51 protein-coding genes, 2 tRNA genes and 1 riboswitch (2 of these 54 only partly in view) are annotated in these 57,215 nt (G+C 61.3%); of the genes, 37 read left to right on the forward strand and 16 right to left on the reverse strand.

Annotated features, from left to right (window positions below; translation table 11 throughout):
- On the forward strand, positions 1-290 hold the final stretch of the coding sequence (locus FIV39_RS05770) for an NAD-dependent epimerase/dehydratase family protein (RefSeq protein WP_090400891.1). It extends 646 nt beyond the left edge of the window; only the last 290 of its 936 coding nucleotides appear in the window; its start codon lies beyond the left edge, outside the window; its stop codon occupies positions 288-290.
- 126 nt (positions 291-416) lie between these two features.
- Here FIV39_RS05770 and FIV39_RS05775 read toward each other — a convergent pair whose 3' ends face one another.
- From FIV39_RS05775 to FIV39_RS05790, 4 genes are all read right to left on the reverse strand, one after another.
- Positions 417-1,385, reverse strand: a complete 969-nt coding sequence (locus FIV39_RS05775; RefSeq protein WP_090400890.1) for a metal ABC transporter ATPase — start codon at positions 1,383-1,385, stop codon at positions 417-419.
- Positions 1,386-1,426: 41 nt separating this feature from the next.
- Complete coding sequence (locus FIV39_RS05780) at positions 1,427-2,239, reverse strand: aldo/keto reductase (protein ID WP_090400889.1); 813 nt, start codon at positions 2,237-2,239, stop codon at positions 1,427-1,429.
- The gene (locus FIV39_RS05785; RefSeq protein WP_090400888.1) at positions 2,236-3,405 is read right to left on the reverse strand and encodes an NAD(P)/FAD-dependent oxidoreductase; all 1,170 of its coding nucleotides are present in this window, start codon (positions 3,403-3,405) and stop codon (positions 2,236-2,238) included. Before FIV39_RS05785 ends, FIV39_RS05780 begins: the two co-directional genes overlap by 4 nt.
- Positions 3,406-3,540: 135 nt before the next feature.
- Positions 3,541-3,876: a DMT family transporter gene (locus tag FIV39_RS05790; protein ID WP_027604927.1), complete on the reverse strand. Its 336-nt coding sequence runs from the start codon at positions 3,874-3,876 to the stop codon at positions 3,541-3,543.
- 102 nt (positions 3,877-3,978) lie between these two features.
- On the opposite strand from FIV39_RS05790, the gene FIV39_RS05795 reads away from it, so the two are divergent.
- Both FIV39_RS05795 and waaA read left to right on the forward strand, forming a co-directional pair.
- On the forward strand, positions 3,979-4,869 hold the full coding sequence (locus FIV39_RS05795) for a LysR family transcriptional regulator (protein WP_090400887.1): 891 nt from the start codon (positions 3,979-3,981) through the stop codon (positions 4,867-4,869).
- Between the two features lie 23 nt (positions 4,870-4,892).
- Positions 4,893-6,170, forward strand: coding sequence for a lipid IV(A) 3-deoxy-D-manno-octulosonic acid transferase (gene waaA, locus FIV39_RS05800; protein ID WP_090400886.1), 1,278 nt, complete (start codon positions 4,893-4,895; stop codon positions 6,168-6,170).
- A gap of 62 nt (positions 6,171-6,232) precedes the next feature.
- On the opposite strand, the gene FIV39_RS05805 is transcribed toward waaA, so the two are convergent.
- A complete protein-coding gene (locus tag FIV39_RS05805; protein ID WP_090400885.1) occupies positions 6,233-7,672 on the reverse strand; it encodes a TolC family outer membrane protein in 1,440 nt (479 codons plus the stop codon).
- A 196-nt stretch (positions 7,673-7,868) separates the two neighbouring features.
- Positions 7,869-7,974: riboswitch (TPP riboswitch) on the forward strand.
- 147 nt (positions 7,975-8,121) lie between these two features.
- On the opposite strand from FIV39_RS05805, the gene thiC reads away from it, so the two are divergent.
- The gene (gene thiC / locus FIV39_RS05810; protein WP_090400884.1) at positions 8,122-10,011 is read left to right on the forward strand and encodes a phosphomethylpyrimidine synthase ThiC; all 1,890 of its coding nucleotides are present in this window, start codon (positions 8,122-8,124) and stop codon (positions 10,009-10,011) included.
- A gap of 89 nt (positions 10,012-10,100) precedes the next feature.
- On the forward strand, positions 10,101-11,378 hold the full coding sequence (gene cytX, locus FIV39_RS05815; protein WP_090400883.1) for a putative hydroxymethylpyrimidine transporter CytX: 1,278 nt from the start codon (positions 10,101-10,103) through the stop codon (positions 11,376-11,378).
- Here the strand turns inward: cytX and FIV39_RS05820 are convergent.
- Positions 11,347-12,093 carry an RsiV family protein gene (locus FIV39_RS05820; RefSeq protein ID WP_090400882.1) on the reverse strand — a complete coding sequence of 249 codons (747 nt, stop codon included), beginning with the start codon at positions 12,091-12,093 and terminating at the stop codon, positions 11,347-11,349. The genes cytX and FIV39_RS05820 overlap by 32 nt on opposite strands.
- Positions 12,094-12,287: 194 nt before the next feature.
- On the opposite strand from FIV39_RS05820, the gene FIV39_RS05825 reads away from it, so the two are divergent.
- The 8 genes from FIV39_RS05825 (at position 12,288) to FIV39_RS05860 (ending at position 21,146) form a co-directional block, all read left to right on the forward strand.
- Positions 12,288-12,905, forward strand: a complete 618-nt coding sequence (locus tag FIV39_RS05825; protein ID WP_090400881.1) for an NUDIX domain-containing protein — start codon at positions 12,288-12,290, stop codon at positions 12,903-12,905.
- Positions 12,896-13,345, forward strand: a complete 450-nt coding sequence (locus tag FIV39_RS05830) for a DUF1249 domain-containing protein (RefSeq protein ID WP_090400880.1) — start codon at positions 12,896-12,898, stop codon at positions 13,343-13,345. Before FIV39_RS05825 ends, FIV39_RS05830 begins: the two co-directional genes overlap by 10 nt.
- A 97-nt stretch (positions 13,346-13,442) precedes the next feature.
- Entirely contained in the window at positions 13,443-14,255 is an 813-nt protein-coding gene (cpdA, locus tag FIV39_RS05835; RefSeq protein WP_090400879.1) for a 3',5'-cyclic-AMP phosphodiesterase, read from the forward strand.
- Between the two features lie 106 nt (positions 14,256-14,361).
- A complete protein-coding gene (locus FIV39_RS05840) occupies positions 14,362-14,970 on the forward strand; it encodes a YqiA/YcfP family alpha/beta fold hydrolase (protein ID WP_090400878.1) in 609 nt (202 codons plus the stop codon).
- A 54-nt stretch (positions 14,971-15,024) separates the two neighbouring features.
- Complete coding sequence (parE, locus tag FIV39_RS05845) at positions 15,025-16,929, forward strand: DNA topoisomerase IV subunit B (RefSeq protein WP_027604917.1); 1,905 nt, start codon at positions 15,025-15,027, stop codon at positions 16,927-16,929.
- Positions 16,929-17,924 (forward strand): esterase-like activity of phytase family protein, encoded by a 996-nt coding sequence (locus tag FIV39_RS05850; protein WP_090400877.1) that lies wholly within the window; start codon positions 16,929-16,931, stop codon positions 17,922-17,924. The genes parE and FIV39_RS05850 overlap by 1 nt, the downstream gene beginning before the upstream one ends.
- Positions 17,925-17,997: 73 nt before the next feature.
- Positions 17,998-20,262, forward strand: coding sequence for a DNA topoisomerase IV subunit A (gene parC / locus FIV39_RS05855; protein WP_090400876.1), 2,265 nt, complete (start codon positions 17,998-18,000; stop codon positions 20,260-20,262).
- Positions 20,263-20,435: 173 nt separating this feature from the next.
- A complete protein-coding gene (locus tag FIV39_RS05860; RefSeq protein WP_090400875.1) occupies positions 20,436-21,146 on the forward strand; it encodes a PqiC family protein in 711 nt (236 codons plus the stop codon).
- A 182-nt stretch (positions 21,147-21,328) separates the two neighbouring features.
- On the opposite strand, the gene FIV39_RS05865 is transcribed toward FIV39_RS05860, so the two are convergent.
- On the reverse strand, positions 21,329-22,861 hold the full coding sequence (locus tag FIV39_RS05865; RefSeq protein WP_090400874.1) for an AhpA/YtjB family protein: 1,533 nt from the start codon (positions 22,859-22,861) through the stop codon (positions 21,329-21,331).
- A gap of 133 nt (positions 22,862-22,994) precedes the next feature.
- Between FIV39_RS05865 and serB the strand changes: the two genes are divergently transcribed.
- Positions 22,995-24,209 carry a phosphoserine phosphatase SerB gene (serB, locus tag FIV39_RS05870; protein ID WP_028615502.1) on the forward strand — a complete coding sequence of 405 codons (1,215 nt, stop codon included), beginning with the start codon at positions 22,995-22,997 and terminating at the stop codon, positions 24,207-24,209.
- A 110-nt stretch (positions 24,210-24,319) separates the two neighbouring features.
- Here serB and asd read toward each other — a convergent pair whose 3' ends face one another.
- Genes asd through FIV39_RS05885 form a run of 3 tightly spaced genes read right to left on the reverse strand, consistent with a single transcriptional unit; the run spans position 24,320 to position 27,606 of the window.
- Positions 24,320-25,180, reverse strand: coding sequence for an archaetidylserine decarboxylase (asd, locus tag FIV39_RS05875; protein WP_003171334.1), 861 nt, complete (start codon positions 25,178-25,180; stop codon positions 24,320-24,322).
- A gap of 16 nt (positions 25,181-25,196) precedes the next feature.
- Entirely contained in the window at positions 25,197-26,012 is an 816-nt protein-coding gene (locus FIV39_RS05880) for a rhodanese-like domain-containing protein (protein WP_090400873.1), read from the reverse strand.
- Between the two features lie 58 nt (positions 26,013-26,070).
- Positions 26,071-27,606 (reverse strand): HDOD domain-containing protein, encoded by a 1,536-nt coding sequence (locus FIV39_RS05885; RefSeq protein WP_090400872.1) that lies wholly within the window; start codon positions 27,604-27,606, stop codon positions 26,071-26,073.
- Between the two features lie 167 nt (positions 27,607-27,773).
- On the opposite strand from FIV39_RS05885, the gene motA reads away from it, so the two are divergent.
- A complete protein-coding gene (gene motA / locus FIV39_RS05890; RefSeq protein ID WP_053139364.1) occupies positions 27,774-28,625 on the forward strand; it encodes a flagellar motor stator protein MotA in 852 nt (283 codons plus the stop codon).
- Between the two features lie 3 nt (positions 28,626-28,628).
- Positions 28,629-29,651, forward strand: coding sequence for a flagellar motor protein MotB (gene motB / locus FIV39_RS05895; RefSeq protein WP_090400871.1), 1,023 nt, complete (start codon positions 28,629-28,631; stop codon positions 29,649-29,651).
- Positions 29,652-29,700: 49 nt separating this feature from the next.
- Here the strand turns inward: motB and rsgA are convergent, their stop codons facing one another.
- Positions 29,701-30,732, reverse strand: coding sequence for a small ribosomal subunit biogenesis GTPase RsgA (gene rsgA / locus FIV39_RS05900; protein WP_053139368.1), 1,032 nt, complete (start codon positions 30,730-30,732; stop codon positions 29,701-29,703).
- Positions 30,733-30,840: 108 nt separating this feature from the next.
- On the opposite strand from rsgA, the gene orn reads away from it, so the two are divergent.
- Together orn and FIV39_RS05910 are read left to right on the forward strand one after the other, a co-directional pair.
- Complete coding sequence (gene orn / locus FIV39_RS05905; protein WP_010213620.1) at positions 30,841-31,383, forward strand: oligoribonuclease; 543 nt, start codon at positions 30,841-30,843, stop codon at positions 31,381-31,383.
- Between the two features lie 180 nt (positions 31,384-31,563).
- Positions 31,564-32,181, forward strand: coding sequence for a trimeric intracellular cation channel family protein (locus FIV39_RS05910; RefSeq protein ID WP_172681530.1), 618 nt, complete (start codon positions 31,564-31,566; stop codon positions 32,179-32,181).
- Here the strand turns inward: FIV39_RS05910 and queG are convergent.
- The gene (gene queG / locus FIV39_RS05915) at positions 32,178-33,242 is read right to left on the reverse strand and encodes a tRNA epoxyqueuosine(34) reductase QueG (RefSeq protein ID WP_090400870.1); all 1,065 of its coding nucleotides are present in this window, start codon (positions 33,240-33,242) and stop codon (positions 32,178-32,180) included. The genes FIV39_RS05910 and queG overlap by 4 nt on opposite strands.
- A 63-nt stretch (positions 33,243-33,305) precedes the next feature.
- Between queG and FIV39_RS05920 the strand changes: the two genes are divergently transcribed.
- The 12 genes from FIV39_RS05920 (at position 33,306) to FIV39_RS05975 (ending at position 47,651) form a co-directional block, all read left to right on the forward strand.
- Entirely contained in the window at positions 33,306-34,166 is an 861-nt protein-coding gene (locus FIV39_RS05920) for an NAD(P)H-hydrate dehydratase (protein WP_090400869.1), read from the forward strand.
- Entirely contained in the window at positions 34,154-34,624 is a 471-nt protein-coding gene (gene tsaE, locus FIV39_RS05925; RefSeq protein WP_090400868.1) for a tRNA (adenosine(37)-N6)-threonylcarbamoyltransferase complex ATPase subunit type 1 TsaE, read from the forward strand. Before FIV39_RS05920 ends, tsaE begins: the two co-directional genes overlap by 13 nt.
- A 15-nt stretch (positions 34,625-34,639) precedes the next feature.
- Complete coding sequence (locus tag FIV39_RS05930; RefSeq protein WP_090400867.1) at positions 34,640-36,061, forward strand: N-acetylmuramoyl-L-alanine amidase; 1,422 nt, start codon at positions 34,640-34,642, stop codon at positions 36,059-36,061.
- Complete coding sequence (gene mutL, locus FIV39_RS05935; RefSeq protein ID WP_090400866.1) at positions 36,061-37,974, forward strand: DNA mismatch repair endonuclease MutL; 1,914 nt, start codon at positions 36,061-36,063, stop codon at positions 37,972-37,974. The genes FIV39_RS05930 and mutL overlap by 1 nt, the downstream gene beginning before the upstream one ends.
- Positions 37,974-38,945, forward strand: a complete 972-nt coding sequence (miaA, locus tag FIV39_RS05940; RefSeq protein WP_090400865.1) for a tRNA (adenosine(37)-N6)-dimethylallyltransferase MiaA — start codon at positions 37,974-37,976, stop codon at positions 38,943-38,945. The genes mutL and miaA overlap by 1 nt, the downstream gene beginning before the upstream one ends.
- Before the next feature lie 94 nt (positions 38,946-39,039).
- Complete coding sequence (hfq, locus tag FIV39_RS05945) at positions 39,040-39,300, forward strand: RNA chaperone Hfq (protein ID WP_003171355.1); 261 nt, start codon at positions 39,040-39,042, stop codon at positions 39,298-39,300.
- Between the two features lie 12 nt (positions 39,301-39,312).
- Positions 39,313-40,614: a ribosome rescue GTPase HflX gene (gene hflX / locus FIV39_RS05950; RefSeq protein ID WP_027604899.1), complete on the forward strand. Its 1,302-nt coding sequence runs from the start codon at positions 39,313-39,315 to the stop codon at positions 40,612-40,614.
- A 96-nt stretch (positions 40,615-40,710) separates the two neighbouring features.
- Positions 40,711-41,886 carry an FtsH protease activity modulator HflK gene (gene hflK, locus FIV39_RS05955; RefSeq protein ID WP_090400864.1) on the forward strand — a complete coding sequence of 392 codons (1,176 nt, stop codon included), beginning with the start codon at positions 40,711-40,713 and terminating at the stop codon, positions 41,884-41,886.
- Positions 41,886-42,752: a protease modulator HflC gene (gene hflC, locus FIV39_RS05960; protein ID WP_010213607.1), complete on the forward strand. Its 867-nt coding sequence runs from the start codon at positions 41,886-41,888 to the stop codon at positions 42,750-42,752. The genes hflK and hflC overlap by 1 nt, the downstream gene beginning before the upstream one ends.
- A 293-nt stretch (positions 42,753-43,045) precedes the next feature.
- On the forward strand, positions 43,046-44,233 hold the full coding sequence (locus FIV39_RS05965; protein WP_090400863.1) for an ATP phosphoribosyltransferase regulatory subunit: 1,188 nt from the start codon (positions 43,046-43,048) through the stop codon (positions 44,231-44,233).
- A 54-nt stretch (positions 44,234-44,287) separates the two neighbouring features.
- The gene (locus tag FIV39_RS05970) at positions 44,288-45,577 is read left to right on the forward strand and encodes an adenylosuccinate synthase (RefSeq protein ID WP_027604896.1); all 1,290 of its coding nucleotides are present in this window, start codon (positions 44,288-44,290) and stop codon (positions 45,575-45,577) included.
- 139 nt (positions 45,578-45,716) lie between these two features.
- Positions 45,717-47,651 carry a methyl-accepting chemotaxis protein gene (locus FIV39_RS05975; protein ID WP_090400862.1) on the forward strand — a complete coding sequence of 645 codons (1,935 nt, stop codon included), beginning with the start codon at positions 45,717-45,719 and terminating at the stop codon, positions 47,649-47,651.
- A 93-nt stretch (positions 47,652-47,744) separates the two neighbouring features.
- On the opposite strand, the gene FIV39_RS05980 is transcribed toward FIV39_RS05975, so the two are convergent.
- The 4 genes from FIV39_RS05980 to FIV39_RS05995 form a co-directional block, all read right to left on the reverse strand.
- Positions 47,745-49,310, reverse strand: a complete 1,566-nt coding sequence (locus FIV39_RS05980; RefSeq protein ID WP_090400861.1) for an ABC transporter permease — start codon at positions 49,308-49,310, stop codon at positions 47,745-47,747.
- On the reverse strand, positions 49,310-50,335 hold the full coding sequence (locus tag FIV39_RS05985) for an iron ABC transporter substrate-binding protein (protein WP_090400860.1): 1,026 nt from the start codon (positions 50,333-50,335) through the stop codon (positions 49,310-49,312). Before FIV39_RS05985 ends, FIV39_RS05980 begins: the two co-directional genes overlap by 1 nt.
- A 145-nt stretch (positions 50,336-50,480) precedes the next feature.
- Positions 50,481-50,567: transfer RNA gene (locus FIV39_RS05990), tRNA-Leu, on the reverse strand.
- Positions 50,568-50,721: 154 nt separating this feature from the next.
- Positions 50,722-50,808 (reverse strand) — tRNA-Leu (locus FIV39_RS05995).
- A gap of 224 nt (positions 50,809-51,032) precedes the next feature.
- Here FIV39_RS05995 and rnr point away from each other — a divergent pair.
- The 7 genes from rnr to dnaB form a co-directional block, all read left to right on the forward strand.
- On the forward strand, positions 51,033-53,666 hold the full coding sequence (rnr, locus tag FIV39_RS06000) for a ribonuclease R (RefSeq protein WP_090400859.1): 2,634 nt from the start codon (positions 51,033-51,035) through the stop codon (positions 53,664-53,666).
- On the forward strand, positions 53,663-54,427 hold the full coding sequence (rlmB, locus tag FIV39_RS06005; protein ID WP_090400858.1) for a 23S rRNA (guanosine(2251)-2'-O)-methyltransferase RlmB: 765 nt from the start codon (positions 53,663-53,665) through the stop codon (positions 54,425-54,427). Before rnr ends, rlmB begins: the two co-directional genes overlap by 4 nt.
- 200 nt (positions 54,428-54,627) lie before the next feature.
- Positions 54,628-55,050 (forward strand): 30S ribosomal protein S6, encoded by a 423-nt coding sequence (gene rpsF / locus FIV39_RS06010; protein ID WP_003171371.1) that lies wholly within the window; start codon positions 54,628-54,630, stop codon positions 55,048-55,050.
- A gap of 29 nt (positions 55,051-55,079) precedes the next feature.
- The gene (rpsR, locus tag FIV39_RS06015) at positions 55,080-55,310 is read left to right on the forward strand and encodes a 30S ribosomal protein S18 (protein WP_003171373.1); all 231 of its coding nucleotides are present in this window, start codon (positions 55,080-55,082) and stop codon (positions 55,308-55,310) included.
- Between the two features lie 36 nt (positions 55,311-55,346).
- Positions 55,347-56,237 carry a YybS family protein gene (locus FIV39_RS06020; RefSeq protein ID WP_090400857.1) on the forward strand — a complete coding sequence of 297 codons (891 nt, stop codon included), beginning with the start codon at positions 55,347-55,349 and terminating at the stop codon, positions 56,235-56,237.
- Between the two features lie 18 nt (positions 56,238-56,255).
- Positions 56,256-56,702, forward strand: coding sequence for a 50S ribosomal protein L9 (gene rplI, locus FIV39_RS06025; RefSeq protein ID WP_003171376.1), 447 nt, complete (start codon positions 56,256-56,258; stop codon positions 56,700-56,702).
- A gap of 110 nt (positions 56,703-56,812) precedes the next feature.
- Positions 56,813-57,215, forward strand: partial view of a replicative DNA helicase gene (dnaB, locus tag FIV39_RS06030; protein WP_017526410.1) — the 5' end (the start) only. Its footprint extends 995 nt past the window's final position; 403 of the gene's 1,398 nt are visible here — the first part of the coding sequence; it begins with the start codon at positions 56,813-56,815; its stop codon lies beyond the right edge, outside the window.

The raw sequence follows: 57,215 nt of genomic DNA on the forward strand, positions 1-57,215 counted from the left end.
GCGACTTCATGTATGTGGAAGACCTGGTGGACGTGCTGGTGCAGGCCATCGAAGCCCCGGAGCCGCCTTTGGGTGCGATCAACGTCGGCTGGAACCGCACTACTACCCTCAAGCAGGTGCTGCAGGCACTGGAAGAGGCAATTGGTACGTTGCCCGCCGTGACTTACGGGCCGGCACGCTCGGGAGACATTCGGCATTCGCGGGCGAATAACCAGCGTTTGCTGGCCAGCTTCAAGTTGCCTGAGCCGACCCCATTGGCGGTTGGCCTGGCGCGGTTGCTCAAAGGCTGACTGTTCACCTGTAGGAGCGAGCTTGCTCGCGAAGCTCGTCAACGATAACGCGGGTATCCTGATTTAAAGCGGTGCCCTTGCGTTTTTCGCGAGCAAGCTCGCTCCTACAGTCATCGAAGCCAGCCCTTAGCGGCTGGCTTTTTTCTTGGGCACGATCTTGCGTAGCATTTGTTTGGCCTTGCCGGTCAGGCGCTTGAGTTTCGACTCTTTCTCAGGCTCTGCCAGGCCTTGCTGCCTCAGCCAATCCTTCCAGCGAATGCGCTCATCCCGCACCAGCCAGCCCTCCTGCCGGGCGAAGCTTTCCGCCAGGTACAGGCCCCGTGTACTGGCCGGATACAGTTGGTCTTTTTTTACGGTGTACAGCTCGGGAAGGGGCTGGCCGTCCTTGAGCGGCATCAGGTACAGGTCTGGACGCTTGCGGTCCAGGCGCGCGACCAACTGATCGCCTTCCAGTCGCTCATCCACGTGAAACAGGCTCAGGGATTTAGCCTCCTTCGGCACTTCCAGACGCAGGTCATAAATCAGTTGCAGCGACGCGGTCGGCAGATGCACGTAGGCCCGCGGGCGCTCGATCAGTTGGGTAGTCGAGCAACGTACCGGGCGCGCGGCGCCAGACAAAGGGCTCAAGCGAAACGGCAAGGCTTCGCGGTAATGCAGCGCGGCGGAGTAGGGGGCCGGCAGCCACGTGTCGTTGAAGCGCCCGCTGAGCCAGCCTTCAGGGGTTTCCAGCAGGCATTCTTCGGCAATTTCCTGGATGGCGGTGTGCAGCGGCAGGTTCAATTCGTTTGCCGGGACGTAGCCGGAGATCAGCTTGAGCACCACATCGCCACGGTCTTGGCGACGCTGGCGCACCAACACCCAGTAATCCTTGTTTTGCCAGTGCAGGGTCAGGCGCACCGAGACGCCGAGGTTGGCCAGTTCCAGGGCGAAGCGTTCGGCGTCCGGCACGTCTACCGGCTTGCGCCGTTGCAGGGTCTGGGCGAAATTGAGCGGCATGCCCACGCTCTGGTAACTCAGGCCTTCTGGCGTGGCTTCGACGTGCAGCGGCAGTGTTTTGAAGTTGCTGGGGTTTTTTCTTATGAGCGTTCGCGGCATGTCGGCTCCTTCTTGCGACGGGGTCGGCCGCGTCGGCGGCATCAGAGTTGACGAATGACCTTGGCAGCGGTCGCCACGTTGTGGGCCAGGTGCAGCGGATTAATGGTCCCGACAATAGCACTGGCGACGCCCGTTTGCGCAAACAACAGCATGAAACTGGCGTGTATTGGATCCATTCCCGGTTCCAGGCACACATGGCCGCTGGCCAGCGCCTTTTTGACCAGGATGCCCTTGCCATGGGCCGCCGCATAATCAATGACGGCTTTTTCCGCCTGTTCGTTCAGATTGTAGGTGACCATCGCGCAATCACCTTGTTCCAGAGCCTTCACGCCACCTTCGATGGTTTTGCCGGAGAAGCCGAAACCGCGAATTTTGCCCTCTTGCTTCAACTGCGCCAGGGTCTGGTAAACCTCACAGTCGTTGAGGATGTGCAGGTCGTTGCCATCGGAGTGCACCAGCACCAGATCGATAAAATCCGTTTCAAGTCGTTTCAAGCTGCGCTCAATGGACATGCGCGTGTGGGCGGCACTGAAATCGTGCCGGGACACACCATTTTCGAACTCCTCGCCGACTTTGCTGACGATCACCCAATCTTTGCGCTGCCCGCGCAACAGCGGCCCCAGGCGTTCTTCGCTACGGCCATAGGCCGGTGCGGTATCGATCAGGTTGATGCCCAACTGGCGGGCCTGGCGCAGCAACATCCGGGCTTCATCGTCATCCGGAATCTGGAAGCCGTTGGGGTATTTCACGCCCTGGTCGCGGCCCAGCTTGACGGTGCCCAGGCCGAGTGGCGAGACCAGCAGGCCGGTGCTGCCCAAGGGGCGGTGCAGGTCGTGCAAGGTCGGCAGGCTCATGGCAACAGTTGCTCCCAGGCCGGTACGCCGATGGCGGGTTTTGGCAGGTCGGGCAGAGGCTCCGATACGCTGGGGCGGATGCCGTCGCGTTCGAGGCTGTTGATCACTCGGTCGGCGAAGTCTGGCGCTAAAGCCAGCTTGGTCGGCCAACCCACCAGCAGGCGGCCGTCTTCGGCGACGAAGGCGTTGTCAGGCCGGCTCAGGCCCGATTGCAATGGCTCGGCACGCTCGACGCGCAGTGTCGCCCACTGGGTCTGGCTCATATCGATCCAGGGCAGCAATTGGGCCAGCTCTTTCTGGGCGGTGGCGATCTGTTCTTCCGGCGTACGTGCCACGCCGTCGGCCTCGGCAATGTCACCGCCCATGTACCAAACCCAATTGCCGTCGGCGGCGGGATGGGTGGTGACGGTGAGGCGTGGCTTGGTACCGCCGCCCAGGCAGTGCGCGTACAGCGGCTTCAGGCCCGGGCCTTTGGCGATGATCATGTGCAGGGGGCGTTTTTGCATGGCCGGCTGGCTCAGGCCGAGGGCGGCCAGCAGCTCAGCGGTACCGCCGCCGGCGCTCAAGACGATGCGCTGGGCGCGGATTTCGCGGCCATCGACCTTCAAGCCCACCAGGCTGTCACCTTCGCGCAGCGGTTCGATATGTTGCCCGGCGAGCAACCCATCACCGGCCAACCGTGCCAGGCGTTCGATCACGCTAGGGACGTCCACCACCAGTTCTGCCAGGCGATAGACCTTGCCCTTGAAGCGACGGTCTTGCAGGGCAGGCGGGAGATCGTCGCCCTTGACCTGGTCGACACGGCCGCGCACGGCCTTGCTGGCGAAAAAGCTGGTGAGGTTGCCGGCGATCGTGCCAGGGGACCACAGGTAATGGGCCTGTGAGAGCACGCGTACGCCGGACAAGTCCAGTTCGCCGTCGCCGGCCAGGGCTTCACGCCAGCGGCGCGGCATGTCTGCAATGGCTTCGGAGGCGCCGGTAAGGGCGCCGTGCAGCGCATATTTCGCACCGCCGTGAATGATCCCCTGGGATTTCACGCTTTGCCCGCCACCCAGCGTGGCACTTTCCACCACAACCGTGGAAAAACCCTGGCGGCGCAGGCGCGCATTCAGCCAGAGGCCGGCAACCCCGGCGCCGACAATCAACACGTCGGTGGAAATAGGCATGCGCGCGAGACCTCGTGGATAGAAAAGGGAGCCCAGTATAGCGCGCAGCGACAAGTTATCGGCTGCAAGCGGCAAGTTAGAAGCGATTCGCGGCGCTCTTTCTTGCCGCTTGTAGCTCGCAACTTACTGCTGCTTTTAATGCCCTGCGGTTTTCGAGAACAGCTGGATGACCACCACGCCCAGCACAATCAGGCCCATCCCCAGCATGGCCGGGACGTCCAGTTTCTGCCCATAGATGAACAGCGCGGCAATGCTCACCATTACGATGCCCATCCCGGCCCATACTGCGTAGGCCACGCCGACCGGCACGGTACGCACCACCAGTGTCAGCATCCAGAACGCCACGCCGTAGCCGACGATCACCAGCAACAGCGGGATTGGGGTGCTCCAGCCCTTGATGGCCTTCATGGAAACGGTGGCGATCACTTCCGAGCAGATGGCAATGGCCAGGTAGCAGTAAGCGGCGTTCATGGGTGAGTCCTCGGTGTAAAGCAATCTGATAAGGCCGGCATTCTAGAGTTTTATCAGATGGGGTAAAGTCATTACCTATCCGAAATAAAGATGGGTTAAGCCATGAGCGTGCAGTGGAATCTGGAGCAGATGCGCCTGTTTGTCAGCGTCGCCGAGCAGCGTTCGTTTTCGGCGGTGGCGCGGGGGCAGCGCAAGGCGCAGTCGGCGGTCAGCAACGGCATTGCCATGCTGGAAGCAGACCTCGGCGTGAGCCTGTTTGAGCGCAGCAGTGGCCGCCAGCCGCGTCTGACCGAGGCCGGCGCGGTGTTGCTCGAAGAGGCCAGGGAAGTGTTGCGTCAATGCGAGCGCCTCAATGGGCGTGCACTGTCGTTGATGCGCGGTGAAGAAGCCCGCCTGCGCCTGGCCCAGGACGAGGCAATGCTGTACCAGCCGGTACTCGACAGCCTCGATGCCCTGGCTGGGAAGTTTCCGAACCTGGAAGTGCAGCTTTCGAGCGCTGCCCAAGGCGATGTTGCCCGCAAGCTGGTAGAGCGCAAGGCTGACCTGGGCATGCTGTTTTATCACGACCAGATCCCCGAGGCGCTGGAGCGGCGGGTGGTCGGCAGTGTCGAGATGGTCACCGTCTGCGGGCGCAATCACCCTTTGGCCACGCAGAATTTCGTGGATTGCCAGCGCCTGGCGCAATTTCGCCAGTTGCTGATGTCGACCCAAACCAGTGTTTACCCCGGCAGCGAGGCCGCCAGCCCGCAGGTGTGGCGAGCCGACAGCTTCTATGTGCTGGCCGAATGGCTGATCCGTGGCCTGGGCTGGGCTTGGTTGCCCCGGCACGTGGTGCAGTACCCCGCCTATCAAAACCACATGGTCGAACTCGACAGCGAATGGACCCCGCCGGCCCTGGTGGTTGAGTTGGTGTGGCGCCGTGACGAACCGCTGGGCCCGGCTGCGCGCTTTCTTGCCGAACGTTTTACCGAGTGCCTGCGGGCGATCGACTGAAAAAGCCGATAAACTCCGCCGCCATGAATAGAACTCTCTACAGCTGTCTGTTTTACCTGGCGCTGCCGTTGGTGGCCTTACGTCTATGGTTGCGCGCACGCAAGGCACCGGCCTATGCCCAGCGCGTCGGCGAGCGGTTTTCCTATGGCTTGCCGGTGATGCGACCGGGCGGGATCTGGGTGCACGCCGTGTCGGTGGGCGAAAGCATTGCCGCTGCGCCGATGATTCGCGGCTTGCTGGAGCGTTATCAACAACTGCCGATCACCGTCACCTGCATGACGCCCACCGGTTCCGAGCGCATCCAGGCGTTGTTCGCCAACGAGCCGCGCATCCAGCACTGTTACCTGCCTTACGATTTGCCCTGTGCGGCCAAGCGTTTTCTTGATCGTGTACAGCCCAGGCTGGCGGTGATCATGGAGACCGAGTTGTGGCCCAACCATATTCACGCCTGTGCCCAGCGCGGTATTCCGGTGGCCTTGGCCAATGCGCGGCTGTCGGCGCGTTCGGCCAAGGGCTATGCGCGTTTCGCCAAACTGACGGGGCCGATGCTGGCGCAAATGAGCCTGTTCGCGGTACAGACCGAAACCGAGGCCCAGCGTTTCCTGAGCCTGGGCGCGCGCCCGGAAACCGTCGAGGTCACCGGCTCGATCAAGTTCGACCTGACCATCGACCCCGAGGTGCCGCTGCGCGCCGCCGCCCTGCGCGAGCAATGGGGCGCTTCTGAACGTCCGGTATGGATCGCCGCCAGTACCCACGAAGGCGAAGATGAAGTAGTGCTTGCGGCCCACCGGCAACTGCTCGAAAGCTACCCCAATGCGCTGCTGATTCTGGTGCCGCGTCATCAAGAGCGCTTCGGCCCGATGTTCGAGTTGTGCGCGCAACAAGGGTTTACCACGGTGCGTCGCTCAAGCGGTGAGCCCGTTACCACGCAAACTTCGGTACTGCTCGGCGATACCATGGGCGAGCTGCTGTTTCTCTATGCCCTGGCCGACAGCGCTTTTGTCGGCGGCAGCCTGGTGGCGACCGGTGGGCATAACCCGCTGGAACCGGCCGCGCTGGCCAAGCCTGTGATGATGGGCCCTCACGTGTTCAACTTCCTCGAAATCACCGCGATGATGCGCGAAGCGGGTGCGTTGCGAGAGGTGGAGGACGCAGAAGGGTTGGCCGAGGCGGTCCGGCAGCTATTCGAGCTGCCGCAGGATGCACGCAGGATGGCGCAGGCGGGGCTCAAGGTGATGCAGGCCAATCAGGGGGCGCTGAAGCGTCTGCTGGATGGGTTGGGCCGATTGATTTCTCACTGACCCGACACCGATCCAAATGTGGGAGGGGGCTTGCCCCTTCCCACATTGGTTTTAGGGTGTGTTCAGTAGCCTGGGCGGGCTTTGAGTTGCTCGGCGGCGGCCTTGGCCAGGTCCGGCGGCAGGAAGTCGCGATCCGGGTTGTAGTCGGCCTTGAGGTAGCGCGTCAGGTCTTGCAGATCCCCTGGGTTCAAGGTGCCCGCCGCCTGCTTCAAGCGCAGGTTATCGAGGATGTAGTCGTAGCGACTGTTGTTGTAGTTGCGCACCGACGAGTACAGCTGGCGCTGTGAATCCAGCACGTCGACGATGTTGCGGGTACCCACCTGGTAGCCGATTTCGGTGGCTTCCACCGCGCTCTGGTTGGAGATGATCGACTGGCGGCGCGCCTGTACCTGTTCCACATCGGTGTTCACCGCACGGTGCAGGTTGCGCGTGTTCTCCACCACCTGGCGACGCAGGCCTTCGCGTTGCTGCTCGGTCTGGCCCAGGCGCGAGTACGACTCACGCACTTGCGAACTGGTCAGCCCGCCGCTGTAGAGGGGGATATTCAGGCGCAAACCGACGGTGCGCTGCTCCACGTCGCCCCGGTAGGGCGTGCCAAAGGCATTCGGGTTGCTGAAGCCAAGGGCGTCGTTGTCACCTTTTTCGTACTGCGCCACGGCGTCCAGGGTGGGGGCGTGGCCGGCCTTGCGCTGCTTGAGGGTTTCCTCGGCGGCAGTCACGGCGTAGTTGCTGGCCAGCAGGTTCAGGTTCTGGCGGCCGGCCGTCTCGACCCAGGCCTTGGCGTCGTTGGGCAGCGGCGGCAACACCGGCAGCGTGTGGACAATGCCCTGGATCGAGTTGTACTGGCGGTTGGTCAGGGTAATCAGCGCTTCGAACGCATCATCCACCTGGCGTTGCGCGACGATCCGGTTAGCCCGTGCAGTGTCATAGCTGGCCTGGGATTGCAGCACATCGGTCTTGTCCGACAGGCCCACGTCGAAGCGCTCGTTGGATTGATCCAGCTGGCGCTTGAACGCATTTTCCTCGGCCTTGGTCGAGGCCAGGTTGTCCTGGGCGCGCAGCACGGCGAAGTAGCTTTCGGCGCTTTGCAGGATCAGGTTCTGTTCAGTGGCCGAAAGTTGCAGCGCCGCCTGTTCGTTGGTGGCCTCGGCGGCTTGCAGTTGGAACCAGCGATCGGCGCGGAACAGCGGCTGGCTCAGGGTCGCGCGCCAGGAGTGGGCGTCGCGGTTGGCAGTGGCCGCCGGCGTGTCGATCTGGGTGCGCACGTTATTGATGTCGGCACCGCCCGACAGGTTCGGCAGCAAGCCGGCGCGAGCCTGGGGCACGACTTCTTTCTGCGCGCCGTATTGGGCGCGGGCGGCCGCCAGGTCGGCGTTGTTATCCACTGCTTCCTGATAGACGCTGACCAGGTCAGTTTTTGCGGACAAGGGCGCTTCAGCTGCCCAGACCATTCCGTTGGTCGCACAAGACACGGCGAGAGCCAGTGAAAGTTTGCGCAGCATGAGGCGATCCCTAGTGTGAATATTATGGTGATAATTTAGCGCTCAAGGCTACGGTTGGCCAATCCTGGCGTCAAGCAGTGAGGCGGCTCCCGAGTGTAGTAGCGCGGCAACGGCGCAACAATCCCGCAATCACGCCATTCATCACGCTGAATGCACCGCTATTGGCAATTTGCCCACGGCATGGTCTAGACTGGCCTCGTTCTTGTCGGGGTGCCTTGTTGGAAGGCTGAGATCGGTAAATACCGGATCCCGTTGAACCTGATCAGGTTAACGCCTGCGTAGGGAACAAGATTTCTCGTCACCCGGCGAGTCCTCTTGTGCTTCGTCCGGGATGTTGTTCGACAATCGAACAGCTCTTGTGCGCCAAGCACAGCACTGGTTTCAGTGCGTCCATCCGTCACAGGTTCGCTCCGACAAAAATCCACCGCCTGGATAAGTTGGAGCCCGTGATGACTACAAAACTAAAAAACACTGTGCACTTGAGTGAATCGGCCAAGGTCGACTCCGGCTCAGTGCAACCGTTTACCCGCTCGCAAAAAATCTATGTGCAAGGCACTCGCCCGGACATTCGTGTGCCGATGCGTGAGATTAGCCTGGACGTGACCCCCACCGATTTCGGCGGTGAAATCAACGCGCCGGTGGTGGTTTATGACACCTCCGGCCCCTACACCGACCCCAACGTCATCATCGACGTGCGCAAAGGCTTGGGCGATGTGCGCTCGCCGTGGATCGAATCCCGCGGCGACACCGAGCGCCTGTCGGGCTTGAGCTCGCACTTCGGCCAACAGCGCCTCAGCGATGCCGAGCTGACCGCGCTGCGTTTCGCCCACGTGAAAAACCCGCGCCGCGCCAAGGCCGGGGCCAACGTCACCCAAATGCACTACGCCCGCAAAGGCATCATCACCGCCGAGATGGAATACGTCGCCATCCGCGAAAACATGAAGCTGGAAGAAGCCCGCGCCAGCGGCCTGCTGGACCAGCAACACGCCGGCCACAGCTTCGGCGCCAGCGTGCCGAAAATCATCACCCCTGAATTCGTGCGCGAAGAAATCGCCCGTGGCCGCGCGATCATCCCGGCCAACATCAACCACACCGAACTGGAACCGATGATCATCGGCCGTAACTTCCTGGTGAAGATCAACGGCAACATCGGTAACAGCGCCCTGGGTTCTTCCATCGAAGAAGAAGTGGCGAAACTCACCTGGGGCATTCGCTGGGGTTCGGACACGGTGATGGACCTGTCGACCGGCAAGCACATCCACGAAACCCGCGAGTGGATCATCCGCAACTCGCCGGTGCCGATCGGTACCGTACCGATCTACCAGGCCCTGGAAAAAGTCGGCGGCGCTGCCGAAGACCTGACCTGGGAGCTGTTCCGCGACACCCTGATCGAACAGGCGGAGCAGGGCGTCGACTATTTCACCATCCACGCCGGCGTGTTGCTGCGCTACGTGCCGCTGACCGCCAAGCGCGTCACCGGTATCGTCTCCCGTGGCGGTTCGATCATGGCCAAGTGGTGCCTGGCGCACCACAAAGAGAACTTCACCTACACGCATTTCGACGAAATCTGCGAAATCATGAAGGCCTATGACGTCAGCTTCTCCCTCGGCGACGGCCTGCGCCCCGGCTCGATTGCCGACGCCAACGACGCCGCGCAATTCGGCGAATTGGAAACCCTCGGCGAACTGACCAAGATCGCCTGGAAGCACGACGTGCAAACCATGATCGAAGGGCCGGGTCACGTGCCGATGCAGTTGATCAAGGAGAACATGGACAAGCAGCTCGAGTGCTGCGACGAGGCGCCGTTCTACACCCTCGGCCCGCTGACCACCGACATCGCGCCGGGCTACGACCACATCACCTCCGGCATCGGCGCGGCGATGATCGGCTGGTTCGGTTGCGCCATGCTCTGTTACGTCACGCCGAAGGAGCACCTGGGCCTGCCGAACAAGGATGACGTGAAGACCGGGATCATCACCTACAAGATCGCCGCCCATGCGGCGGACTTGGCCAAGGGGCATCCGGGCGCGCAGATCCGCGATAACGCATTGAGCAAGGCGCGCTTCGAGTTCCGTTGGGAAGACCAGTTCAACCTCGGCCTGGACCCGGATACCGCGCGCTCCTACCACGACGAAACCCTGCCGAAGGACTCGGCCAAGGTCGCGCACTTCTGCTCGATGTGCGGGCCGAAGTTCTGCTCGATGAAAATCACCCAGGAAGTGCGTGAGTACGCGGCCAACCAGCGCATTGAAGCGGTGGATGTGGACGTCGCCAAGGGCTTGGCGGAGCAGGCGGAGCGGTTCAAGCAGGAAGGTAGTCAGCTGTACAAGAAAGTTTAAGCGGCAAGCGGCAAGCCACAAGTTAAAAGCTGAATCTGCTTTTTCTTGCGGCTTGCGGCTCGTAACCATGTTCTCTTGAGACTTCTGATTTGAACACTTATTCCCCTGACATCGCGGTCACCTCCGACAAACGCGTCTTCGGCGCGCGCGACCTGTTCTCCCTGTGGTTCTCCCTTGGCATCGGCCTGATGGTCCTGCAGACCGGCGCATTGCTCGCGCCGGGCCTGGGCCTGTCTGGTTCATTGCTGGCCATTTTCCTCGGCACCCTGGTGGGCGTGCTGTTGCTGGCGGCCGTCGGCGTGATCGGCAGCGACACCGGCCTGTCCGCCATGGCCGCCCTCAAGCTCAGCCTCGGCGCCAAGGGTGCCAGCCTGCCGGCGTTGCTGAACCTGCTGCAACTGGTCGGCTGGGGCTCGTTCGAAATTATCGTGATGCGCGATGCCGCCAGCCTGTTGGGTGCGCGGGCGTTCAGCGATGGCAGCCTATTGGCCAGCCCGTTGTTGTGGACACTGTTCTTCGGTGGCCTGGCGACCCTGCTGGCGGTCAGCGGTCCGCTGACGTTTGTGCGGCAGATTTTGCGCAAATGGGGTATCTGGCTGCTGCTGGCGGCCTGCCTGTGGCTGACCTGGAACCTCTTCGCCAAGGCCGACCTCGGCACACTCTGGGCCCAGGCCGGTGACGGTTCGATGCCGTTTGCGGTCGGCTTTGATATCGCCATCGCCATGCCGCTTTCGTGGCTGCCGCTGATTGCCGATTACTCACGCTTCGGCAAGCGTGCCCAAAGCGTGTTTGGCGGTACGGCGCTGGGTTTCTTTATTGGTAATTTCTGGCTGATGAGCCTGGGCGTGGCCTACACCCTGGCGTTTGCGCCCAGCGGTGAAGTGAATGCGCTGCTGCTGGCGCTGGCTGGGGCCGGCCTGGGGATTCCGCTGCTGCTGATCCTGTTGGACGAGTCGGAAAACGCCTTTGCCGATATTCACTCGGCGGCGGTGTCCAGTGGGATGCTGTTGCGCTTGAAGGTCGAGCACCTGGCACTGGCCATTGGTGTGATCTGCACCCTGATCGCCTGTTTTGCACCGTTGGCGCAATACCAGAACTTCCTGTTGCTGATCGGTTCTGTGTTTGCGCCGTTGTTCGGCGTGGTGCTGGTGGATCATTTCATCCTGCGCCGTCGTGGTCATGGCGCGGTCGCCAGCCTGCGTTGGCCGGCACTGTTGGCCTGGCTGGGTGGCATTGCTACGTATCACCTGTTGGCCAACCTGTACCCGGACATCGGCGCAACCCTGCCGGCATTGGTGCTGGCAGGGCTGTTGCAGTTCATCCTGGGGCGGGCCTTCAGCGGCGCGCGGGCACCCACTCAGGCTTGAGGATGCCTTCCAGGCGCGAGTAGGGAATCTGCAACTCGACATGGCCCAGGGCGTAAGGCGCGATGGTGCTGGTGGGGTACTTGAGGATCACGCCGCCATAGGTCAGCGCCACGTTCGGGGTTTTCTGGAACGGGTAGGTTTTCACGAACTCCGGTTCCAGGCTCAGGCGGGTGCTGATCAGCCAGCTGTTGTGCGCCACCTGGGCGGCTTTCCAGAACGCATCTTCCTTGCCTTGCAGCAGCATATCGGTCAGCCAAAGGGCCTTTTGCTGCTGGCGTGAATAGTTGATGAAGGCGCGGCCTGGCTCGCCGTGGGTGGCGCCTTGATCCAGGTAGCTGGATAACTCGATGATTACCAAACCGTCATGCTGCTCACGTACCTTGGCCTGCAAGTACATGCTGTTGCGTGGGGCTGCGGTGCTGAGGAATTGCTCGCGATAAGACTCAAGGCTCGACGGCAGCGGGTCGGCCGCGTTGGTGCGGGTCATTTCCAGCAGGCGTTGCTCGATCAAGGCATCCAGCTTGGGTTCCTTGGCAAAGTGCACAGTGTCGATATTCACCAAAGGGCAATCGCTGGCGGCGCAGCCCGGCTTGCTCTGCTCGCTGGCGTCGCGGGTGGCTTCCAGCGGAGTGCGATAGCTGGGTTGGAACAGGCTTTGGCAGGCGCCGAGGGTCAAGGCGATGCAGGCCACGGATGCGATTTTTAAAAGCGACATGGATGTCCTTCGTCTATCGATAAGAGCGAAATTTGTGGAGCTTCGACTACCGGCAGGGCAGTCAGTTCGCCACTAAGCTGATTGAGCGTGAGTTTGACCTTCTCCGTCTGGCCCGGCAACCGCAAAGGGGCTGCACCAATGGGCAGGAGCGCGTTAGGATGGCGCGAATTGCACGGGACATGATGAGGAAGGGTATGACGGACATTGCGAAATCGACGCCGAGTACGATCGAGATTGTTCAGCGCGACAATGCCTACAAGGGCTTCTACCAGCTCGATCGCGTGCAACTGCGCCATGAAAAGTTCGACGGCGGCATGAGCCGCGTGATCAATCGCGAAGTGTTCGTGCGCCATGACGCGGTGTGCGTGTTGCCCTACGACCCGCAGCGCGATGAAGTGGTGCTGATCGAGCAGTTTCGCGTGGGCGCCATGGGCCGCAGCAATAACCCTTGGCTGGTGGAAATGGTTGCGGGGCTGATCGACAAGGACGAAGAGCCGGAGGAGGTTGCACACCGCGAGGCCGAGGAGGAAGCTGGGCTGACGTTCTCCGCACTGTGGCCGATCACCAAGTATTTCCCGTCGCCCGGTGGCAGTACCGAATTTGTCCACTTGTACCTGGGCCGCTGCGACAGCTCGGGGGCGGGTGGCGTCCATGGACTGGAAGAAGAAGCAGAAGACATCCGCGTCACGGTCTGGGCATTTGAAGACGCCCTGCAAGCCGTTCGCGACGGTAAAATTTCCAACGCAGCCAGCATTATCGCCCTGCAATGGCTTGCGCTTAATCGCGCGGAAGTGAGGGGGTTATGGCAGTAAAGGCACGGGAACGTTATCGAGTCGACCTGATCGGGCTGCAAGCCGCCTGCGAAGCCAACTATGCGCGGCTGATGCGTCTGCTGCCCGACATGCGCCACACCCCGCAAGCGCGCCGCATCGGCGTGACCCATGGCGACCAGATGCTGGGCGTGCTGGCCCTGGACGTGATCGTCAACTGCCCGTACACCACCACCCTGCGGGTGCGCCAGGAACACAGCCTGCCGTGGTTGCCGGTGCCGCAACTGGAAGTGCAGGTGTACCACGATGCGCGGATGGCCGAAGTCATCAGCGCCGAACATGCGCGGCGCTTTCGCAGCATCTATCCTTACCCGAATGTGTTCATGCACCAGCCCGATGAGAAAGCACAGCTCAATGTGTTCCTCGGTGAATGGTTGAGTCATTGCCTGGCCCTGGGCCATGAGTTCGAAGTCGTGCGGTAGATGTGAACTGCGTCTGCTTCCTGGGTTTCCTCTTTGCGTCCTGCCCCAGCATAATCGCCCCAACTGTCCATTTCTGTGATTGCTTTGGGAGAGCGCCTTGCCGAGCGTATCCACCTTGAACCCCGACGCTGCGCTGCTGGTGCAGCTGTCCGACAGCCACCTGTTTGCCGAGGCCGACGGTACGCTGTTGGGCATGAACACCCGTGAGAGTCTGCAGCGGGTGATCGAACTGGTGCGCCAGCAACAGCCGCACATCGACCTGGTAATGGCCACGGGGGACTTATCCCAGGACGGTACGCTGGAGTCTTACCAGGCATTTCGTGACCTGACTCAGCAGATCAAGGCCCCGGCGCGCTGGATTCCCGGTAATCACGACGAACCCCGGATTATGCTGCACGCCGCCGCGCACAGTGACCTGCTGGAGCCCGTGGTGGACCTCGGCAACTGGCGCATCACCCTGCTCGACTCCGCCGTGCCAGGCTCCGTGCCGGGCTACCTGCAGGATTCGCAGTTGCAATTGCTGGCTCAAGCCTTGAGCGAAGCCCCGAACCGCCATCACCTGGTGTGTTTCCACCATCACCCGGTGCCCATCGGCTGTGCGTGGATGGAACCCATCGGCTTGCGCAACCCCGATGCGCTGTTTGCTGTGCTGGACCGTTTTCCGCAGGTGAAAGCAGTGCTCTGGGGCCACGTGCACCAGGAGATCGACCGCGAGCGCAACGGCGTGCGCCTGCTGGCTTCGCCGTCCACCTGCATCCAGTTCACGCCGGGCAGCGAGGATTTCCAGGTCAGCGAGCACGCGCCGGGCTATCGTTGGTTGCGTTTGCATGCCGACGGACGGCTGGAGACAGGGGTGGAGCGGGTCAAAGGCTTCGCTTTTACCGTGGACTACGGCAGCAACGGCTATTAAAAGCTGCAAACACTGATCAGAGATGTGGTGGCTGGATGATCGGGTGCTCACACCACCCCGATCCCTGTAAACTGCGCCCTTTTGGCGCAAGCACGGAGACCCCGGCATGTCCGCTTCGATCCTGTATATCCACGGCTTCAACAGCGCGCCTGCGTCCAACAAGGCCTGCCAGCTGGTGACCGTGATGGACACACTCGGCCTGGCCGACCAACTGCGCGTGCCGGCGCTGCATCACCATCCCCGTCAGGCAATTCCCCAGTTGGAGCAAGCCATTGCCGAACTGGGGCGGCCGCTGCTGGTCGGCAGCTCACTCGGCGGCTACTATGCAACCCATCTTGCCGAGCGCCATGGCCTCAAGGCGCTGCTGGTCAACCCGGCCGTCAGCCCCCATCGGATGTTCGACGGTTACCTGGGTACCCAGAAGAACCTGTACACCGATGAAACCTGGGAATTGACCCACGACCACGTCACGGCGCTGGCCGAGCTGGAAGTGCCGGCTCCCCAGGACGCCGCGCGTTATCAGGTGTGGTTGCAGACCGGTGATGAAACACTGGATTATCGCCTCGCCCAGCAGTATTACCGGGCCTGTGCCTTGCGCATCCAGGCCGGTGGCGACCATGGTTACCAGGGGTTCGCCCAGCAATTGCCGGCGCTGTTGAGTTTTGCCGGCATTGGCGCAGATCAGTATCAATCCTTCGATTTCTCGGCACTGTAATTGCCTTGGAAATCGCAGGTTACTTTTTAATCGAACGACTCACGACGAGACCCCATGGCCACTCCCAGCGCTAGCTCTTATAACGCCGATGCCATCGAAGTCCTATCGGGCCTCGACCCGGTGCGCAAACGTCCCGGCATGTACACCGACACCAGTCGGCCGAACCACCTTGCCCAGGAAGTCATCGACAACAGCGTCGACGAAGCCTTGGCCGGGCACGCCAAGTCGGTGCACGTCATTCTTCATGCTGACCACTCCCTGGAAGTGTCCGACGATGGTCGCGGCATGCCCGTGGACATTCACCCGGAAGAGGGCGTGTCGGGCGTCGAGCTGATCCTTACCAAGCTGCACGCCGGCGGCAAGTTCTCGAACAAGAACTATCAGTTCTCCGGTGGCTTGCACGGTGTGGGTATTTCCGTGGTCAACGCCCTGTCTACGTTGGTGCGGGTCAAGGTCAAGCGCGACGGCAACGAGTACGAGATGACCTTCGCCGATGGCTACAAAGCCACCGACCTGCAGGTGATCGGCACCGTTGGCAAGCGCAACACCGGTACCAGCGTGTACTTTGCACCGGACCCTAAATACTTCGACTCGCCGAAATTCTCCATCAGCCGCCTCAAGCACGTACTCAAGGCCAAGGCCGTGTTGTGCCCCGGCCTGTTGGTGACCTTTGAAGACAAAGGCACAGGCGAGAAAGTCGAGTGGCATTACGAAGACGGCCTGCGTTCCTACCTGGAAGACTCCGTCAGCGATTTCGAGCGCCTGCCCAACGAGCCGTTCTGCGGCAGCCTGGCCGGAAACAAGGAAGCGGTCGACTGGGCGCTGCTGTGGTTGCCCGAAGGCGGCGACAGCGTTCAGGAAAGCTACGTCAACCTGATCCCCACCGCCCAGGGCGGCACCCACGTCAACGGTTTGCGCCAGGGCTTGCTGGATGCCATGCGCGAATTCTGCGAATACCGCAGCCTGCTGCCGCGCGGCGTGAAGCTGGCGCCGGAAGACGTGTGGGAGCGCATCGCGTTCGTGCTGTCGATGAAAATGCAGGAGCCGCAGTTCTCCGGCCAGACCAAGGAGCGCCTGTCGTCGCGCGAAGCGGCAGCGTTTGTCTCCGGTGTGGTCAAGGATGCTTTCAGCCTGTGGCTCAACGAGCACCCGGAACTGGGCCTGGCCCTGGCGGAACTGGCGATCAACAACGCCGGCCGTCGCCTCAAGGCCAGCAAGAAAGTCGAGCGCAAGCGCATCACCCAGGGCCCGGCATTGCCCGGCAAGCTGGCCGATTGCGCCGGGCAGGACCCGATGCGCTCCGAGCTGTTCCTGGTCGAAGGTGACTCCGCCGGTGGGTCCGCCAAGCAAGCGCGGGACAAGGAATTCCAGGCGATCCTGCCGTTGCGCGGCAAGATCCTCAATACCTGGGAAGTCGATGGCAGCGAAGTCCTCGCCAGCCAGGAAGTGCACAACATCGCCGTGGCCATCGGCGTCGACCCAGGCGCAGCGGACATGAGCCAGTTGCGCTACGGCAAGATCTGCATCCTCGCCGACGCCGACTCCGACGGCCTGCACATCGCGACCCTGCTGTGCGCGTTGTTCGTGCAGCACTTCCGCCCGTTGGTGGATGCCGGTCACGTCTACGTCGCCATGCCGCCGCTGTACCGTATCGACCTGGGCAAGGAGATTTTCTACGCCCTGGACGAAGCGGAACGCGATGGCATTCTCGACCGCCTGGTAGCCGAGAAGAAACGCGGCAAGCCGCAGGTCACGCGATTCAAGGGCCTGGGCGAAATGAACCCGCCGCAACTGCGTGAAACCACCATGGACCCGAACACCCGGCGCCTGGTGCAGTTGACCCTGGAAGACTTCGCCGCCACCTCGGAAATGATGGACATGCTGCTGGCGAAGAAACGCGCGCCGGATCGCAAGTCCTGGTTGGAATCCAAAGGCAACCTGGCCGAGGTTCTGGGCTGATGCGCACAGGTTTCGCCCTGGCGATCCTGATGTTGAGCGGGCTGGTAGCGACTCAGGTCGCCGCCGCGCCCGTGGCTGAGCTCAAGTTGGTGTCCGAACACCCGGTGGATGGCATGCGGGGTGGCAACCTGTCGGGCCTGGTGCAGTGTGGCAAGGATCTGTGGACAGTTTCCGACCGCGATGATGACCAGATCTATCGTCTCGATATCAGTGCGCCGACCTGGCAAGCCGAGGCGGTAAGGATCGATGTCCCGCCGGTGCCGGAATCCGGGTTGCCCTGGGGGCTGCGTTCTCGCACCAAGGCCGCGTCGTTCATTCGCGGCGGCGACCTGGACTTTGAAGGCATCACCTGCGATGCCGCCGGCAACCGCTACATTGTCAGCGAAGCCCATGCGGCGGTGCTGCAAGTGCCGGTGAACGGTGCGCCTGAATGGTTGAAGATCGCTCCGAGCATGGTGCGCGAAGCCCGGGCTAGTGGCATGTTGCTGCACTTCAATGCCTTGTTCGAAGGCCTGGCGATCAACCCCGAGGGTAATCAGATCTGGCTGGCTGCGGAGCGTGAGCGGCGCGGCCTCATCTCCATCAAGCGCCCGCAAAGCCTTTGGGATTGCGATGGCCCCTGCGTGTTGTTGAGTGAGGCCGGCCAGGAGATGCAGCCGGCCAAGTTCACCGGTGCCAAGGCGGTGTCCAAGGATTTCGCCGATCTGTCACTGTTCAACGGCAAGCTGTTTACCCTGGAGCGCAACGCGTTCCGGATTTGCCGGCGCGATGCGGTCACGGCCAAGGTCGAGTTGTGCTGGTCGTTCGCCGACGAAACCCTGACGCCCGAGCGGCGTTACGCCCAGCCCTATGGCTTGGCCGAAGCCCTGGTGGTGGACGCAGACGGTGCCTGGCTGGGCATCGACAATAATTTCGGCCCCCGCGCCGATGGTGAAAAACGCCCCATGGTCTATCGTTTCGCCGCCCCCGCCGGTGGCTGGAGCGCGCAGCCATGAGTCGCTACTTTTCTGAATCGATCCGGCGCGGCGGCATTTCCGCTGCGCTTTACCAAACAATGATGAGGCCCGCATGAGTGACATCCTCGCAGACAGCTTAGACGGCGTAGAACGCCGGTCGCTGGCTGACTTCACCGAAAATGCCTACCTCAACTACTCCATGTACGTGATCATGGACCGTGCCTTGCCGCATATCGGCGACGGCCTGAAGCCCGTACAGCGGCGCATCATCTACGCCATGAGTGAGTTGGGCCTGGACGCCGACTCCAAGCACAAGAAATCGGCGCGCACCGTCGGTGACGTGCTCGGTAAATTCCACCCCCACGGCGATTCGGCGTGCTACGAAGCCATGGTGCTGATGGCACAGCCGTTCAGCTACCGCTACACCCTCGTCGACGGCCAGGGTAACTGGGGGGCGCCGGATGATCCCAAGTCCTTCGCGGCCATGCGTTACACCGAAGCACGCTTGTCGCGGTATTCGGAAGTGCTGCTCAGCGAGTTGGGCCAGGGCACCGCGAACTGGGGGCCGAACTTTGACGGTACTCTCGACGAGCCGCTGGTGTTGCCCGCACGTTTGCCGAATATCCTGCTCAATGGCACCACCGGTATCGCGGTCGGCATGGCCACCGACGTACCGCCGCACAACCTGCGCGAAGTCGCCGCCGCCTGCGTGCGCTTGCTGGATGAGCCAAAGGCCACGGTCGAGCAGCTTTGCGAGCACATCCAGGGCCCGGATTACCCGACCGAAGCGGAAATCATCACGCCACGCGCCGACCTGCTGAAGATGTACGAAACCGGCAAGGGCTCGGTGCGCATGCGCGCCGTGTATCACATCGAAGACGGCGACATTATCGTCACCGCCCTGCCGCACCAGGTGTCCGGTGCCAAGGTGCTGGAGCAGATTGCCGCGCTGATGCAGGCCAAACCGTCGAAATTGCCGCAGGTCGCCGACCTGCGTGACGAGTCCGACCACGAAAACCCCTGCCGCATCGTGATCATCCCGACCAACAGCCGGGTCGACCACGAAGTGCTGATGCAGCATCTGTTTGCCAGCACGGAGCTGGAGTCCAGCTACCGGGTCAACGTCAACATCATCGGCCTGGACGGCAAGCCGCAGCTGAAAAACCTGCGCAACCTGCTGGTCGAGTGGCTGGAGTTCCGGATACAAACCGTACGTCGCCGCCTGCAGTTCCGCCTCGACAAGGTCGAGCGCCGCCTGCACCTGTTGGACGGTTTGCTGATTGCCTACCTCAACCTGGATGAAGTGATCCACATCATCCGTACCGCCGAGCATCCGAAAGCCGAGCTGATCGCACGTTTCGAGCTGAGCGAGATCCAGGCCGACTACATCCTCGACACCCGTTTGCGCCAGTTGGCACGCCTGGAAGAAATGAAGCTGCGCGACGAACAAGACGCGCTGCTCAAGGAGCAGGCCAAGCTGCAAGCCCTGCTGGGCAGCGAAGCCAAGCTGAAGAAGCTGGTGCGCACCGAGCTGATCAAAGACGCCGAAACCTATGGCGACGACCGCCGTTCGCCAATCGTGCAGCGTGCCGAAGCCAAGGCGCTCACAGAGACCGAACTGCTGCCGAACGAGAAAATTACCGTCGTTCTGTCGGAAAAGGGTTGGGTTCGCTCAGCCAAAGGGCATGATATTGACGCCACTGGCTTGTCGTACAAGGCGGGTGATGGCTTCAAGACTGCCGCAGCCGGTCGCTCCAATCAGTTTGCGGTGTTTATTGACTCCACCGGGCGTAGTTATTCGGTGCCGGCGCACACCTTGCCATCGGCGCGGGGGCAGGGCGAGCCGTTGACCGGTCGCCTGACACCGCCGCCGGGGGCGAATTTTGAATGTGTGCTGCTGCCGGATGACGATTCGCTGTATGTGATCGCCTCCGACGCGGGTTATGGGTTCGTGGTCAAGGGTGAAGACCTGCAGGCCAAGAACAAAGCGGGCAAGGCGTTGTTGAGCCTGCCGAACAACGCCAAGGTCATCCTGCCGCGTCCGGTGGAAGACCGCGAGGGCAACTGGCTGGCGTCGGTGACCACCGAAGGGCGCCTGCTGGTGTTCAAGATCAGCGACCTGCCGCAGTTGGGCAAAGGCAAGGGCAACAAGATTATTGGGATTCCCGGCGAGCGGGTGGCCAGTCGCGAAGAGTACGTGACCGACATCGCGGTGATCCCGGAAGGTTCTACCCTGGTGCTCCAGGCCGGCAAGCGCACGTTGTCATTGCGCCCTGACGACCTGGAACACTACAAGGGCGAGCGTGGTCGTCGCGGTAATAAACTGCCTCGCGGCTTCCAGCGTGTGGATGCTTTGCTGGTGGAAACGCCGGTTTAAGGCGTATTAGAGCCCTCGATCTACGATTTAAAGCGTAGATCGACGCTTTGGCGCTGGAGTCATGGCGCATATTCACGGATGATATGGCCTTTCCAGCGCCGGCGTGGCCGAGCGTGTTTAGGTTATTTTTAGTATTACATTGTGGTTCGCCTTGTGGCAGCCACCTGGATGGGATGATGACTGCTCCACGCGTTCCTCTATTTTTCATGCTCGCTGGCCTTCTGGGGCTGGCGGGTTGCAGCACACACCAGCCTGTGTCGCTGTACCAGCTGGACAGCGGAAGTCCGGCTCAGCCAGCCCAAACCGCTGGCATGTCCGTTTTGCTGGGACCGGTAGTCGTGGCCGATTACCTGCAACGCGAAACCTTGCTGCAACGTCAGAACGATGGAAGCCTGCAAGGTTCCACTGATGGTCGTTGGGCGGGCAGTTTGTCTTCTGATATCAACCAGTTGATGTTGCGTCAGGTGGCCGGACAGTTGGACAGCCAGCGTGTGGTCCTGGCGCCTGCGCCAACCGGCTTCAGCCCCGATGTGCAGGTCTTGCTGACCATTACACGGCTCGATTCCGGTAAGTCGCAACCGGCGATCCTCGATGCGCAATGGCGCTTGATCGATCGTCGCGGCCAGGTGCGTGATAACCGCATCGTGCACCTGCAGGAAGAGCACGCCGGCACCACCGCGTCCCAGGTTCAGGCCCAGGGCGTGCTGCTGCAGCAATTGGCGCAGCAGTTGTCGGTGGCCCTCAAGCCATTGGCCAACCAGCCACCCATCGCCGAGGCGCCCCGCAAGTCTGCCCCGGTACAGGCTAAGCCGGCAGAGCCGCAAAAGCCGAAGATGCCGATGGCAACGCCGATCCGTACGGATATGGAAGTATTCAGGTTCTGATCTGATCTGAATGCCAAACAAAAGGCCCGCTGATTCAGCGGGCCTTTTGTTTGTGTGCAATTTACTTGAGGTTTGTGGCGATCCAAATGTGGGAGGGGGCTTGCCCCCGATAACGGTGGTTCAGTTAATAATGTGCTAACTGGTACTCCGCAATCGGGGGCAAGCCCCCTCTCACATGTTCTTCAGGGCTTGGAGCGAGTCTCATGCATCCGCGCCAGCTGCCGCTCCAGCATCGATGGGTACGGCTCCATCAACCGTTCCACGCAGCTTGCCCCCTCAGGGCTGGCAATCGGGCGGATACGCGCGCGTTGGCGGATCAGCGTGTCTTCACTGATCTTGCGCTCCACCAGCAGCAGGTTGCGGCTGTGTTGGGACAAGGCCAGTGCATCCTGGGCGTTTTCAGTGAGCAGCAAGTCGATCTGGCTCATGCCAAACAGGTCGTCGCCCACGGTGAGGCCCAGTTGCAGTTGCAGGGTGATGCCACTGTCGGCGACTTCGATCTGCAATTCATGGCCCAGGGCGCGCAGCAACTCACCGCAGCAAATCGCGTTGGTCAGGTAGTCTTCGCCGCTGTCTTCGCTGTGGAACAGCATAAGCGTGCTGCCATCGTTCAGGGTGTGCAGTTCGCTCTGGTACAACGAGGCTGCCTGGTCGAGGCAGTCGCGGTAGCGTTCCAGCAGTTCGGTCAGGCGCGCACGGGGCAGGCGACGCAATTGGTCCTGGGCACCCAGTTGCACGGCGAGCACAGCGCTGTACTGCGGCTCGCTGCTGCGTGCCGGCGCGGCCTTGGGGGCGATTGCGGTGCTGTCAGATGACGTATCGCGCAGGTCGGCGAAGGGGTCTTCATCGTCCAGCTCGTCTTCCTCGGCCTTGAATGCATGGCGCGGTGCAGGCTTGAGGCCCGCCACCGGAGGGCGCTCGTCGAAGCCCGGGTCACGCAGGTTGCGTACTTCGAACTCGGGTTCGTCGTCGTAATCGGTGTCGTCGTATTCAGGCTCAGGTTCGACTTCGGGCACCACAGGTTCCGGGGCGAAGCTGGCATGCAGCTGGCGGGCAAGGTCGCCGATTTCATCCTGGCGGTCGGTCGCCGGGGTGTGCTCGTCGATGTCCCGCAGCCAGATGCGCAATTGCATCAGCGGCGTGGAGATATGCCGCCCCAGGCGCAGGCTCAGGGCCAGGGCCAATGCCAGCAGGATGGCGCTGAGGATACCCATGCTTTGCAGGCTGATGGTCATCGGCTGCTGGAACTGCTGCATGTCGAGGCTGATACGCAGTTGGCCGGCCTTCACATCCTGAAACGTGATATTGCTCTGGTACAGGCCTTCGGCTTCGCCCAGCAGGCCGTTTTTCGGGCGCTGCCCGGCTTCGGCCATGATGCGGTTGTCCACGCTGTAGATGGCGGCATGGGCCACGAGCGGGTTCTTGGTCAGGTTGTTGAGCAGCACGTTGAGGCTGAGGATGTCGTTGGACACCAGCAGCTCAGTCGCCGAAGTGGCGGTCTGAGTGGTCAGGCTCTCGCCCAGGGCGTCGGCTTGCTCGTGCATGGCCTGCTTGAATTGCAAACCCATCACGCAGGCGTAGATCACCAAGGCCAGGGCGACCAGGATCACGTTATGGCTGGCGATGCGTAATGCGATCGGTACACGGCGGTGGCGCAGTGCCCGGAAGATCAGCAGGAAGAAGTTGTCGGTTTTTACTGGCGTGGGCCGGTTCACTTGAGCTCGGCTCTTGGTCCGTGAAGTTGACGCGCAGTATAGCGACAGGCCCAAGACCGGCAAAGCGCTGGCTGTGCCCGATGGTCACTGAAAGTGGGTAGAATGCGGTTTTTTTCCAGCCTGGGGGTGCGCCTTGCGCGAAATTGTCCTGATTAACATCACTGGGGAAGACCGCCCAGGTCTTACCGCAGCCATTACCGGCGTTCTGGCCCAGGGTGGTGTGAACATTCTCGACATCGGCCAGGCGGTGATCCACGACACGCTGTCGTTCGGCATCCTGGTGGAAATTCCCAGCACCGAGCAGGCCTCATCGGTGCTCAAGGACATCCTGTTTACGGCGTATAAGCTGGATCAGCAGGTGCGTTTCACCCCGGTATCCGAAGAGGATTACCAGCAGTGGGTGGCCGGCCAGGGCAAGAAGCGCCATATCGTGACGCTGCTGACCCGCAAGGTCACCGCCGAACAGCTGCAGCGCGTCAGCTCGATTACTGCGCAGTATGGTTTGAACATTGACCATATCGACCGTCTGTCGGGTCGCATGCCGTTGGACACTCCGGCCGACAAGGGCAAGGGCTGCATCGAGTTCTCCGTGCGCGGTGAGCCGGCCGACCCGCAAGCCCTGCGCGCCGAATTCCTCAGCGTGGCCCAGGAGCTGAATGTCGATATCGCCTTCCAGGAAGATTCGCTGTTCCGCCGCAACCGTCGCCTGGCGGTGTTCGACATGGACTCCACGCTGATCGAAGCCGAAGTCATCGACGAGCTGGCCAAGGCGGCCGGCGTGGGTGAGCAGGTTTCCGAAATCACCGAGCGCGCCATGGCCGGGGAATTGGATTTCCGCGCCAGCTTCAAGGAGCGCCTGGCCTTGCTCAAGGGCCTGGATGTGAGCGTGCTGGACTCCATCGGCGCGTCGCTGCGCCTGACCGAAGGCGCCGAAACCCTGTTCGCCGAACTCAAGCGCCTGGGCTACAAGACGGCGATCCTGTCGGGTGGTTTCACTTACTTCGCCAAGCAATTGCAGGCCAAGCTGGGCATCGACTATGTGTTCGCCAACGAATTGGAAGTGGTGGATGGCAAGGTGACCGGCGTCGCGGTCGAGCCGATTGTCGATGCGCAGCGCAAGGCGGATCTGCTGAAGGAACTGGCCCACAAGGAAGGTTTGCGTCTGGAACAGACCATTGCGGTCGGCGACGGCGCCAACGACTTGCCGATGCTGGCAATCGCCGGTTTGGGTGTGGCGTTCCGCGCCAAGCCATTGGTCAAGCAATCGGCCAAGCAGGCGATTTCGACCTTGGGGTTGGATGGCGTGCTCTATCTGCTGGGCTTTCGCGACCGCGACGGTCAGCTGTAACTGACTAAATGTGGGAGGGGACTTGCCCCCGATGGCAGTGGTTCAGTCACTGATGTGTTGACTGATACCCCGCTATCGGGAGCAAGCCCCCTCCCATATTGGGTTCGGTGTCAGGCTTTAGGTAAAGCGATACCCTGGCCCATCTGCACCGGCGAACCCGCCACCAGTTCCTCAGCCCACTTCACCTGATCCGGCCCGAACAGCACGATCGCGGTGGAGCCCAACTTGAAGCGACCCAGCTCCGCACCCTTCTCCAGGTGAATCGGCGCGCGCGCAGCTTCGTCATAGCGGAAAGTTTTCAGCTCGCGCTTCGGCGGAGTAACCAGGCCGGCCCAGACGGTTTCAATCGACGCCACAATCATCGCACCCACCAATACCACGGCCATCGGGCCGCGTTCGGTGTCGAACAGGCAGACAACACGCTCGTTACGCGCAAACAACTCCGGCACGTTTTCGGCGGTGGTCTGGTTTACCGAGAAAATCCGCCCAGGCACGTAGACCATTTCGCGCAGGGTACCGGCCAGAGGCATATGCACTCGGTGGTAGTCCTTCGGCGACAGGTAAATGGTGGCGAAATCGCCGCCCATGAACGGCGCAGCGACCGCCGCATCACCGCCCAACAGCTCCAACACGCTGAAGCTGTGGCCTTTGGCCTGGAACACGCGGCCATGTTCGATAGGGCCAAGCTGGCTGACCGCGCCATCGGCTGGGCTTAGTACTGCGCCAGGGGTCTGGTCCAGTGGGCGGGCGCCGTCTTTCAGGGCGCGGGTGAAGAAAGCGTTGAAGTGCTCGTAAGCGGTCACGTCTTCTACCAGGGCCTGGGACATATCCACTTGATAACGCTTGGCGAACCAGGTGGTGAAGGCATTCTTGAACCAGCGCACGCGGCACTCGGCGATGCAGCCGGCCAACCGCGACAGCAGGTGGTGCGGCAGCAGGTACTGGCTGAGGATAAACAACTGCTTTTTCATTTACTGTCCTTAAACCTTAAATCTCGACGGGGGTGTCGGGGTGGTTGCCCCATTCGCCCCAGGAACCGGCATAACCTTTGACTCGCGGATAACCGAGCGCCTTGGCCACCAGGTAGGTGAAGCCAGAGCGGTGGTGAGTCTGGCAGTGGGTGATGATTTCTTTGTCTTTGGTCAGCCCGAGGCTTTCGAGGATCTGCGGCATGTCGCGGCGGATGCGCAGGTTGCGCTCTTTGTCCATGCCGGCCGTCCATTCGAAATTCACCGCGCCGGGGATGTGCCCGCCTTTGGCTGCGAGCACTTTCTCGCCGGAATATTCCAGCGGCCCACGCGCATCCCAGACGCCCAGGTCGGCAGCCCCAAGACGGCTTTGCAGGTATTCGCGGGTAGCGGTGGGGCCGTCATGCAGCGTGAGGCTGACTGGACCGCCGGCCGCGGCGGGCACGTCGGTGGAGAGCGGGTATTTGCCCTCCAGCCACGCGAGCAGGCCGCCATCCAGATAGTGGTATTTCTGATGGCCGATCACGTCGAGCATCCAGATAAAACGCCCGGCCCAACCACCGCCTTCGTCGTCATAGACCACGTAGGTAGCGTCGGGCGTGTGGCCCAGTTCGCCGAACAGTTTCTCGAGATCAGCCTTGCCGGGCAGCAGGCCGGGTGCCGGTGCCTGGCCCAGTTGGGTGCGCTTGGGGTCAACGAAATGCGCGCCGGGGATGTGCCCTTCGGCGTAGCGGGCGGCACTGGTGAGGTCCACCAGAATCAGGCGCTCGGCATCCAGTTGACCGAGCAGGTCACTGGATTCGATCACCAGCGGCAAGCCAGAGAAGTCAGGCATGTGAGGTCTCCTGGGCACAAATGTTGGCGATTAAAGGACGGCGATTGTAGCGCAAGCATCAGGCGCTGCGGTTGGTAAAGCTGTGCAGGGCTTTCTCGATGCATTGGGCGGTTTTACCGAAGGCCTGCACGGTGGTTTCCGAGAACGGCCCGCCGCCCTGGTCGGCGACCATCACCATCACCACGCGACCGTTGCAGCTCATGGAGCGCAACAACAGGTGCTCGCCGGTGAACAGGCGGCGCAGGATCGGCGGCAGCAGTGCCGAGAACTGCGCGTGGTTTTCCGGCGTGAGGCGCACCTGGGCCGACTTTTCCAGCAGGCGCTGCAGCAGCGTGCTGTTGACCACATCCAGGCTCAGGTTGGCGGCATCCTTCGGCAGGCCGTCGGCCTGATGTACGCGCAAGGTGCTCAGGGCACGATCGGCCATAAACAACAGGACGCGCTGCATGCCGCTGGCTACCAAGGCTTCCTTGGCGCAGGTGGTCAAATGCATGGCGTTGGCAAAGCGGCTCGGCTCCACCAGCAGTTCGGTACAGCGCTTGCGCCAGACGGCCAGGGCTTCGGCGGTAGGCGGTGGCGCGGGCAGCAGGCCGCGATGAATCTTGTGCACATGCCACGGCCAGATCAGCGACAGCGCCGGGTGCCAGAGGTCGGGCATCAAGGTGTCGCGGGCACTGGTGACGGCTTGCTGGTGGACCTGTTGCTGCACTTCGCTCAGGGGCTGCTGCAGGTACAGTGCTGTGAGGTATTGCCAGCGCTGGGTATGCGGGCAGGTCCAGGACTCCTGGGCCGACATCGCCAAGCCGTTGGCCAGCAGCACCGTATTGGCCGGCTGATTCAGCCAGCGGCGCAGGTTGGGTTCGGCGTCGAGCAATTGCTGGTGGCGCAGGGGGTCGTCTTCGCGGGCGATATGCAGGGCCTTGACCAGCAGGCGCTGCTCGGTCCGCAACAGGGTATAACCCTGGGACACCCAGATCGGCAGGTGCCATGTCTCGGTCAAGCCCAGGCACAGGTCCAGCAGGCGCACGCCGAACAATTCCTGTTCGACCTTGCGTGCCGACTCGCCTTTGTGGATGACCCGCAGTTCCCATTCCTCCAGGAGCTTGGGATAGGCAACGGCCATAGGCCACAGCGGTGAAAGAAACAGCAGGCTGCCCCAGTGAATGTCCTGCCACAGCCGCGCCAGGCGGCTGCCGAATAATCCGTTGGCTTGTTGCGAGGCGTGTTGGCTGACCAGCAACAGCTGGCGCAGCGCGACGGGAATGTCAGGGGCGGGCACCGACGGCAGGCGTGCCAGCAGTTCCTCGGCGCGTTTGAGGCCCAGGCGGTTAAGCGCCACTTCGAGGTTTTCCGCCGGCGCCGTCAGGCTGCCATGGGTGTGGCTGTTGGCCTCGCGCATCACGCTGAGCACCAGGGCCGGGCTGTTTTGCATTAGCTCGGCAATATCTCGCAACGAACTGCGGCTATCGCGTATGGCTTTGCACACGCGGTCATGGCTGGCCTGTGGGACAGGCAGCAGCACTTCGTCCAGGCGCTTGATCCAAGCGGCTAGAGAAGTAGGTTTTGCAGTTGGGACTGTCGTTTCATTAGCCATGATTGGGGCGCGATCATCACTTGCGGTCAACACACCCGGAGCGGGCCGAACTGGCTTTTCGCCTTAACGGGCTATAGTCTGGCGCAGTTTTGCCGATAAGTAGAACAAGAGTTTTTCAGTTCCCCCAAATATGTCCATGAACCCGACGGCGCAAGTACTCATCTCCTATGGCTAAAATTATCGGCATTATCGTCGTCTTCGCGAGCGTGCTCGGCGGGTACGTCCTGTCCCACGGTAAAATTGCGGCACTGATCCAGCCTTTCGAGGTGATGATTATTGGTGGTGCGGCACTGGGTGCCTTTCTGCAGGCGAACCCCGGCTACATGACCATGCACGTGATCAAGAAGTCGCTGGGCATGTTCGGTTCGCGCTTCACCCACACCTTCTACCTGGAAGTGTTGGGCCTGGTTTACGAGATCCTCAACAAGAGCCGCCGCGAAGGCATGATGGCCATCGAGGCCGACATCGAAGACGCCGCGGCCAGCCCGATTTTCGCCAAGTACCCGGCCGTGCTCAAAGATGAGCGCATGACCGCCTACATCTGCGACTACCTGCGCATCATGTCCTCCGGCAACATGGCTCCCCATGAGCTGGAAGGCCTGTTCGACATGGAATTGTTCAGCCTCAAGGAAGAGCTGGAGCATCCTTCCCATGCCGTTACCGGTGTGGCCGACGGCATGCCCGGCTTCGGTATCGTCGCGGCGGTACTCGGTATCGTGGTGACGATGGCCTCCCTGGGCGAAGGTGACCAGGCGGCTATCGGCATGCACGTAGGTGCGGCGCTGGTGGGGACCTTCTTCGGTATTCTCGCGGCCTACGGTTTCTTCGGCCCGCTGGCGACCTCCCTGGCCCACGACGCCAAGGAAGAAATCAACCTGTACGAATCGATCAAGGCCAGCCTGGTAGCCTCCGCTTCCGGCATGCCGCCTTCGTTGGCGGTGGAGTTCGGTCGCAAGGTGCTGTACCCCAAGCATCGCCCAAGCTTCGCCGAGCTGGAACAAGCGGTTCGCGGTCGCTAAGCCATGGAAAACAACCAGCCGATAATCATCAAGCGCGTCAAGCGCTTCGCTGCGGGGCACCATGGTGGCGCCTGGAAAATCGCCTTCGCCGACTTTGCGACGGCGATGATGGCGTTCTTCCTGGTGCTGTGGCTGATGTCCACCGCCACACCCGAACAGAAGATCGCCATCGCCGGCTACTTCAAAGACCCGATTGGCTTCTCGGAAAGCGGTACGCCCTTCGTGATCGACCTCGGCGGTTCACCGCAATTGGCGCCTGAGCGCACCATCAACCCGGAAGTCAAAACCGAAGCACCGCAGGAAAAAATCCCGATCGAGCGCGACACCGTCGAGGCCATGGCTGAGCAGGTCGAGCAGGAACGTCTTGAGCTGCTGCTGCAAGAGTTGCAGAACAAGGTTGAGGAAAATCCGCAACTGCTGAAGTTCAAGGATCAGATTTCGTTCGAAATCACCCCGGATGGCTTGCGCATCCAGATCACCGACGCCGCCAACCGGCCGATGTTCGACTCTGGCAGCGCGCGCCTGAAACCATACTTTGAAGACATCCTGTTGGCCATGGCCGACACCATCAAGGCAGTGCCGAACAAAATCAGCATCAGTGGCCACACCGACGCCAAGCCCTACGCGGGCCAGGGTGATTTTGGCAACTGGGAGCTTTCGGCCAACCGTGCCAACGCGGCGCGTCGGGCACTGGTTGCCGGCAGCTATCCGGACCCGCAAGTGGCGCGGGTGGTGGGTTTTGCCTCTTCACAGCTGTTTGATCCCAAGGATCCGTTCAATCCGATCAACCGCCGTATCGACATCGTGGTGTTGACCAAAAAGGCCCAGCGCGCGATTGAAGGTGATCAACCCGCACCACCACCGGGCCCAACGCCGGGAGCGGGCGCGCCAGGTGAAGTGCCGGCCGATCCGAACGCCATTCCGCCCGGCCAGGAGCCATTGCCGGCCCATGAGCTGCGGCAGAAGCTGAACCTGTTTGATGAGGGTGGGGTGAAAGCCCCTGCGGTGCCTGGGACGGGTTCCTAAGTCACCTACAATAAGGCCGCGATGATCGCGGCCTTATTGTTTCGCAAGTTTAGTAACTGCTTTCCGGCAGGCTCGCAATAATCGACCGATAGCTGTTCATGCGCTGCTGCTGCACGCGGCCGTCTTCCAGGGCCTTGAGCAGGGCGCAGCCCGGCTCGCGATCGTGTTTGCAATCGCGGAAGCGGCAGGTGCCGATCAGGTCGTTGAATTCGATAAAGCCCGCTTCCACATCGCTGCGGCTGACGTGGCCGAGGCCGAATTCACGAATACCAGGGGAGTCGATCAACTCACCGCCGCCCGGGAAGTGGAACAGCCGCGCCGTGGTAGTGGTGTGAGTGCCCTGGCCGGACAGCTCCGACAGCGGACCCACGCGGGTATCGACTTCCGGGAGCAGGCTGTTGACCAGCGAGGATTTACCTACGCCCGACTGGCCGACAAACACGCTGATACGCCCGTCCAATTGCTGTTGCAGCTGTTCCATGCCGTTGCCGTGATGGGCCGAGACTTCCAGCACCGGATAGCCCAGGGTGCGGTAGACCGCCAGCAGCGCGTTGAGCGCGGGGGCATTCTGCTCGTCAATCAGGTCGAATTTGTTCAGCAGCAACAGTGGGCGAATGCCGGCATGCTCGGCCGCCACCAGGTAGCGGTCGATCAGGTTGGCATGGGGCTCGGGCAGCGGCGCGAACACGATCACGATCATGTCGACGTTGGCCGCTACCGGCTTGAGCTGGCCGCGGCTGTCGGGGCGGCGCAGTTCGGTGGTGCGCGGCAGTTGGGCGACGATCACGCCGATGCCCTGGTTGCCGGCGCGCCAGACCACCTTGTCGCCGGTCACCAGCGCAGGCAGGTTGGCGCGCAAGTGGCAGCGGAACACCTGGCCCGCGAGTTCGCCTTCCAGCGCCTCGACTTCGACCTGCACACCAAAGTGCGCGATCACCAGGCCCGTCTGTTCGGGCCCCAGGTCGCCGCCCTCGAGCGCGTCCACGGCGGAGGATTCACGTTTGGCGGCGCGTGCGGCGCGTTCACCTTGAATCTTTTCGATGCGCCAGTTTTGGCGACGATTGAGCTGGCGTTTGGCCATTGGTGTTCCGTGTCGATAATGCAAAGGTTAGGTAAAACGGTCGCGAGTCTAGCACGGCCCCGCCTGCTAAACTGCGCAGCTACGCCAAGGTGCCAAGAGAATCAAGCCATGCAAAACCCACAGAACCTGATTTGGATCGATCTGGAAATGACCGGTCTGAACCCCGACACCGACGTCATCATCGAGATGGCGACCATTGTCACCGACAGCAACCTCAACACCTTGGCCGAAGGTCCGGTGATCGCCATCCACCACAGCGACGCCGTGCTCGCCACCATGGACGAGTGGAACACCCGCACCCACGGCAACTCCGGCCTGACCCAGCGCGTGCGTGACAGCCGCATCAGCATGGCCGAAGCCGAAGCCGAAACCATTGCCTTCCTGGAAAAGTGGGTGCCCAAAGGCAAGTCGCCAATCTGCGGCAACAGCATTTGCCAGGACCGTCGCTTCCTTTATACCCACATGAAGGCGCTGGAAAGCTACTTCCACTACCGCAACCTGGACGTGTCCACGCTCAAGGAACTGGCTGCGCGCTGGGCGCCGGAAGTCAAAGACAGCTTCCATAAAGGCAGCACCCACCTGGCGCTGGATGATATTCGCGAGTCGATCGCCGAGCTGCAGCATTACCGCAAGCATTTCATCAAGGCTTGAAGAACCGGCGCCTTCGCGGGCACGCCTGCTCCCACATTTGTTCCGCGTTCGCCATGACGACTCGGTCAAGAGTGGGAGGGAGCTTGCCCCCGATGGCAGGCAACTCGATTTATCGCCAGGCGCCCCCTTTTGGTGCCATCAGCAAATGATTAGACTGCCGGCCTCTTTGCAAGGATCGCCATCATGCTGCTGATGCTCTACCTCATCGCCATCACCGCCGAAGCCATGACTGGCGCCTTGTCTGCCGGCCGGCGCGGCATGGACTGGTTTGGTGTGGTGCTGATCGCCTGCGTGACGGCGCTGGGCGGCGGCTCGGTGCGCGATGTGCTGTTGGGGCATTACCCGCTGACGTGGGTCAAGCATCCCGAATACCTGGTGCTTACCTCCGTCGCGGCGCTGGTGACGATCTTTATCGCACCGTTGATGCGCCACCTGCGCTCGCTGTTCCTCGCGCTGGATGCCGTGGGCCTGGTCGCGTTTACGTTGATTGGCTGCATGACCGCCCTGGAAATGGGCCACGGCATGCTGGTGGCATCGGTCAGCGGGGTGATCACCGGCGTCTTCGGCGGCATTCTGCGGGATATTTTCTGCAACGATATTCCGCTGATCTTTCGCCGTGAACTGTACGCCAGCGTGTCGTTCCTCGCCGCCTGGTTCTACCTGCTGTGCCTCTACCTGGAACTGCCCAGCGAGCAGGCAATTCTACTGACCCTGTTCAGCGGTTTTCTATTGCGCCTGCTGGCGATCCGCTTTCACTGGGAAATGCCCAAATTCGTCTATAACGACGACGTGCACTAACGCGCTGCGTGCTGGTTCAGCGCCCATTCCACATGCTCGCGCACCAGCTCCGACGGGTAATCCCGACGCGCCTTCAAGGCTTCCAGCACCGGGATGCTCGACGGCGCGTTGCCCAGGCCCACCGCCAGGTTGCGCAGCCAGCGCTCATAACCGGCACGGCGCAAAGGCGAGCCTTCGGTACTGCTGAGGAATTTATCCTCATCCCACATGAACAGCTCCGCCAGTTCTGCGTTATCCAGATTGTGCCGTGGCTTGAAATCACTTTCGGCAGTGGGTCGCGCGAAACGATTCCAGGGACAAACGATCTGACAGTCATCGCAGCCGAATACCCGGTTGCCGATCAGTGGGCGCAGGTCTTCAGGAATCGCGCTCTTGAGTTCGATGGTCAGGTAGGAAATGCAGCGCCGGGCGTCCAGTACATAGGGGCCGACGAACGCATTGGTAGGGCAGATGTCCAGGCAGGCGGTGCAGCGGCCGCAGTGTTCGGTACTGTGCGGCGGATCGACCGGCAGCGGCAAATCCACAAATAGCTCGCTCAGGAAGAAATAACTGCCGGCCTTGCGATTGAGCACCAGGGTGTTTTTACCGATCCAGCCAAGACCGGCTTGTTCGGCAATGGCTTTTTCCAACACGGGCGCGCTGTCGACAAAGGCGCGAAAGCCGAAAGGCCCGATCTGCGCCTGGATACGGTCGGCCAACTGCTGCACGCGCTTGCGGATCAGCTTGTGGTAATCGCGGCCCAGGGCGTAGCGCGAGATATAGGCTTTTTCCGGTTTTGCCAGCAGTAGCGCCATCTGCGTATCGCCGGGCAGGTAATCCATGCGCAGCGACACCACGCGCAGAGTGCCTGGCACCAGTTCGTCCGGGTGCGAGCGTTTGCTGCCATGGGCGCCCATGTATTCCATCTCGCCGTGGTAGCCCGCGTCGAGCCAGCGTTGCAGATGTTGTTCATGCTCAGCCAGGTCCAGGCCGCTGATGCCGACTTGTTGAAAGCCCAGCTCGCGGCCCCAGTCTTTGATCGATTGGGCGAGGGCGGGCAGATCGGAGGTAATAGCGGGCATGAGACACGGGAAACCACAGGTTAGATGGGTATAATTCTGCCAGACATCGGAGCTTGAAGACGCATGCCGCAGACAAAACACGAAATAACCGACGTTCAGTCATTGTTGCCCGGCCATTTGCCGCAACTGGCTGCGCGTGCCCCGGACGCCCATAAGGGCCAGTTCGGCCACCTGCTGATGATCGGCGGTGACCGGGGCTTTGGCGGCGCCGCGCTGCTCTGTGCCGAAAGCGCCTTGCGCAGTGGCGCGGGCCTGGTGTCCCTGGCCACTCGCCTTGAGCATGTGCCGGCTGCGCTGGCCCGCTTGCCGGAAGTCATGACCGTCGGCGTGAGTTCGGCCAACCAGTTGATGGGCTTGCTGGAAAAAATCTCGGTGATTGTGATTGGCCCCGGCCTGGGCGAAGCCTCCTGGGGTAAAAGCCTGTTGTCTGTCGCGGCCAATGCCCGGCTGCCGCAAGTCTGGGACGCCGACGCGCTCAATCAACTGGCAACTGGCAGCGTGAGCCTGCCGGCCCAGTGCGTGATCACCCCGCATCCGGGGGAGGCCGCGCGCTTGTTGGGGATTTCGACAGCCGAGGTTCAGGCCGACCGTCTTAAGGTGGCGCGCGCGTTGAGCCAGAAATTTAATGCAGTGGCTATCCTCAAGGGTGCTGGCAGTTTGATTGCCAGTCCCGACGGGCGCGTTTCGCGCTGCGATCAAGGCCATCCGGCGATGGCGACGGCAGGCCTCGGTGACGTTTTGGCTGGCCTGGTGGGCGCGCTGCTGGCCCAGGGCATGCCGGCTTATGAAGCAAGCTGCCTGGGCGTCTGGTTGCACGCCACCGCAGGGGATCGCCAGGGCCGCTTTGGTCGCGGATTGGCCGCCAGCGACCTGATACCCGCCATTCGTCAATTGCTGGAGGAACAGTCGCCGTGTCTGAAGTAATCCTTTTCCTGGCCGATGAAGAGGCCATGGTGGCGTTAGGTCAGCGTATTGCCCAGGTCACGGCCGGATCAGGCCTGATCTTTCTTGAAGGCGACCTGGGGGCGGGCAAGACCACGCTGTCCCGGGGCATCATTCGGGGATTGGGCCATACGGGGGCGGTAAAGAGTCCCACGTTCACTCTGGTTGAGCCCTACGAGATCGGCGCAGTGCGGGCTTTCCACTTCGACCTCTACCGCCTGGTGGACCCCGAAGAGCTCGAGTTCATGGGCATCCGTGATTACTTCGATGAAGAGGCGTTGTGTCTTATTGAGTGGCCAGATAAAGGCACAGGCTTTTTGCCAAAGCCGGACCTGACCATTACCATTACGCCGCATGATCACGGACGTCAGCTGAAGTTGTTGCCCCAGGGCGCGCGCGGTGAGTCGTGGTGTGCCGCTCTGGCTTTGGAATTCAAATAATTGGTGGGGTTAGGTATGCGCTTTCGCGCGTTGGTTGCTGTCGTAGGGGTGTTGCTTGCGGCAATGACTGTCAATGCTCTGGCTGCTTCACAGGTGAAGAGTGTTCGCCTGTGGCGAGCGCCGGATAACACGCGACTGGTGTTCGACCTGTCTGGCCCGGTCCAGCACAGTGTCTTTACCCTCACGGCGCCTGATCGCCTGGTGATCGACATTAATGGTGCGACCCTGGCCGCGCCGTTGAAAGTGTCCACCGCCAACACGCCGATCACCGCCATGCGCTCGGCGCAGCGCACGCCGACCGACCTTCGCGTGGTGATCGACTTGAAAAAAGTCGTGACGCCGAAAAGCTTCTCCCTGGCGCCCAATGCCCAATACGGCAACCGGCTGGTGGTCGATCTGTTCGACAACGCCGCCGATGCCGCGCCGCCACCGGCGCCAACCCCTGCCGTGGCGACAGTGCCGGCCGTGCCGGTCAACCCGTCGCAACCCCAGGTCAAGTTGCCACCGCCGCCGCCAGCTCCCGCCGGCAAGCGCGATATTATCGTGGTGATCGACGCCGGCCACGGCGGTGAAGACCCGGGCGCGTCCGGTTCGCGCGGCCAGCATGAGAAAGACGTGGTGCTCGCCATCGCCCGTGAGCTGCAACGCCAGGTCAACGGCATGAAAGGCTACCGCGCCGAACTGACCCGTACCGGCGACTACTTCATTCCGTTGCGCGGCCGTACCGAAATCGCGCGCAAGAAGGGCGCCGACCTGTTCGTCTCGATCCATGCCGACGCCGCACCTTCGGCCGCCGCCTTCGGGGCTTCGGTGTTTGCCTTGTCGGATCGCGGCGCCACATCCGAGACCGCCCGCTGGCTGGCCGACAGTGAAAACCGTTCCGACTTGATCGGCGGGGCCGGCAACGTGTCCCTCGATGACAAGGACAAGATGCTCGCCGGTGTACTGCTTGACCTGTCGATGACGGCCTCGCTGACCTCCAGCTTGAACGTCGGCCAGAAGGTGCTGAGCAACATCGGCCGGGTGACCTCGCTGCACAAACAGCGTGTGGAGCAAGCCGGGTTCATGGTGTTGAAGTCGCCGGACATCCCATCGATCCTGGTGGAAACCGGGTTTATTTCCAACTCGAACGAGGCGTCGAAGCTGGCCAGTGCCAGCCATCAGCAGGCATTGGCGCGCTCCATCAGCGCCGGTGTGCGCCAGTTCTTCCAGCAGAACCCGCCGCCGGGCACTTATATCGCCTGGCTGCGTGACTCCGGAAAAATCGCCCAGGGCCCGCGTGATCATCGCGTGCAGCCGGGTGATACCCTGGCCATGCTGGCGGTGCGATTCCAGGTTTCGGCCGCGACCTTGCGCAGCGCCAACAACCTGAAGACCGACGAGTTGAAGGTCGGCCAGGTGTTGACCATCCCTGGCACTGAATTGGCGGCACAGTAATGAGCGAATCAGTCTTGAACAGCGGGTCGCGCATTGAATTGCTCAGCCCGCGCCTCGCCAACCAGATTGCGGCGGGCGAGGTCGTTGAGCGGCCGGCATCGGTGATCAAGGAGTTGCTGGAGAACAGCATCGACTCCGGTGCCAGGCGCATCGATGTCGATGTGGAACAGGGCGGCGTCAAGCTGCTGCGCGTACGTGACGATGGCAGCGGGATCTCCTCCGATGACCTGCCGCTGGCCCTGGCCCGTCACGCCACCAGCAAGATCCGCGACCTGGAAGACCTTGAACGCGTGATGAGCCTGGGCTTTCGCGGTGAGGCATTGGCCTCCATCAGCTCCGTGGCGCGCCTGACCCTGACGTCGCGCACCCGTGATGCCGAGCAGGCCTGGCAGGTGGAAACCGAAGGCCGCGACATGGCGCCTCGGGTCCAACCGGCCGCACACCCGGTGGGCACCTCGGTGGAAGTGCGCGACCTGTTCTTCAACACCCCGGCGCGACGCAAATTCCTCAAGGCCGAAAAAACCGAATTCGATCACCTGCAAGAAGTTATCAAGCGCCTGGCCCTGGCGCGTTTCGATGTGGCGTTTCACCTGCGCCACAACGGCAAGACCATCCTCAGCCTGCACGAAGCCCATGACGATGCGGCGCGCGCTCGCCGGGTATCGGCTATCTGCGGCGCGGGTTTCCTGGAGCAGGCGCTGCCGATTGAAATCGAGCGCAATGGCCTGCGCCTGTGGGGATGGGTGGGCTTGCCGACCTTCTCCCGCAGCCAGGCGGACTTGCAGTATTTCTTTGTGAATGGCCGGGCGGTACGCGACAAGCTGGTGGCTCACGCGGTGCGCCAGGCCTATCGCGATGTGCTGTTCAACGGGCGGCATCCGACTTTTGTGCTGTTTTTTGAGGTCGATCCTTCGGTGGTCGACGTCAACGTGCACCCGACCAAGCACGAAGTGCGCTTCCGCGATGGGCGCATGGTGCATGACTTCCTCTATGGCACCTTGCACCGTGCCCTGGGCGATGTGCGCCCGGATGACCAGTTGTCCGCGCCCATCGTGACGGCGGTGGTTCGCCCGAGCGGCCCCGAAGCGGGTGAGTTTGGCCCTCAAGGTGAAATGAGCCTGGCGGCAAACCTGCTGCAATCGCCGCAACCCCAGCCGAGCTACACGGCGCCGGGCTCCGGCTCGGGTGCGGGTTATCAGTACCAATACACCCCGCGTCCGCAATCGGCTGTACCGGTGGCCGAGGTGCAGGCCGCCTATCGTGAATTCTTTGCGCCGTTGCCAGGTGCCGAGCCGGGCGCGGTGGCCTTGCCGGAAGGTGGCGGTGATATCCCACCGCTGGGCTACGCGTTGGCGCAGCTCAAGGGGGTCTACATCCTCGCGGAAAATGCCCATGGCCTGGTGCTGGTGGACATGCACGCCGCTCACGAGCGGATCATGTACGAGCGCCTGAAGATCGCCATGGCCAGTGAAGGCCTGAGTGGCCAGCCGTTGCTGGTACCCGAATCCCTTGCTGTCAGCCAGCGTGAGGCCGATTGCGCCGAAGAGCACCACGGCGTGTTCCAGAAGCTGGGCTTTGAATTGCAGCGCCTGGGCCCGGAAACCCTGGCGATCCGCCAGATTCCCGCACTGCTGAAGCAGGCCGAAGCCAACCGGCTGGTGGCCGACGTGCTGGCCGACCTCATGGAGTACGGCACCAGCGACCGCATCCAGGCGCACATCAACGAACTGCTCGGCACCATGGCCTGCCACGGCGCCATCCGTGCCAATCGCCGCCTGGCCTTGCCGGAAATGAACGGCTTGCTGCGCGACATGGAAAACACCGAACGTAGCGGCCAATGCAACCATGGCCGACCGACCTGGACCCAGATGGGCCTGGACGATCTGGACAAACTGTTCTTGCGCGGCCGTTGATGAGTGCCTTGCCCCCCGCGATCTTCCTGATGGGCCCCACGGCCGCTGGCAAGACTGACCTGGCCATCGAGCTGACCAAGGTGCTGCCGTGCGAGCTGATCAGTGTCGACTCTGCCCTGGTTTACCGGGACATGGACATCGGCACCGCCAAGCCCTCAAAAGAGCTGTTGGCGCAGTATCCACACCGTTTGATCGATATCATCGACCCGGCCGAGAGCTATTCCGCGGCGGATTTCCGCACCGACGCCCTGGCCGCCATGGCCGAGATCACCGCGCGGGGTAACATCCCGTTGCTGGTAGGCGGCACGATGCTCTACTACAAGGCTTTGCAGGAAGGGCTGGCCGACATGCCGCCCGCCGATGCCCAAGTGCGTGCCGAACTCGAAGAAGAGGCTGCACGCCTTGGCTGGCAGGCCCTGCACGATCAACTGGCAGCGGTCGATCCGGTGTCCGCAGCGCGCATTCACCCAAATGACCCCCAGCGCCTCAGTCGTGCCTTGGAAGTCTGGCGTGTGAGCGGTCAGACCATGACTGAACTGCGGCTGAAACAAACTGCGCAAAGTGCTGACGCAGGCGCATCTGGGCAGCCACAATTGCCCTATACTGTGGCGAATCTGGCCATCGCTCCGGCAAATCGCCAGGTGCTGCATGAACGAATTGCACAAAGATTCACAATTATGTTGGAACAGGGGTTTGTGGACGAGGTCGTAGCACTGCGTTCAAGAGGTGACCTGCATCCAGGGCTACCTTCGATACGTGCTGTAGGCTACCGCCAAGTCTGGGATCATCTGGATGGCAAGCTGACGTCAGCCGAAATGCAGGAGCGCGGCATCATTGCCACGCGCCAATTGGCGAAGCGCCAGTTTACCTGGCTGCGCAGCTGGAGCGATTTGTACTGGTTGGACAGCCTGGACAGCGACAATCTGTCACGCGCCTTGAAATACTTGGGAACGGTCTCCATATTGAGCTGAGTCCTTGCAATTGCCGTCTATCCTTGGGGGTGTGACGGCCATAAGCTATCTATTTTCCGATTTTTTATTATTGATCCTTAAAGGAGTGCGGCACATGTCAAAAGGGCATTCGCTACAAGACCCTTACTTGAATACTTTACGTAAAGAGAAAGTGGGGGTTTCCATCTACCTGGTCAACGGTATCAAGCTGCAAGGCACGATCGAGTCGTTCGACCAGTTCGTGATCCTGCTGAAAAACACCGTCAGCCAGATGGTTTACAAGCACGCTATCTCGACAGTGGTTCCAGTTCGTCCAATCCGTCTGCCTAGTGCAGCAGGTGATGATGCAGCTGACGCTGAGCCAGGTAACGCCTGATAGGAGTCTCCTTTGTTCTTTGAGCGCCACGGTGGTGGTGAGCGAGTAATCCTCGTTCACTTGGATGGACAGGACCCTGAGGCGCGCGAAGATCCGCAGGAGTTTCAGGAGTTGGCAAATTCGGCCGGCGCCGAGACCGTTGCGTTTTTTAACGTGCCGCGTCATCGGCCAACCGCCAAATTCCTGATTGGCAGTGGCAAGGTCGAGGAACTGCGCGATCTGGTCCATGCCGAAGAGGCCGATCTGGTGATCTTCAATCACACCCTCACGCCCAGTCAGGAACGTAACCTCGAACGTGTATTCGAGTGTCGCGTGATCGACCGCACCGGTCTGATTCTCGATATTTTCGCCCAACGCGCCCGTACCCATGAGGGCAAGCTCCAGGTCGAACTGGCCCAGCTTGACCACATGAGCACCCGGCTGGTGCGCGGCTGGACTCACCTTGAGCGTCAGGGTGGCGGTATCGGCATGCGGGGGCCGGGTGAAACCCAGTTGGAAACCGACCGGCGCCTGCTGCGGGTTCGCCTGCGCCAGATCAAGGGCCGACTGGAGAAGGTGCGTAGCCAGCGCGAGCAATCGCGACGTGGCCGTTCGCGTGCCGATATTCCCACCGTGTCCCTGGTGGGCTATACCAACGCCGGCAAGTCCACGCTGTTCAATAACGTGACGAAATCGGACGTGTACGCGGCTGACCAACTGTTCGCTACCCTCGACCCGACCTTGCGCCGTCTGGATATTGACGACCTGGGGCCGATTGTCCTGGCCGACACCGTGGGTTTCATTCGTCACCTGCCCCACAAGCTGGTCGAGGCGTTTCGGTCTACGCTCGAAGAGTCGAGCAATTCCGACCTGTTGTTGCACGTGATCGATGCGGCCGAACCGGATCGCATGCTGCAGATTGAACAGGTGATGGTCGTGCTGGGTGAGATTGGTGCCCAGGACTTGCCGATCCTCGAGGTCTATAACAAACTCGATTTGCTTGAAGGCGTTGAGCCACAAATCCAGCGCGACGAGAACGGTAAGCCCCAGCGGGTCTGGCTGTCGGCGCGCGATGGCAGTGGTTTGGAGCTGCTTGAACAAGCTATTGCCGAGTTGCTCGGCAGCGATTTGTTCGTCGGCACCTTGCGCTTGCCTCAGCGTTTTGCTCGACTGCGTGCACAGTTTTTCGAGCTGGGCGCGGTACAGAAAGAAGAACACGACGAAGAAGGTGTCAGCTTGCTGGCCGTTCGATTGCCGCGCTCGGAGCTCAATCGGCTGGTCAGCCGTGAAGGCGTAGTTCCGACAGAGTTCATCGAACAACACACTTTGCAATAAAAGCCTCCGAAAGCGGTTGTGCCGCAGTAGCAGGCATTCTGTAGCATTGGTCGGCGCGCCGTGGGTGCGTCTTTGCTTTATCAGATGGAGAGCGCTATGGCTTGGAATGAGCCGGGTGGCAACTCGAATAATCAGGATCCTTGGGGTGGTAAGCGCCGCAATAATGGCGACCGCAAGGGGCCACCAGATCTCGACGAGGCCTTCCGAAAGCTGCAGGAAAGCCTGAATGGGTTGTTCGGTGGTGGAAAAAAACGTGGTGGTGACGAAGGCGGTCGCACAAGCAAGGGCGGTGGCTACGGCCTGCTGGGCCTGGGTCTTGTCGTGCTGGCGGCCGTATGGCTGTACAGCGCCGTATACGTCGTGGACGAGCAGGAGCAAGCCGTGGTACTGCGCTTCGGCAAGTACTACGAGACTGTCGGTCCTGGCCTGAACATCTACTTCCCGCCGATCGACAAGAAGTACATGGAGAACGTCACGCGTGAGCGTGCCTATACCAAGCAGGGCCAGATGCTGACCGAAGACGAGAACATCGTCGAAGTGCCGCTGACCGTGCAGTACAAGATCAGCAACCTGCAGGACTTCGTGCTGAACGTTGATCAGCCGGAAATCAGCCTGCAACACGCAACCGAAAGCGCCCTGCGCCACGTGGTGGGTTCCACCGCCATGGACCAGGTGCTGACCGAAGGTCGTGAGTTGATGGCCAGCGAAATCAAGGAGCGCCTGCAACGGTTCCTCGATACCTATCGCACCGGTATCACCGTCACCCAGGTGAACGTACAGAGCGCAGCGGCACCGCGTGAAGTGCAGGAAGCCTTCGACGACGTGATCCGCGCCCGTGAAGACGAGCAGCGTTCGCGCAACCAGGCTGAGACCTACGCCAACGGCGTCGTGCCGGAAGCCCGTGGTCAGGCCCAGCGTATCCTCGAGGATGCCAACGGTTACCGTGACGAAGTGGTCTCCCGCGCCAAGGGTGAAGCGGATCGCTTTACCAAGCTGGTCGCCGAGTACCGCAAGGCACCTGAAGTGACTCGTGAGCGTCTGTACCTGGACACCATGCAGGAAGTCTTCAGCAACACCAGCAAGGTCCTCGTGACCGGCAGCAAGGGTGGGCAGAACAACCTGCTGTACCTGCCGCTGGACAAGATGATCGAAGGTGGTCGTAGCAGCTCCAGTGCACCGTCCACCGGTTCCAGTGCCGCTGCCAACGAAGCGAGCGCCCGTGCGGCCGCTGACTTGCTGCAACAGCAAACACGTACCAGGGAGAGTCGTTGATGAGCAATAAATCGCTGACCGCCCTGATTGTGGGCGTCGTCGTGGTCATCGCTGCCTGGAACTGCTTCTACATCGTGGCTCAGACCGAGCGTGCGGTGCTGCTGCAATTCGGTCGTGTGGTCCAGGCGGATGTCCAGCCGGGCCTGCATGTGAAAGTCCCCTACGTCAACCAGGTGCGCAAGTTCGACGCTCGCCTGATGACCCTGGATGCACCGACACAGCGCTTCCTGACCCTGGAAAAGAAAGCCGTGATGGTTGACGCCTACGCCAAGTGGCGCGTCAAGGATGCCGAGCGCTTCTATACTGCGACCTCCGGCCTCAAGCAGATTGCCGACGAGCGTTTGTCGCGCCGCCTGGAATCGGGCCTGCGTGACCAGTTTGGTAAGCGCACCCTGCACGAGGTGGTGTCCGGTGAACGTGATGCGCTGATGGCGGATATCACTCGTTCGTTGAACACGATGGCGGAAAAAGAACTTGGCATCGAAGTTGTCGATGTTCGGGTCAAGGCCATCGATTTGCCGAAGGAAGTGAACCGCAGCGTGTTCGAGCGTATGAGCACCGAGCGTGAGCGTGAGGCTCGTGAGCATCGCGCCAAGGGTAACGAGCTGGCTGAAGGTATCCGTGCGGATGCCGACCGTCAGCGCCGTGTACTGCTGGCAGAAGCCTATCGCGAGTCTGAAGAGGCCCGTGGTGATGGTGATGCCCAAGCCGCGGCGATCTACGCCAAGGCTTACGGCCAGGACCAGGAGTTCTACGCGTTCTACCGTAGCCTTCGTGCCTACCGTGAAAGCTTCGCGAACAAAACCGACGTCATGGTGCTGGACCCAAGCAGCGACTTCTTCCGCTACCTGGAAAAGTCCAAGTAACCAGCTCGTGATTTTGTAGGACGCACTCCGTCGGGCGGCTAAAACGCCTGGCGGGGTGATCCTTTCAGAAAACGGGTGTATGATGCGGCAGCCGGGAAATTCCCGGCTTTTTTGCGTCTGCATGTTTGATTCGGCAGGCGTGACAGGTTTTTCGAGGAAAGTGCCCGACGAGGCCGTTAACAGGTCGTTCGTCACGTCGCTCTTGCGCGTGGTTTATGCAGGGGGCGGGTATTTTCTGCTTCACTCAAGGCTCGGCCGAGGGCTGGCCGCCCGGATCATAGGGGAATGGCGTAATGGCAACGGTAGACCGCTGGCTGCTGCCAGATGGCATCGAAGAAGTACTGCCACCAGAAGCTGCGCGCATCGAAGTAGCGCGTCGCCAGGTGTTGGATCTGTTCCAGAGCTGGGGTTACGAGTTTGTCGTGACCCCCCATATCGAGTACCTGGAATCCCTGCTGACCGGCGCGGGCCAGGACCTGGATCTGCGCACCTTCAAGGTCATCGACCCGCAATCGGGCCGGCAAATGGGGTTCCGTGCCGACATCACGCCGCAAGTGGCGCGCATCGATGCGCACACCCTGCGCCGCGAAGGCCCTAGCCGCCTGTGCTACGCCGGTAGCGTGCTGCACGCTCAGCCGCGTGCCTTGTCGTCTTCTCGCAGCCCGATTCAGTTGGGCGCGGAGTTGTACGGTGATGCCAGTCCGAGCAGCGACGTTGAAGTGATCAGCTTGATGCTGGCCATGCTGCAACTGGCTGATGTGCCAGATGTCCACATGGACCTCGGTCACGTTGGTATCTACCGTGGCCTGGCCCGTGCGGCCGGTTTGTCCGGTGAAGTCGAGCAGCAGCTATTCGATGCCCTGCAACGTAAGGCGATCGATGAAGTCATCGCCCTGACCGCCAGCGTGCCTGCGGATCTGGCCGACATGCTGCGCTCACTGGTCAACCTGTGTGGCGGTCGTGAAGTGCTGGTGGCTGCACGTGAACGCCTGGCCAATGCGCCGGCGCCGGTATTGGCTGCACTGGATGACGTGCTGGCGATTGCCGAGCGGTTGTCGGCGCGGTTCCCGCAGTTGCCGCTGTATTTTGATCTGGGCGAGTTGCGCGGCTACCACTACCACACCGGTGTGGTGTTCGCGGTGTTTGTACCGGGTGTTGGCCAGGCCATCGCCCAAGGTGGTCGTTACGACGACATCGGCGCCGACTTCGGTCGTGCGCGTCCGGCCACCGGCTTTTCCACCGATTTGAAAACCCTGGTGACCCTGGGGCGTGCTGAGGTCGAGCTGCCGTCTGGTGGCATCTGGATGCCTGACAGTACGGACGCAGCACTCTGGCAGCAGGTTTGCCAGTTGCGCAGTGAGGGTCAGCGTGTTGTCCAGGCGTTGCCTGGGCAGCCATTGGCCGCCGCCCGTGAAGCGGACTGCGACCGGCAATTGATTCTGCAGAACGGGCTTTGGCAAGTATCGCCACTGGCTTCTTGAGTTTTCCTGCCGGCCATCGCCGGCACCAAGTTTGCGCGAATGAGGACAAGTGTTATGGGTAAGAATGTCGTAGTCCTGGGCACCCAATGGGGTGATGAGGGCAAAGGCAAGATCGTTGATCTGCTGACCGAACATGCTGCCGCCGTAGTGCGCTACCAAGGCGGCCACAACGCTGGCCACACCCTGGTCATCGATGGCGAAAAAACCGTCTTGCACCTGATCCCGTCGGGCGTCCTGCGCGAAGGCGTGCAGTGCCTGATCGGCAACGGCGTCGTGGTTGCACCGGATGCCCTGCTGCGCGAGATCACCAAGCTGGAAGAGAAGGGCGTACCGGTGCGCGAGCGCCTGCGTATCAGCCCATCCTGCCCGCTGATCCTGTCCTTCCACGTTGCGCTGGACCAGGCCCGTGAAAAGGCCCGTGGCGAGCTGAAGATCGGTACCACCGGTCGCGGCATCGGCCCGGCCTACGAAGACAAGGTCGCGCGGCGTGGCCTGCGTGTGGGCGACCTGCTCAACATGCCGCGCTTTGAAGACAAGCTGCGTGAGCTGGTGGATTACCACAACTTCATGCTGGTGGGTTACTACAAAGAGCCAGCCATCGAATTCGACAAGACCCTGGCCGAGTGCAAGGAATACGCTGAGCTGCTCAAGCCGCTGATGCTGGACGTGACTGCCGAGCTGCACGACCTGCGTCGCGCTGGCAAGGACATCATGTTCGAAGGCGCCCAGGGTTCGTTGCTGGACATCGACCACGGTACCTACCCGTACGTGACCAGCTCCAACACCACCGCTGGCGGCGTTGCTACCGGTTCGGGTGTTGGCCCTATGTTCCTGGACTACATTCTCGGCATCACCAAGGCCTACACCACGCGTGTAGGTTCGGGCCCATTCCCGACTGAGCTGTTCGATGAAGTCGGTGCGCACCTGGCCAAGCAAGGTCACGAATTCGGCGCGACCACCGGCCGTGCTCGCCGTTGTGGCTGGTTCGACGCCGTTATCCTGCGTCGCGCTATCGATGTGAACAGCATCTCGGGCATCTGCTTCACCAAGCTGGACGTGCTTGACGGCCTGGAAACCATCAACATCTGCGTCGGCTACAAAGATGCAGAAGGCAAGGACGTTGCCCCGGTTGATGCCGACAGCTACGTGGGCCTGCAGCCTGTGTACGAGGAAGTGCCTGGCTGGAGCGAATCGACCGTGGGCGCCAAGACCCTGGAAGAGCTGCCTGCTAATGCCCGCGCCTACATCAAGCGTGTAGAAGAGCTGATCGGCGCACCGATTGACATTATTTCGACGGGCCCGGACCGCAACGAGACCATCGTTCTGCGTCACCCGTTCGCTTAATAAGCTGTTGATGTAAAAAGCAAAGGGCTCCTTCGGGAGCCCTTTGTCGTATCTGCATGCCAAGCGGCACGACCCTTGCTATGTTTCTCTCTTTCGCGGTGCTATCAAATTAATGGCACCCGTGGTGGAGGGATTCCCGATGTCTGCCGTTCTCTCATTGTTACAAAGCCGTCTGTTGCGGCCGGTGTTCGTTACCCTCGGTATCGCTCTTTTGGTGCAAGTGCTGGTGGCGGTCGCTCTCACTCGGAGCACCGTTACGGCGCTGGAGGCCGATTTAGGCAGTCGCCTGGGCATCGACAGCCAGAAGCTGTCCGGTGAATTGGCTCAGGCCGGCAAGGAAGTCACCTCGAGTCTGGACAGCTTGTCCAGCAGCACACGTCAGCGTCTGACCGCTGGGCTTTCCGAGCGCCTGCAGGCAGAGCAGAAGCAATTGCGTGCGACCCTGGAAAAAGATCTGCAAGACTCCGCCAATGATATGGCGCAGCTACTGGCTTCGGTGGCGCCCCGTGCCATGTGGGACAGCGATGTGCCGACGCTGTCCGAGTTTGCCCGACGCGCTCAGCGCAATCCCAACGTGCTGTTTGTGGTCTATGACGATGCGGCGGGTGAGCACCTGACTCGTTACCTGAATCGCGAGAATCCAATCAACAAAGCGTTGCTGGAAAAAGGCCAGGGCGATCGCGCCTTGGACAAAGTCCTGAACGCTGCGAAGAACGATCCTTCAGTGTTCTACGTCGAGGCTTCCATCAGCCCTAACGGCGTGGAGATTGGTAAGGTGCTCATGGGGGTGTCGACCGCGTCGGTCGAGGCCGACCTGCAAGCGCTGGACAAACGTTTTGCCGCACTGATTGCCAGTGGTGATCAGTTGGTCGGGGACAGCCTCAAAGGTGCCGCGGCGGATAGCGCGGCGGCCATGGGCGCTCGCCTGCAGTCGGCGCAAGCCACTGCGACCCAGATGACCGTCAATACCACCAGCGCCGTGCAGGAGGCTGCCGGCACCTTGCGTTGGCGCATCGGCATGGGGCTGGCGGTGGTGGGTTTCGGCGTGTTGCTGCTGATCGCCGTGGTCCTCGGTCGCCGCGTGGTCAACCGCCTGAAGCTGCTCATCGCGGCCATGGATGACCTGGCGGCAGGCGAGGGCGACCTCACCAAGCGCGTTCAAATCAACAGCAAGGACGAAATCGGCGACATGGCCTCGGCGGTCAATCGCTTTGTGGATAAGTTGCAACCCATCGTGCGCGAGGCGGGCGATGTGGCGCAGCGTACCGGCGTGGAAATCGGTGCTATGACCTTGCGCAATGCCGGCGCCGATGCGGCAGCCGGCTTGCAGCGTGATGAGGTGGCGGAGAGTTTGCGCGCACTCTCGCAAATGGCCGACGAGGCCCAGGCCGAAAGCCACGCCATGCAGGCAGCGTTGCAGCAAGTAGTGGATATTCGCCAGGCCACGGATGAGAACTCGCGCACTTCGGCTGAGGTCGGCAGTTTGATCGAGGCGCTGGCGGGGCAGGTGCAGGCCGGTTCCCAGGTCATCGAGCGTCTGGCCCAGCAAAGCGAGCAGATCGAGGTGGTGCTGACGGTCATCCACGGCATCGCCGAGCAGACCAACCTGTTGGCGCTCAACGCGGCCATTGAAGCGGCACGTGCTGGCGAGACCGGGCGTGGCTTTGCGGTGGTGGCGGACGAAGTGCGTGCGTTGGCCAGCAAGACCCAAAGCTCTACGGGCGATATTCAGGCGCATATTGTCGCATTGCAGCAGGGCGCGCGCGAAGCGGTGGAAACCATCGGCAAGGCCGGGCGTCAGGCTAACGAAGGCTTGCTGGTGCTGCGCGACAGCGTGCGCTTGCAGCAGACGGTGCAGGCCTCAGTGGAGCAGGTGCATGCGGCGATTGGCCTGGCTACCCGCGCAGCCGAGCACCAAGCCCAGGGCGCCCATGCGGTACGAGGCCGGGTCGAGGTGATCCATGCCCAGGCCGAACGTGCGGCGCAGGCGGTGGTGGAGACTACCGCCAGTGGCAAGGTGCTGGACGGGTTGGCGGCGCAGTTGAAGGCGAGTCTGGGGCAGTTCCGGGCTTAGCGTCGCCTGGACCGACGCTATTGGGAGCAAGCGCCCTCCCTCGGGATGAAATGCATTCAAAATGTCGGAGGGGGCTTGCCCCCGATGGCGATCTCAGCGGCTCAAGTACATCCGAGTTGTTAACAGATAGACCGGCAGCCCCGACACCAATATCAACAACGCCGCATAAGGCGCCGCCGCCGCAAATTCCACATTCGAGGTATGTGCCCACACGGCAGTCGCCAAGGTATTCAGCCCGGTTGGGCTAAGCAGCAACGTCGCCGTCAACTCCTTCATCGCATCCAGAAACACCAGCGCAAATGCCGCCCCCAGTGCCGGAAAAATAATCGGCAGCGTCACCCGGCAAAACGCACTGAACGACGACGCCCCCAGCGTGCGCGCAGCCTCTTCCAGCTGCGGTGCCGCCTTGTTCAAGGCCGTGCGGATCGGCGCCTGGGCCAATGGCAGAAACAACAATGCATAGGCGATCAGCAAAAGCGCCGAGGTCTGATACAGCGCCGGCACGTAATGCAGGGCGAAATACACCAGCGTCAACGCAATCACCAGGCCGGGCAGGGCGTGCAGCAGATACGGCAGGCGCTCGGCCCAGATCGCCAGTTGGCCCTTGTAGCGCACCACCAGCAGTCCCACCGGTACCGCCAGCACCAGACACAGTGCGGCGCCACCCAGTGACAGTGCCAGGGAGGACAACAGCGCCTCACCAATCTCGGCCGCCGGAAACGCCGCCGAGGAGCCTACCGCCAACCAATAGCCGAGCATGCCCAGCGGAATGCCGCTGCCGATGATCGCCAGCGCCAGGCAATACACCTGGCCCAGTGGCGCCCACTGGCCCAGTCGCACCTGCGCCGCATGCCGCGCCGCGCCCTGCCCGATGCGCACGTGCCGGCCCTTGCCGCGCACGCGCAGTTCCAGCCACAGCAGGGTCAGGCACATCACCAGCAACACTGCCGAAAGCATCGCGGCGTTGGCATTGCTGAATTCCAGTTCGAATTGCTGGTAGATCGCGGTGGTAAAGGTTTGCAGGCCGATGATCGACAGCGCGCCGAACTCCACCAACATATGCAGGGCAATCAGCAGTGCGCCGGCCAACAGTGATGGCCACAGCAACGGTAATGTGATGCGAAAGAATACGCCCCAGCGATTCAGTCCCAGGGTGCGGGCCGACTCTTCCAGGGAGGGGTCAAGATTGCGCAGCGTCGCCGCCACCGGCAAAAACACCAGTGGGTATTTGGACAGGGTCATCACCAGGATCGCTCCGCCGAGCCCTTCGAAGTTGGCGCTCAGCGATACCCAGGTGAAGCTGCTGACAAACGCCGGTACCGCGAACGGCAGGCACAGGACTACGCCCCAGATGCGGCGCCCCGGCAGATTGCTGCGTTCCAGCAGCCAGGCCAGGGACAGGCCGATCACGCCACACGCCACCGTCACGCCGACCATCAGCGCCAGGGTGTTGCGCAGCAACCCGAACACATAAGGCCGCCAGAGCAGATGCACCGCTTGCGCCCAGCCCGCCTGCCAGGCCTTCAGCCCGACGTATACCAGCGGCAGCAGGCTCAGGCCAACCAGTAACAGGACAGGGAGCAGTAGCCAGATCGAAGGGCGCTTGCGGCGTGGGCTGAAACCCCCGCGCAGGGCGGGGGTGGGGCGCGATGGGTTCATCAGTTCAAGCCAACCTCACGTTCCAGGTCCAAGGCTTCTTCCGCGTTGCCCAGGTCGGCGGGGGTGACTTTCGGTGGTTGCAGTTCGTTGAAAGGCTTGAGGCCGCGGTTGGATTGCATGCCTTTGCGCAGCGGGTACTCGGCCGAGGTATTGGTAATCACGCGCTGGCCTTCTTCGCTGGCCATGAACGCCAGCAGTTGCTGGGCTTCTTTTGGATGCTTGCTGGATTTCAACGCGGCCGCCGAAGACACGGTGATCAGGCCGCCGGCATCGCCATCGGTGAAGTAGTGCAATTGGGAATCGAGGTTGGTTTTTTCCTTTTTCAGGGCAAACCAGTAGTAGTTGTTCACCAGTACGGTGGCTACTTCGCCGTTTTCCACAGCCTTCAGGGCGACCATATTGTTGCTGTACACCTTGCCGAAGGCGCGCAGGCCGGTCAGCCATTCTTCAGCGGCTTCGCGGCCATGCAGCTTGATGATCGCCACGGCTTGTTCCTGGAAGGCGCCGCTGGTGGGTACGAAGCCGACCTTGCCTTGCCACTCGGGGCCGGCGAAATCCAGTACCGACTTGGGCAGGTCTTTCTCGGCGATCAATTTCGGGTTGAAGGCCACGACGCGGGTGCGTGCGGTCACGCCCATCCAGTCGCCGTTACGGCCGACGTAATCCTTGGGCAACACGTCGAGCGTGCCGGCATCGATCTTGGCCAGCAGGCCTTGCTCGCCAAGTTTGTTCAGCGGCGGCGATTCTTCGGTGTAGATCACGTCGGCAGGGGAGCGGTCGCCTTCCTCCACGACTTGGCTGGCCAGTTGGTTGCTGCTGCCTTTTCGTACGTTGACGTGAATCCCGGTCTTGGCTTCGAAGGCCTTGGCGAGTTCGTCGCCGACTTCTTTGTGTTGGCCGTTGTACAGGGTCAGGGAGACCTTGTCGGCGGAATGGGCGGCGGGGGAGAGTAGGGTCAGGCCGAGCAGAGTGATGGTCAGGCCACGCAGAAGGGACGTCTTGAGACGGGTATCGCGGATCATCATCCGGGGTTTTCCTCACTTGAGTGCAACAAATCATTGCAAGGATAAACGATAAAACTTCTCAAGTGCGGCGCGGGAAGGAAATTGCAGGCGGAGTTTTTAAACCCCGGAAACGAAAAAACCCGCTTTCGCGGGTTTGATCTGAATTTGGTGCCCAGGAGAAGACTCGAACTTCCACGACCTTGCGATCACCAGCACCTGAAGCTGGCGTGTCTACCAATTTCACCACCTGGGCATTATCAAGCAACGTTGCCGCTGTTGATGGGGCGAACTATACGGCGGGCTTTTTAATCTGTAAACCCCTGATTCGAAAAATATAAATCAATTTTCTCGTTAAAAATCAAAAGCCTGAAACGAAAAAACCCGCTTTCGCGGGTTTGATCTGAATTTGGTGCCCAGGAGAAGACTCGAACTTCCACGACCTTGCGATCACCAGCACCTGAAGCTGGCGTGTCTACCAATTTCACCACCTGGGCAGCATCAACAACGTTGCCGTCGTCGATGGCGCGCACTATACGGAGCGGATTTTTAGCTGTAAACCCCCGGTATGAAAAAAACCTGGAAAAATTCGCCAATGGTCGTGCAAGGTGCGTGGCGGGGGCTATAAAGGGCTTTTAAACACTTGTTGCTGCCTGAAATTTCCCGTTTCAATACGCGTATGCCAAACTAACCCGCATATAGACAAGGTGAAAATTCTCTAATGGCCGATTGGCAGTCCCTCGATCCCGAGGCCGCTCGTGAAGCGGAAAAATATGAAAACCCTATTCCTAGCCGCGAACTGATCCTGGCGCATCTCGCCGATCGGGGTTCGCCTGCTAGCCGCGAGCAGCTGGTTGAAGAGTTCGGTCTGACTACCGAAGACCAGCTCGAAGCCCTGCGCCGCCGCCTGCGTGCCATGGAGCGCGATGCTCAACTGATCTACACCCGCCGTGGCACTTATGCGCCAGTGGATAAGCTTGATCTCATTCTCGGCCGCATTGCCGGCCACCGTGATGGTTTCGGCTTCCTGATCCCGGATGACGGCAGTGATGACCTGTTCATGAGCCCGGCGCAAATGCGCTTGGTGTTCGATGGCGACCGTGCCCTGGCGCGCGTTTCCGGCCTGGACCGTCGCGGTCGCCGTGAAGGCGTGATCGTCGAAGTGGTGTCCCGTGCCCACGAGTCCATCGTCGGCCGTTACTTCGAAGAAGGCGGCATCGGCTTTGTTGTGCCGGATAACCCGAAGGTCCAGCAGGAAGTGCTGATTACCCCGGGCCGCAATGGCGCGGCCAAGGTCGGCCAGTTCGTCGAGGTGAAAATCACTCACTGGCCAACTGCGCGCTTCCAGCCCCAGGGCGATATTGTTGAAGTGGTCGGCAACTACATGGCGCCGGGCATGGAAATCGACGTTGCGCTGCGCACCTACGATATTCCTCATGTCTGGCCTGAGGCAGTGCTCAAGGAAGCCGCCAAGCTCAAGCCGGAAGTCGAAGAGAAAGACAAAGAAAAACGCATCGACCTGCGCCATCTGCCGTTCGTCACCATTGACGGTGAAGATGCCCGCGACTTCGACGATGCGGTCTACTGCGAAGCCAAGCCCGGCAAGCTGCGCCTGTTTTCCGGCGGCTGGAAGTTGTTCGTCGCGATTGCCGACGTCTCCAGCTATGTGAAGATCGGTTCGGCCCTGGATAACGAAGCCCAGGTACGCGGCAACTCCGTGTATTTCCCTGAGCGTGTGATCCCGATGCTGCCTGAGCAGCTGTCCAATGGACTGTGCTCCCTGAACCCGAAAGTCGACCGTTTGGCCATGGTATGCGAGATGACTATCTCGAAAACCGGCGAAATGACTGATTACCAGTTCTACGAAGCGGTGATCCACTCCCAGGCGCGCCTGACCTACAACAAGGTCAGTACCATCCTGGAGCAGCCGAAAACCAGCGAAGCCAAGGCGTTGCGTGGTGAGTACGGGCATGTCGTGCCGCATCTCAAGCAACTTTACGCGTTGTACAAGGTGCTGCTGGGCGCACGTCACGTGCGAGGCGCAATCGATTTTGAAACCCAGGAAACCCGGATTGTCTTCGGCTCCGAGCGCAAGATCGCCGCGATCACTCCGACGACCCGTAACGATGCGCACAAGCTGATCGAGGAATGCATGTTGGCGGCCAACGTGGCCACCGCTGAATTCCTGAAAAAGCACGAAATTCCTGCGCTCTACCGCGTGCACGATGGTCCGCCGCCGGAGCGCCTGGAAAAACTGCGTGCGTTCCTCGGCGAGTTGGGCCTGTCCCTGCACAAAGGCAAGGACGGCCCGACACCGAAGGATTACCAGGCACTGCTGGCCAGCATCAAGGACCGTCCGGATTACCACGTGATCCAGACCGTGATGCTGCGCTCCCTGAGCCAGGCGGTGTACAGCGCCGATAACCAGGGCCACTTCGGCCTGAATTACGAGGCGTACACCCACTTCACCTCGCCGATTCGCCGTTACCCGGACTTGCTCACGCACCGCGCAATCCGCAGCGTGATCCATTCCAAGCAGAACACCCCGCACGTCAAGCGCGCCGGTGCCATGACCATTCCGAAGGCACGGATCTATCCGTACGACGAAGCGGCCCTGGAACAGTTGGGCGAGCAGTGCTCCATGAGCGAACGCCGTGCCGACGAAGCCACCCGCGACGTGGTCAACTGGCTCAAGTGCGAGTTCATGAAGGACCGTGTGGGCGAGTCGTTCCCTGGCGTGATCACTGCCGTGACCGGCTTTGGCCTGTTCGTCGAGTTGACCGACATTTACGTCGAAGGCCTGGTGCACGTCACCGCCTTGCCGGGTGACTACTACCACTTCGATCCTGTGCACCACCGCCTGGCGGGTGAGCGTACCGGTCGCAGCTTCCGTTTGGGCGATACCGTGGAAGTGCAGGTCATGCGCGTCGATCTCGACGAGCGCAAGATCGACTTCGGTATGCCTGATAAACCTGCCGAACCGGCGGGCCGTAAAAAACGAGGCAGCGAACCTGCCGCGTCAGCAAGCAAAGGCAAAGGCGCTCCTGCGAAAGCTGCTGCCGCCGAGCCTGCGCCAGCCAAGGCCGGTCGTCGTTCGTCTTCCAAGGACAAGGCTCCCGAAGCCTACCGCCCAAGCGACGCGGCGGCGAAAAACGCCGAACTGCGCAAAAGCCGTGAGTTGAAGCAGCAGTTGCTCAACGAAGCCAAAAGCGGTGGTAAAGCGGCGTCTGGGGGAAAGTCCCACGGGACGGAAAAGCCGTCGAGCAAGCCAAGTAAACACCGTAAAGGCCCGCCAAAAGCGGGTTCGGCCCCCGCGAAAAGCGGCGGGTCGCGCAAACCTAAGGCCAAGTCATGAGTCTGGAAAAAATCTACGGCGTACACGCCGTAGAAGCACTGCTGCGTCACCACCCTAAGCGCGTCAAGCAAGTGTGGCTGGCCGAAGGCCGCAGCGAGCCACGCGTACAAGCGTTGGTCGAGCTGGCCAACCAAAACAAAGTCGCTATCGGTCAGGCCGAGCGTCGTGAAATGGACGTGTGGGTCGAAGGTGTTCACCAGGGTGTGGTCGCGGACGTGAGTCCGAGTCAGGTCTGGGGTGAAGCGATGCTCGACGAGCTGCTCGACCGTACCGAAGGTGCGCCGCTGTTGCTGGTGCTGGATGGCGTGACCGACCCGCACAACCTCGGCGCATGCCTGCGTTCGGCAGATGCTGCCGGTGCGCTGGCGGTGATTGTGCCTAAAGACAAGTCGGCTACCTTGACGCCGGTTGTGCGTAAAGTCGCCTGTGGCGCGGCGGAAGTGATTCCGCTGGTGGCCGTGACCAACCTGGCGCGCACCCTGGAGAAACTCCAGCAGCGCGGCTTGTGGGTCGTGGGCACGGCTGGCGAAGCCGAGGTCAGTATTTATGACCAGGACCTCACCGGCCCGACCATCCTGATCATGGGGGCCGAAGGCAAGGGCATGCGTCGCCTGACCCGTGAGCATTGTGATTACCTGGTGCACCTGCCGATGGCCGGTAGCGTCAGCAGCCTGAACGTGTCGGTCGCAACCGGCGTGTGCCTGTTTGAGGCCCAGCGTCAGCGTGGGGCTAAAAAGGCAGTCGCTTCGCGCAAGTCTTAAGCTTCAAGCTGCAAGTTAAAAGCACGGTGGTTGACCACTTGTAGCTTGTAGCTTGCAGCTTCCCCCCTGCTCCTCTACTATTGCGCCCCTTGCCTTCCTGGCAGGCACCGATGTGCCTCCCTGCGGCAAGATCCATAAGTGTCATTCACTCCTTGTCTGACCGTTTTTGAGCGGCAGGCTACAACCCGTAAGGAGCATTCATGCGTCATTACGAAATCATCTTTTTGGTCCACCCGGATCAAAGCGAGCAAGTCGGCGGCATGGTTGAGCGTTACACCAAGCTGATCGAAGAAGACGGCGGCAAAATCCACCGTCTGGAAGATTGGGGTCGTCGTCAACTGGCCTACGCAATCAACAATGTTCACAAGGCTCACTACGTGATGCTGAACGTTGAGTGCACTGGCAAGGCCCTGGCCGAGCTGGAAGACAACTTCCGCTACAACGATGCAGTGATCCGTAACCTGGTCATCCGTCGCGAAGAAGCCGTCACTGGCCAATCCGAGATGCTCAAGGCTGAAGAAAACCGCAGTGAGCGCCGTGAGCGTCGCGACCGTCCTGAGCACGAAGGCGCTGATAGCGCTGATAGTGATGACAGCGACAGCAGCGATAACGCTGACGAGTAATCCACGGACCTTATTAAGGAGCCTATCAAATGGCACGTTTCTTCCGTCGTCGTAAGTTTTGCCGCTTCACCGCTGAAGAAGTGAAGGAGATCGACTACAAAGATCTCAACACTCTGAAAGCCTACGTATCCGAGACCGGCAAAATTGTTCCAAGCCGTATCACCGGTACCAAAGCACGTTATCAGCGTCAGCTGGCCACCGCTATCAAGCGCGCCCGCTTCCTGGCCCTGCTGGCCTACACCGACAGCCACGGCCGCTGAGACCGGGCAGTCGACAAGTAGTAAGGGATTGAATGCATGCGCGCCTTAGCTGAGTTCATCATGCGCGGTCGTGTGCAGGCCACTCTGGTAGTGGCTGGATGTGCAGTGTTGCCGTTGTTGTTCTGGTTAGGTGCCGCCGCGGGTTGCCTTGTGCTCCTGCGGCGCGGTTCGGACGCCTTGAGCGTCCTGGGTCTGGGATTCTTGTCAGTGTTGGTGAGCTGGCATTTCCTGCAGGATCCGACAGCGCTTCTGGTGCTGCTCGGGAGTTGCAGCCTGGCGTTGGTTTTGCGCGCTGGGCATTCCTGGAATCGCGTGCTGCTGGTCAGCACGGCCGTGGGATTGTTGTGTGCAGTGAGCCTGGGGACCGTCTTCGGTTCCTTCATCGAATCCTTGGCGCAGACGTTTCAACACGTCTTGCCGCTGGTGATGGGTGAGTCTTACGAGAAGTTCTCGGCAGACCAGAAAGCAGCGCTCGCTTCATTGGCAGTTCCGATGTTGATCATTTCGACAGCGGTTTCGGTGCAGATCTTTAGTGTGTTGTGCCTGATTCTTGGGCGCTATTGGCAGGCGTTGTTGTATAACCCCGGCGGTTTCGGAAGCGAGTTTCGCGCAATCCGGATCCCCAAGCGCGTTGCGCTGTCACTGCTGGCCGTCATGTGTGTTGCTCCGTTTATCGGGTGGCACACCTTGATCTTGTTGCCGTTGTGCGGTGTGCCGCTGTTCTTCGCTGGCTTGTCCCTGATTCACGGGCTGGTCGCGCAGAAAAGACTGGCCAGTTTCTGGCTGGTGGGGATCTACGTTACCGTCCTGCCGCTCATGCACTTGATCGGTCCGTTACTCGTGGTCTTGGCCATTGTCGACAGCCTGATTGATTTTCGCGGACGTTCTGCGCCGAAAGACGCCGATAACGCGAACGGTGAAGGTTAAAAGTTAGAGGATTTTCACATGCAACTGATCCTTCTGGAAAAAGTCGCCAACCTGGGCAACCTGGGCGACAAAGTGAACGTTAAGGCCGGCTACGGTCGTAACTACCTGCTGCCATACGGCAAAGCCACCGCTGCAACCGCTGCCAACCTGGCTGCGTTTGAAGAGCGTCGTGCTGAGCTGGAAAAAGCAGCAGCAGACAAGAAAGCTTCGGCCGAAACTCGCGCTGCCCAACTGGCTGAGCTGGAAGTGACTATCACTGCCACCGCCGGTGACGAAGGCAAGCTGTTCGGTTCGATCGGCACCCACGACATCGCTGATGCACTGACCGCCTCCGGCGTTGAAGTGCAGAAGAGCGAAGTTCGTCTGCCGAACGGCACCATCCGCAACGTAGGCGAATTCGACGTAGCCGTGCACCTGCACGCCGAAGTTGAAGCCACCGTACGCGTTGTCGTGGTAGCAGCTTAAGCAGCACCTAACTGACTGGCACCTCGCGTGTCAGACAGTTAACATCGGGCACGATCCTGTTTACAGGTCGTGCCTTTTGTTTTTCTACAATCCCCTAATTCCAAGTGGCCATGAACGATATTTCAGCTCCTGAGCAATACGATCTGCAAACCGCTGCCCTGAAGGTGCCGCCGCATTCCATCGAGGCCGAACAGGCCGTGCTCGGTGGCCTGATGCTGGACAACAACGCCTGGGAACGCGTGCTGGATCAAGTCTCGGACGGTGATTTTTATCGTCATGACCACCGCCTGATCTTCCGCGCCATCGCCAAGCTGGCCGACCAGAACTCGCCAATCGACGTGGTGACCCTGGCGGAACAGCTGGACAAGGAAGGCCAGACTTCCCAGGTCGGTGGCCTGGGCTACCTGGGTGAACTGGCAAAAAACACGCCGTCTGTCGCCAACATCAAGGCCTATGCCCAGATCGTTCGTGAGCGCGCCACCCTGCGCCAACTGATCGGCATCAGCACCGAAA

This window comes from Pseudomonas grimontii (genome assembly GCF_007858185.1).
Taxonomy (GTDB): domain Bacteria; phylum Pseudomonadota; class Gammaproteobacteria; order Pseudomonadales; family Pseudomonadaceae; genus Aquipseudomonas; species Aquipseudomonas grimontii.

Coding starts and splice junctions, on each gene's coding strand:
- rplI (WP_003171376.1), top strand. CDS start 56,256: ATGCAACTGATCCTTCTGGAAAAAGTCGCCAACCTGGGCAACCTGGGC.
- FIV39_RS05790 (WP_027604927.1), bottom strand. CDS start 3,876: ATGAACGCCGCTTACTGCTACCTGGCCATTGCCATCTGCTCGGAAGTG.
- FIV39_RS05975 (WP_090400862.1), top strand. CDS start 45,717: ATGTCTGCCGTTCTCTCATTGTTACAAAGCCGTCTGTTGCGGCCGGTG.
- FIV39_RS05830 (WP_090400880.1), top strand. CDS start 12,896: ATGGCAGTAAAGGCACGGGAACGTTATCGAGTCGACCTGATCGGGCTG.
- hflK (WP_090400864.1), top strand. CDS start 40,711: ATGGCTTGGAATGAGCCGGGTGGCAACTCGAATAATCAGGATCCTTGG.
- mutL (WP_090400866.1), top strand. CDS start 36,061: ATGAGCGAATCAGTCTTGAACAGCGGGTCGCGCATTGAATTGCTCAGC.
- rpsR (WP_003171373.1), top strand. CDS start 55,080: ATGGCACGTTTCTTCCGTCGTCGTAAGTTTTGCCGCTTCACCGCTGAA.
- FIV39_RS05860 (WP_090400875.1), top strand. CDS start 20,436: ATGATGACTGCTCCACGCGTTCCTCTATTTTTCATGCTCGCTGGCCTT.
- FIV39_RS05985 (WP_090400860.1), bottom strand. CDS start 50,335: ATGATGATCCGCGATACCCGTCTCAAGACGTCCCTTCTGCGTGGCCTG.
- rsgA (WP_053139368.1), bottom strand. CDS start 30,732: ATGGCCAAACGCCAGCTCAATCGTCGCCAAAACTGGCGCATCGAAAAG.
- orn (WP_010213620.1), top strand. CDS start 30,841: ATGCAAAACCCACAGAACCTGATTTGGATCGATCTGGAAATGACCGGT.
- FIV39_RS05970 (WP_027604896.1), top strand. CDS start 44,288: ATGGGTAAGAATGTCGTAGTCCTGGGCACCCAATGGGGTGATGAGGGC.
- queG (WP_090400870.1), bottom strand. CDS start 33,242: ATGCCCGCTATTACCTCCGATCTGCCCGCCCTCGCCCAATCGATCAAA.
- motB (WP_090400871.1), top strand. CDS start 28,629: ATGGAAAACAACCAGCCGATAATCATCAAGCGCGTCAAGCGCTTCGCT.
- FIV39_RS05920 (WP_090400869.1), top strand. CDS start 33,306: ATGCCGCAGACAAAACACGAAATAACCGACGTTCAGTCATTGTTGCCC.
- FIV39_RS05805 (WP_090400885.1), bottom strand. CDS start 7,672: ATGCTGCGCAAACTTTCACTGGCTCTCGCCGTGTCTTGTGCGACCAAC.
- waaA (WP_090400886.1), top strand. CDS start 4,893: ATGAATAGAACTCTCTACAGCTGTCTGTTTTACCTGGCGCTGCCGTTG.
- FIV39_RS05885 (WP_090400872.1), bottom strand. CDS start 27,606: ATGGCTAATGAAACGACAGTCCCAACTGCAAAACCTACTTCTCTAGCC.
- thiC (WP_090400884.1), top strand. CDS start 8,122: ATGACTACAAAACTAAAAAACACTGTGCACTTGAGTGAATCGGCCAAG.
- FIV39_RS05930 (WP_090400867.1), top strand. CDS start 34,640: ATGCGCTTTCGCGCGTTGGTTGCTGTCGTAGGGGTGTTGCTTGCGGCA.
- FIV39_RS06020 (WP_090400857.1), top strand. CDS start 55,347: ATGCGCGCCTTAGCTGAGTTCATCATGCGCGGTCGTGTGCAGGCCACT.
- FIV39_RS05785 (WP_090400888.1), bottom strand. CDS start 3,405: ATGCCTATTTCCACCGACGTGTTGATTGTCGGCGCCGGGGTTGCCGGC.
- parE (WP_027604917.1), top strand. CDS start 15,025: ATGGCCACTCCCAGCGCTAGCTCTTATAACGCCGATGCCATCGAAGTC.
- FIV39_RS05980 (WP_090400861.1), bottom strand. CDS start 49,310: ATGAACCCATCGCGCCCCACCCCCGCCCTGCGCGGGGGTTTCAGCCCA.
- FIV39_RS05820 (WP_090400882.1), bottom strand. CDS start 12,093: ATGTCGCTTTTAAAAATCGCATCCGTGGCCTGCATCGCCTTGACCCTC.
- parC (WP_090400876.1), top strand. CDS start 17,998: ATGAGTGACATCCTCGCAGACAGCTTAGACGGCGTAGAACGCCGGTCG.
- FIV39_RS05775 (WP_090400890.1), bottom strand. CDS start 1,385: ATGCCGCGAACGCTCATAAGAAAAAACCCCAGCAACTTCAAAACACTG.
- motA (WP_053139364.1), top strand. CDS start 27,774: ATGGCTAAAATTATCGGCATTATCGTCGTCTTCGCGAGCGTGCTCGGC.
- FIV39_RS05795 (WP_090400887.1), top strand. CDS start 3,979: ATGAGCGTGCAGTGGAATCTGGAGCAGATGCGCCTGTTTGTCAGCGTC.
- FIV39_RS05965 (WP_090400863.1), top strand. CDS start 43,046: ATGGCAACGGTAGACCGCTGGCTGCTGCCAGATGGCATCGAAGAAGTA.
- asd (WP_003171334.1), bottom strand. CDS start 25,180: ATGAAAAAGCAGTTGTTTATCCTCAGCCAGTACCTGCTGCCGCACCAC.
- hflC (WP_010213607.1), top strand. CDS start 41,886: ATGAGCAATAAATCGCTGACCGCCCTGATTGTGGGCGTCGTCGTGGTC.
- FIV39_RS05850 (WP_090400877.1), top strand. CDS start 16,929: ATGCGCACAGGTTTCGCCCTGGCGATCCTGATGTTGAGCGGGCTGGTA.
- rlmB (WP_090400858.1), top strand. CDS start 53,663: ATGAGTCTGGAAAAAATCTACGGCGTACACGCCGTAGAAGCACTGCTG.
- rnr (WP_090400859.1), top strand. CDS start 51,033: ATGGCCGATTGGCAGTCCCTCGATCCCGAGGCCGCTCGTGAAGCGGAA.
- FIV39_RS05780 (WP_090400889.1), bottom strand. CDS start 2,239: ATGAGCCTGCCGACCTTGCACGACCTGCACCGCCCCTTGGGCAGCACC.
- FIV39_RS05840 (WP_090400878.1), top strand. CDS start 14,362: ATGTCCGCTTCGATCCTGTATATCCACGGCTTCAACAGCGCGCCTGCG.
- hfq (WP_003171355.1), top strand. CDS start 39,040: ATGTCAAAAGGGCATTCGCTACAAGACCCTTACTTGAATACTTTACGT.
- miaA (WP_090400865.1), top strand. CDS start 37,974: ATGAGTGCCTTGCCCCCCGCGATCTTCCTGATGGGCCCCACGGCCGCT.
- rpsF (WP_003171371.1), top strand. CDS start 54,628: ATGCGTCATTACGAAATCATCTTTTTGGTCCACCCGGATCAAAGCGAG.
- FIV39_RS05825 (WP_090400881.1), top strand. CDS start 12,288: ATGACGGACATTGCGAAATCGACGCCGAGTACGATCGAGATTGTTCAG.
- FIV39_RS05880 (WP_090400873.1), bottom strand. CDS start 26,012: ATGCCTGACTTCTCTGGCTTGCCGCTGGTGATCGAATCCAGTGACCTG.